Annotated in this window: 43 protein-coding genes, 1 tRNA gene, 3 pseudogenes and 1 riboswitch (2 of these 48 cut by a window edge); of the genes and pseudogenes, 21 read left to right on the forward strand and 26 right to left on the reverse strand. The window is 39.8% G+C overall.

Translation table 11 applies throughout. The features are described from left to right. From DX522_RS01165 to DX522_RS11605, 5 genes and pseudogenes are all read right to left on the reverse strand, one after another. Positions 1–400 carry the beginning of an IS3 family transposase gene (locus DX522_RS01165; RefSeq protein WP_115179526.1) on the reverse strand. 422 nt of this gene lie to the left of the window's left edge, so 400 of the gene's 822 nt are visible here — the first part of the coding sequence; the start codon lies at positions 398–400; its stop codon lies beyond the left edge, outside the window. Next, complete coding sequence (locus DX522_RS01170; RefSeq protein WP_115179527.1) at positions 385–738, reverse strand: helix-turn-helix domain-containing protein; 354 nt, start codon at positions 736–738, stop codon at positions 385–387. Before DX522_RS01170 ends, DX522_RS01165 begins: the two co-directional genes overlap by 16 nt. Before the next feature lie 77 nt (positions 739–815). Beyond that, positions 816–2,851 (reverse strand): annotated as a pseudogene (gene uvrB, locus DX522_RS01175) (excinuclease ABC subunit UvrB). Between the two features lie 387 nt (positions 2,852–3,238). Next, the gene (locus DX522_RS01180) at positions 3,239–4,375 is read right to left on the reverse strand and encodes a DUF2827 family protein (protein WP_115179528.1); all 1,137 of its coding nucleotides are present in this window, start codon (positions 4,373–4,375) and stop codon (positions 3,239–3,241) included. A gap of 121 nt (positions 4,376–4,496) precedes the next feature. Then, entirely contained in the window at positions 4,497–11,735 is a 7,239-nt protein-coding gene (locus DX522_RS11605) for an ESPR-type extended signal peptide-containing protein (RefSeq protein WP_262054135.1), read from the reverse strand. A gap of 296 nt (positions 11,736–12,031) precedes the next feature. Between DX522_RS11605 and DX522_RS01205 the strand changes: the two genes are divergently transcribed. Continuing rightward, a tRNA-Asn gene (locus DX522_RS01205) sits at positions 12,032–12,107 on the forward strand. A gap of 132 nt (positions 12,108–12,239) precedes the next feature. Here the strand turns inward: DX522_RS01205 and DX522_RS01210 are convergent. Next, positions 12,240–13,013, reverse strand: a complete 774-nt coding sequence (locus DX522_RS01210; RefSeq protein ID WP_115179529.1) for a TIGR01619 family protein — start codon at positions 13,011–13,013, stop codon at positions 12,240–12,242. 9 nt (positions 13,014–13,022) lie between these two features. After that, positions 13,023–13,826 (reverse strand): exodeoxyribonuclease III, encoded by an 804-nt coding sequence (gene xthA, locus DX522_RS01215; RefSeq protein WP_115179530.1) that lies wholly within the window; start codon positions 13,824–13,826, stop codon positions 13,023–13,025. A 232-nt stretch (positions 13,827–14,058) separates the two neighbouring features. Between xthA and DX522_RS01220 the strand changes: the two genes are divergently transcribed. Further along, the gene (locus tag DX522_RS01220; protein ID WP_115179531.1) at positions 14,059–15,369 is read left to right on the forward strand and encodes a cation:proton antiporter; all 1,311 of its coding nucleotides are present in this window, start codon (positions 14,059–14,061) and stop codon (positions 15,367–15,369) included. Positions 15,370–15,392: 23 nt separating this feature from the next. Here the strand turns inward: DX522_RS01220 and DX522_RS01225 are convergent, their stop codons facing one another. Further along, positions 15,393–16,058, reverse strand: a complete 666-nt coding sequence (locus tag DX522_RS01225; protein WP_115179532.1) for a TIGR01621 family pseudouridine synthase — start codon at positions 16,056–16,058, stop codon at positions 15,393–15,395. A gap of 18 nt (positions 16,059–16,076) precedes the next feature. Here DX522_RS01225 and cls point away from each other — a divergent pair, with 18 nt between their 5' ends. Next, positions 16,077–17,537 carry a cardiolipin synthase gene (cls, locus tag DX522_RS01230; protein ID WP_115179533.1) on the forward strand — a complete coding sequence of 487 codons (1,461 nt, stop codon included), beginning with the start codon at positions 16,077–16,079 and terminating at the stop codon, positions 17,535–17,537. Positions 17,538–17,599: 62 nt separating this feature from the next. Here cls and DX522_RS01235 read toward each other — a convergent pair whose 3' ends face one another. Continuing rightward, complete coding sequence (locus DX522_RS01235; protein ID WP_115179534.1) at positions 17,600–19,120, reverse strand: Na+/H+ antiporter NhaC family protein; 1,521 nt, start codon at positions 19,118–19,120, stop codon at positions 17,600–17,602. Positions 19,121–19,180: 60 nt separating this feature from the next. Then, positions 19,181–19,358, reverse strand: a riboswitch (Lysine riboswitch). Between the two features lie 295 nt (positions 19,359–19,653). Between DX522_RS01235 and DX522_RS01240 the strand changes: the two genes are divergently transcribed. From DX522_RS01240 to aroA, 3 genes are all read left to right on the forward strand, one after another. Then, entirely contained in the window at positions 19,654–20,058 is a 405-nt protein-coding gene (locus DX522_RS01240; RefSeq protein ID WP_115179535.1) for an H-NS family nucleoid-associated regulatory protein, read from the forward strand. Positions 20,059–20,129: 71 nt separating this feature from the next. Beyond that, a complete protein-coding gene (purU, locus tag DX522_RS01245) occupies positions 20,130–20,966 on the forward strand; it encodes a formyltetrahydrofolate deformylase (protein ID WP_115179536.1) in 837 nt (278 codons plus the stop codon). Then, complete coding sequence (gene aroA, locus DX522_RS01250) at positions 20,966–22,264, forward strand: 3-phosphoshikimate 1-carboxyvinyltransferase (protein WP_115179537.1); 1,299 nt, start codon at positions 20,966–20,968, stop codon at positions 22,262–22,264. The genes purU and aroA overlap by 1 nt, the downstream gene beginning before the upstream one ends. A gap of 41 nt (positions 22,265–22,305) precedes the next feature. On the opposite strand, the gene folE is transcribed toward aroA, so the two are convergent. Beyond that, entirely contained in the window at positions 22,306–22,962 is a 657-nt protein-coding gene (gene folE, locus DX522_RS01255; protein ID WP_115179538.1) for a GTP cyclohydrolase I FolE, read from the reverse strand. A 155-nt stretch (positions 22,963–23,117) separates the two neighbouring features. Here folE and moeA point away from each other — a divergent pair, with 155 nt between their 5' ends. The 4 genes from moeA to yedF all read left to right on the forward strand — a co-directional run bounded on the left by moeA (position 23,118) and on the right by yedF (position 26,823). Next, complete coding sequence (gene moeA / locus DX522_RS01260; RefSeq protein ID WP_115179539.1) at positions 23,118–24,335, forward strand: molybdopterin molybdotransferase MoeA; 1,218 nt, start codon at positions 23,118–23,120, stop codon at positions 24,333–24,335. Beyond that, positions 24,335–25,057, forward strand: a complete 723-nt coding sequence (gene moeB, locus DX522_RS01265) for a molybdopterin-synthase adenylyltransferase MoeB (protein WP_115179540.1) — start codon at positions 24,335–24,337, stop codon at positions 25,055–25,057. The genes moeA and moeB overlap by 1 nt, the downstream gene beginning before the upstream one ends. Before the next feature lie 232 nt (positions 25,058–25,289). Next, positions 25,290–26,513: a selenium metabolism membrane protein YedE/FdhT gene (yedE, locus tag DX522_RS01270; RefSeq protein ID WP_049374815.1), complete on the forward strand. Its 1,224-nt coding sequence runs from the start codon at positions 25,290–25,292 to the stop codon at positions 26,511–26,513. A 40-nt stretch (positions 26,514–26,553) separates the two neighbouring features. Further along, entirely contained in the window at positions 26,554–26,823 is a 270-nt protein-coding gene (gene yedF, locus DX522_RS01275; protein ID WP_005696304.1) for a sulfurtransferase-like selenium metabolism protein YedF, read from the forward strand. 80 nt (positions 26,824–26,903) lie between these two features. On the opposite strand, the gene DX522_RS11610 is transcribed toward yedF, so the two are convergent. The 5 genes from DX522_RS11610 to rsmI all read right to left on the reverse strand — a co-directional run bounded on the left by DX522_RS11610 (position 26,904) and on the right by rsmI (position 33,031). Further along, complete coding sequence (locus DX522_RS11610) at positions 26,904–27,269, reverse strand: hypothetical protein (protein ID WP_262054136.1); 366 nt, start codon at positions 27,267–27,269, stop codon at positions 26,904–26,906. 148 nt (positions 27,270–27,417) lie between these two features. After that, entirely contained in the window at positions 27,418–28,797 is a 1,380-nt protein-coding gene (pntB, locus tag DX522_RS01285) for a Re/Si-specific NAD(P)(+) transhydrogenase subunit beta (RefSeq protein ID WP_075876001.1), read from the reverse strand. A gap of 10 nt (positions 28,798–28,807) precedes the next feature. Further along, positions 28,808–30,349, reverse strand: a complete 1,542-nt coding sequence (gene pntA / locus DX522_RS01290; protein ID WP_115179541.1) for a Re/Si-specific NAD(P)(+) transhydrogenase subunit alpha — start codon at positions 30,347–30,349, stop codon at positions 28,808–28,810. Positions 30,350–30,652: 303 nt separating this feature from the next. Then, on the reverse strand, positions 30,653–32,101 hold the full coding sequence (tldD, locus tag DX522_RS01295) for a metalloprotease TldD (RefSeq protein WP_115179542.1): 1,449 nt from the start codon (positions 32,099–32,101) through the stop codon (positions 30,653–30,655). Positions 32,102–32,182: 81 nt separating this feature from the next. Further along, on the reverse strand, positions 32,183–33,031 hold the full coding sequence (gene rsmI, locus DX522_RS01300) for a 16S rRNA (cytidine(1402)-2'-O)-methyltransferase (RefSeq protein ID WP_115179543.1): 849 nt from the start codon (positions 33,029–33,031) through the stop codon (positions 32,183–32,185). Positions 33,032–33,100: 69 nt separating this feature from the next. Here rsmI and DX522_RS01305 point away from each other — a divergent pair, with 69 nt between their 5' ends. The 8 genes from DX522_RS01305 to lysS all read left to right on the forward strand — a co-directional run bounded on the left by DX522_RS01305 (position 33,101) and on the right by lysS (position 42,363). Further along, positions 33,101–34,822 (forward strand): penicillin-binding protein activator, encoded by a 1,722-nt coding sequence (locus tag DX522_RS01305; protein ID WP_115179544.1) that lies wholly within the window; start codon positions 33,101–33,103, stop codon positions 34,820–34,822. Positions 34,823–34,825: 3 nt separating this feature from the next. Beyond that, the gene (locus tag DX522_RS01310; RefSeq protein WP_049362515.1) at positions 34,826–35,185 is read left to right on the forward strand and encodes a YraN family protein; all 360 of its coding nucleotides are present in this window, start codon (positions 34,826–34,828) and stop codon (positions 35,183–35,185) included. A gap of 12 nt (positions 35,186–35,197) precedes the next feature. Then, a complete protein-coding gene (locus tag DX522_RS01315; RefSeq protein ID WP_115179545.1) occupies positions 35,198–35,782 on the forward strand; it encodes an SIS domain-containing protein in 585 nt (194 codons plus the stop codon). Positions 35,783–35,866: 84 nt separating this feature from the next. Beyond that, positions 35,867–36,448, forward strand: coding sequence for a division/outer membrane stress-associated lipid-binding lipoprotein (gene dolP, locus DX522_RS01320; protein ID WP_115179546.1), 582 nt, complete (start codon positions 35,867–35,869; stop codon positions 36,446–36,448). A gap of 284 nt (positions 36,449–36,732) precedes the next feature. After that, entirely contained in the window at positions 36,733–39,003 is a 2,271-nt protein-coding gene (nrdA, locus tag DX522_RS01325; RefSeq protein ID WP_115179547.1) for a class 1a ribonucleoside-diphosphate reductase subunit alpha, read from the forward strand. A 15-nt stretch (positions 39,004–39,018) separates the two neighbouring features. Then, positions 39,019–39,333 (forward strand): hypothetical protein, encoded by a 315-nt coding sequence (locus DX522_RS01330; protein ID WP_115179548.1) that lies wholly within the window; start codon positions 39,019–39,021, stop codon positions 39,331–39,333. A 97-nt stretch (positions 39,334–39,430) separates the two neighbouring features. Beyond that, entirely contained in the window at positions 39,431–40,561 is a 1,131-nt protein-coding gene (nrdB, locus tag DX522_RS01335; RefSeq protein ID WP_115179549.1) for a class Ia ribonucleoside-diphosphate reductase subunit beta, read from the forward strand. Between the two features lie 293 nt (positions 40,562–40,854). After that, positions 40,855–42,363 carry a lysine--tRNA ligase gene (gene lysS, locus DX522_RS01340; RefSeq protein WP_115179550.1) on the forward strand — a complete coding sequence of 503 codons (1,509 nt, stop codon included), beginning with the start codon at positions 40,855–40,857 and terminating at the stop codon, positions 42,361–42,363. Between the two features lie 137 nt (positions 42,364–42,500). Here the strand turns inward: lysS and DX522_RS01345 are convergent, their stop codons facing one another. The 7 genes and pseudogenes from DX522_RS01345 to pxpB all read right to left on the reverse strand — a co-directional run bounded on the left by DX522_RS01345 (position 42,501) and on the right by pxpB (position 49,996). Next, positions 42,501–43,646: a 5-methyltetrahydropteroyltriglutamate--homocysteine S-methyltransferase gene (locus DX522_RS01345; protein ID WP_115179551.1), complete on the reverse strand. Its 1,146-nt coding sequence runs from the start codon at positions 43,644–43,646 to the stop codon at positions 42,501–42,503. 189 nt (positions 43,647–43,835) lie between these two features. Then, positions 43,836–45,098: a cytosine deaminase gene (locus DX522_RS01350; protein WP_115179552.1), complete on the reverse strand. Its 1,263-nt coding sequence runs from the start codon at positions 45,096–45,098 to the stop codon at positions 43,836–43,838. A gap of 9 nt (positions 45,099–45,107) precedes the next feature. After that, a pseudogene (gene codB / locus DX522_RS01355) lies at positions 45,108–46,333 on the reverse strand (cytosine permease). Positions 46,334–46,463: 130 nt separating this feature from the next. Beyond that, a pseudogene (locus DX522_RS01360) lies at positions 46,464–47,656 on the reverse strand (NRAMP family divalent metal transporter). Between the two features lie 48 nt (positions 47,657–47,704). Next, positions 47,705–48,442 carry a 5-oxoprolinase subunit PxpA gene (gene pxpA, locus DX522_RS01365; protein ID WP_115179553.1) on the reverse strand — a complete coding sequence of 246 codons (738 nt, stop codon included), beginning with the start codon at positions 48,440–48,442 and terminating at the stop codon, positions 47,705–47,707. Further along, entirely contained in the window at positions 48,429–49,358 is a 930-nt protein-coding gene (locus tag DX522_RS01370; RefSeq protein WP_115179554.1) for a 5-oxoprolinase/urea amidolyase family protein, read from the reverse strand. The genes pxpA and DX522_RS01370 overlap by 14 nt, the downstream gene beginning before the upstream one ends. Then, on the reverse strand, positions 49,355–49,996 hold the full coding sequence (pxpB, locus tag DX522_RS01375; RefSeq protein ID WP_115179555.1) for a 5-oxoprolinase subunit PxpB: 642 nt from the start codon (positions 49,994–49,996) through the stop codon (positions 49,355–49,357). Before pxpB ends, DX522_RS01370 begins: the two co-directional genes overlap by 4 nt. Positions 49,997–50,204: 208 nt before the next feature. Between pxpB and fbp the strand changes: the two genes are divergently transcribed. After that, positions 50,205–51,209, forward strand: coding sequence for a class 1 fructose-bisphosphatase (gene fbp / locus DX522_RS01380; protein ID WP_115179556.1), 1,005 nt, complete (start codon positions 50,205–50,207; stop codon positions 51,207–51,209). 90 nt (positions 51,210–51,299) lie between these two features. Here fbp and lptG read toward each other — a convergent pair whose 3' ends face one another. After that, positions 51,300–52,373, reverse strand: coding sequence for an LPS export ABC transporter permease LptG (gene lptG, locus DX522_RS01385; protein WP_262054268.1), 1,074 nt, complete (start codon positions 52,371–52,373; stop codon positions 51,300–51,302). An 11-nt stretch (positions 52,374–52,384) separates the two neighbouring features. After that, positions 52,385–53,476, reverse strand: a complete 1,092-nt coding sequence (gene lptF / locus DX522_RS01390; protein WP_115179557.1) for an LPS export ABC transporter permease LptF — start codon at positions 53,474–53,476, stop codon at positions 52,385–52,387. Between the two features lie 104 nt (positions 53,477–53,580). Here lptF and DX522_RS01395 point away from each other — a divergent pair, with 104 nt between their 5' ends. After that, positions 53,581–55,056 carry a leucyl aminopeptidase gene (locus tag DX522_RS01395; RefSeq protein WP_115179558.1) on the forward strand — a complete coding sequence of 492 codons (1,476 nt, stop codon included), beginning with the start codon at positions 53,581–53,583 and terminating at the stop codon, positions 55,054–55,056. A gap of 58 nt (positions 55,057–55,114) precedes the next feature. On the opposite strand, the gene DX522_RS01400 is transcribed toward DX522_RS01395, so the two are convergent. Next, on the reverse strand, positions 55,115–55,966 hold the full coding sequence (locus DX522_RS01400) for an endonuclease/exonuclease/phosphatase family protein (protein WP_115179559.1): 852 nt from the start codon (positions 55,964–55,966) through the stop codon (positions 55,115–55,117). A 211-nt stretch (positions 55,967–56,177) separates the two neighbouring features. On the opposite strand from DX522_RS01400, the gene ytfE reads away from it, so the two are divergent. Next, positions 56,178–56,852 (forward strand): iron-sulfur cluster repair protein YtfE, encoded by a 675-nt coding sequence (gene ytfE / locus DX522_RS01405; protein WP_115179560.1) that lies wholly within the window; start codon positions 56,178–56,180, stop codon positions 56,850–56,852. Positions 56,853–56,921: 69 nt separating this feature from the next. Here the strand turns inward: ytfE and DX522_RS01410 are convergent, their stop codons facing one another. Next, positions 56,922–57,671, reverse strand: partial view of an LTA synthase family protein gene (locus DX522_RS01410; protein WP_262054139.1) — the 3' portion only. Its footprint extends 1,176 nt past the window's final position; 750 of the gene's 1,926 nt are visible here — the last part of the coding sequence; its start codon lies off the right edge, out of view; its stop codon occupies positions 56,922–56,924.

A 57,671-nucleotide genomic window follows, 5' to 3' on the forward strand; every position in this document is an offset into this window, starting at 1 on the left:
AATAGACTTTACTCCCATCTTTCGCCTTAAACTCGGTGATATCAGTTACCCATTTTTGTTTCGGGGCCGTTGCGCTAAAATCGCGTTCAAGATGATTCAGTGCAATCACCCCTATCGTGCCTCGATAGGTCGTAAATTTCTTGCTTTTTCTTGACCGCACTTGAAGCCCAAGTGTCTGCATTAAACGTTGAACTTTTTTATGATTCACGCCTGGCAAGCTGGCATGAACTCGTCGGTAGCCATAATCAGGATGATTGGCTTTGATGCGTTTAATGGCCTTTTTCAGCTGCTCATCCTTATCCGGTTTAATCTGGAGTTTCGCAAAAAACGTACTACGCGCTAACTGTGCAAAACCTAAAAGCCATTTTAACGGATAGCGTGTTCTTAACCTTTGGATAATTTCCGTTGCTCGGCTTCGTCCTGAAGTCTGAGCCTTCTCAACTCCTTTAGGTAGGCCACCTCCGCTTCAAGCTGTAAAATTCTCAGGCGTAAACGGTCTTCTTCAGTTCTGGGTGGCGGTGGCATTTTTGCATATTTGGGTTTCATTGGCGGTCGTCCTGATGGTTTACGGGGAATCAGTCCTTTTATGCCATTTTTTTCAAACCGTTTCAACCATGTCCCGACTAGGGCGTTGGAAGGAATATTGTAAAAACGAGCTGCTTCTCGAATGCTCATTTTTCCTTTTAGAATAGGTTGAAGAACCTGTAATTTAAATTCGATTGTGTAGTGTTTACCCATAAAAAAATCTGCACCTCAATTGTTGGTTTGTTGAGTCCAACTTTTGGGGTGCAGATCAATTTGATCGCTCTTTTCCTTTATTCCGATATCATAAACTGCTCTCTCAATTGATGAAGTTGATCGCGTACTGCAGCGGCTTTTTCAAACTCAAGATCTTGAGCAAATTTATACATTTGTTGTTCCAATTTCTTAATTTGTTGTTGGAATTCTTTGGCTGATTTAGGTGCATTGTAAAGTGCGGTCGGTTCAGCTGCCGTTTTTCCACGCTGTTTCGATTTCGCTTTTTGATTTGCACCTTGACCAATATCTAATAATTCGCCGACTTTCTTATTCAATGCCTGTGGAACAATACCATGCTCTTCATTGTATTTCATTTGTTTTTCACGACGGCGATTCGTTTCGGTAATGGCTTTTTCCATAGATTTAGTAATACTATCAGCATACAAAATCGCTTTACCATTTAAGTTTCGAGCAGCACGACCGATGGTTTGGATTAAAGATCGTTCAGAACGTAAGAAACCTTCTTTATCCGCATCTAAAATCGCAACAAGAGAAACCTCTGGAATATCTAGCCCCTCACGTAATAAGTTGATGCCGACCAACACATCGAATTCACCTAAACGTAAATCACGAATAATTTCTACACGCTCAACTGTATCAATATCTGAATGCAAATAACGCACACGAATGCCGTGTTCGTCTAAGTAATCCGTTAAATCTTCCGCCATTTTCTTCGTTAGCGTCGTCACTAAAACACGCTCATTTTTGTCTGCTCTTTGGCGTGCTTCTGACAGTAAATCATCTACTTGAATGGATACTGGACGAATTTCAATTTGCGGATCAAGTAAGCCTGTTGGACGTACCACCTGATCGACAATTTCACTGCCCGATTTTTCCAACTCATAAGGCCCTGGTGTCGCAGAAACGTAAATGGTCTGCGGCGCTAAACGCTCAAACTCTTCAAAGCGTAACGGACGGTTATCTAATGCGGACGGTAAACGGAAACCATATTCGACTAAGGTTTCTTTACGTGAACGGTCGCCACGATACATTCCACCAATTTGCGGCACAGTCACGTGTGATTCATCAATAATCAAAATCGCATCAGACGGCATATAATCAAATAATGTCGGAGGTGGTTCACCTTCATTTCTGCCAGAAAGGTAACGTGAATAGTTTTCGATTCCTGAACAATAACCGAGCTCATTCATCATCTCAATATCAAATTGTGTACGTTGAGTAATACGCTGCTCTTCCAACAGCTTATGTTCTTTGATGAAATATTCACGGCGTTGCACAAGCTCCGCTTTGATTTTTTCAATGGCATCTAAAATACGCTCTCTTGGCGTTACATAGTGGGTTTTCGGATACACCGTAAAACGTGGAACAGCGCCAAAACTTGTGCCCGTTAAAGGATCAAATAAACTTAAACGTTCAATTTCATCATCAAATAACTCAATTCGTACCGCTCTATCGTCAGATTCCGCAGGGAAAATATCAATCACCTCGCCACGCACACGGAATGTACCACGCTGAAAGGCTTGATCATTTCTTGTATATTGTAATTCCGCTAACTTCGCTAAAATCTGACGTTGATCGATAATTGCACCTTGTTGTAAGTGCAACATCATCTGCAAATAGCTATCTGGATCACCCAAACCATAAATCGCTGATACGGACGCCACTACAATAGTATCTCGACGCTCTAAGAACGACTTCGTAGCCGAAAGACGCATCTGTTCAATCTGATCATTAATCGAAGCATCTTTCTCGATAAAGGTATCACTACTTGGTACATAAGCTTCTGGCTGATAATAATCATAATATGAAACGAAATATTCCACTGCATTTTCAGGAAAAAACGCTTTCATTTCCGCATAAAGCTGAGCAGCGAGGGTTTTATTTGGGGCAAGTAACATCGCTGGGCGATTTAACGTTGCTATAACATTTGCAATGGTAAAGGTTTTACCCGATCCCGTTACCCGAGAAGGGTTTGATGAGCCAAACCATCCTCTAAATTTTCGACTAATTTTTCGATTGCTTGGGGTTGATCACCGGAAGGTTTAAAATCGGAATGAAGGATAAAAGGCTTAGTATTAATTTTCTCTGCCATAAGTGCGGTCAATTTTTTAACTGTTTTAGAACTGTGACTATTTTAGCACATTTATTACTCCAAATTGAGCGATAAAAATCCAAGTTTTACACACACTTAGGCGTGTCAAGTCTTAAACACTTCAAAATTTAAAAATATTTTATTTTTTTTGCTGGACTTTGTGTAACATATTGATATTTAAATAAATATCACCAAATGACTAATAGATGAACAATTTGAGACAAAGCCAGTCTGCATCAGTGGTTGACCATTTTAAACAAAAACAATCCACAAAGTTATCCACAGGCTCTGTGGATAGAAAAAGTAGACGTTTGATAGTAATAAAATAGGATAATAATAAAAAAATCCTCTTTGATCTAATTTCAAAGAGGATTTTCATAAAATAGATTAAGAAAATAGCCGCTTAAGCTCTTTCTCATACATATAAATATTAACTGGATTAGTTGGCAGCTGAGAATCTAAATATTCATTTGCACGTTTAACATATTCTTCATGATGTTTATCATGATTATCGATTACATCCAGTAATACTTTTGCACCTTCAAAAGCATCAAATTGGTCATAATAATATCCAACACCTTTAGGAATTAGTTTTGAGTTATGAATAAATGGATATCCTCCGTATAATGCATCATTATAAGCATAATTTAAGCCATTTTCCCATTGATGACTTAACACTATATCTACATAACGTGTTAAAAAATCAGGCATTTGATAACGACCTTCTACAGTCATGACTCCGTCGTTGACCAAATTTGTTCGGCCAATAAAGTTAAAGAAGGTTGGATTATCTTTTTTATCATAGGTATTACACATATAAACATGTTGAATTTTATTTGGCTGTTCGCGGTAGGCTTGTTCTGCAATCAAAATAGGTGTAAAGCTATTTTTAACTACATTAATATTTGCTTCAAAAGATGCTATACGCTTTGCCTTTTTATCTGAATTAGGTTTATACCCAAAATCTAAATTATGTTGTTCTTTAATACGCTTAATGACTTGATCACAAAAGACTGGCGACCAAATGGGAGGGACAACATAAGATGGGCAACGATTCATGATTGAGAAATAAGATTTACAAGTATTTTCATGTTGTGGGATCATCCATACCGCATCGAATGTTGTTCCATTAAATACTCTCCCAGCCTTTTTATCAAATAAGAAATTTTCTATATCCATAATAAAATCATTTCCCATTTTGTAGCTAACTACTTTACCTCCATGTTCATGCATGCGAGTTACTTGATGTGGTTCAATGATCAAAGTTCCTTCAATTAGTAAATCAAGACTTTCAATAACATCTTCGATATAGGCAAATTTGAGATTCATTTCGTTAAGCATGAATCCTTCAGGAGGGGAAGTACGTTTTTCAGGCCCCCAGGAAACTAAAACCACTTCATCAATAAGCTCTGAGTGTTGAAATAAGTGACAAAGATGGATGACATTCTGATTTGCACCATTTGCCCAGATATCCGTAACATTACCTTCTAAATTAAAAGTGATTCCAATTTTATACTTTTTCATGATATATCCTACCTTAATTTACTACAACTATTACAAGATATTAAGATTATTTATATTAGACATATACAATAAAATCACTCAGGTTTCCCTGAGTGATTTTCTCATTATGATTTAGTATAGATTACCATTGATAGCCAATTCCACCACCAACGGCGTAATCTCCAGCACTGTTTGCAGAGCCGCTAGCCTTGAAGTGAATTCGATTATTATCACTTGATCTACTAATACCGACAGCAATTGCATTTTGTCCTTTAAAGTTGCCAACACCCAGCCCAATCATTGTGCCTCCAGCACGATTTGCAGTAGGGATATTAGCCATTGCAACAGCACCGGCAATGCCTCCACGAAGTTTCTTATCAGTTTGTTTCAATTCATTACGAACTGAATTTACTGAGTTATCAACATACTGTTTGTTTACTGCATCTGTATTATGAATAGGTGTTGCAACGTTAGTAATACGGCGGTTTACAATAGGTTGACCATTTGAACCATCATTACCTACCGATACAGTATCTTTTTCGTTCGCTACAGATCCTTGTCCAATTGCAACTGCATTTTCTGCTTTCGCTTTTGCTCCTTGACCAATTGCTGTCGCATTCTTCGCGGATGCTTGAGAATTATTTCCTAAAGCTGTTGTGTTTTCACCACTTGCATTTGAACCGTATCCCATTGCCGTTGCATCCTTGCCTTTTGCTTTAGCACTATCACGATTGCTGGAGTTATCTGCAGCAAAGGCTGTTTTTCCATCTCGGCTAATTAAACCTGAATCTTCAATACGCTGTGCTGTGCTAGCAGCTGATTGGGCTGATTTATCTGCAGCAATCGCTGAGCTTGCAGCTGATTGGGCTGATTTACCTGCTTCAGTTGCTGAGCTGGCTGCAGAGGTTGCAGATTTACCTGCTTCAGTTGCTGAGCTGGCTGCAGAGGTTGCAGATTTACCAGCTTCAGTTGCTGAGCTGGCTGCAGAAGTTGCTGATTTACCTGCTTCAGTTGCTGAGCTGGCTGCAGAGGTTGCTGATTTACCTGCTTCAGTCGCTGAGCTTGCAGCTGATTGGGCTGATTTATCAGCGGCAGTCGCTGAGCTTGCTGCAGAGGTTGCTGATTTACCTGCTTCAGTTGCTGAGCTTGCTGCAGAGGTTGCTGATTTACCTGCTTCAGTCGCTGAGCTTGCAGCTGATTGGGCTGATTTATCAGCGGCAGTCGCTGAGCTTGCTGCAGAAGTTGCTGATTTACCTGCTTCAGTCGCTGAACTTGCTGCAGAAGTTGCTGATTTACCTGCTTCAGTTGCTGAGCTTGCTGCAGAGGTTGCTGATTTACCTGCTTCAGTCGCTGAGCTTGCAGCTGATTGGGCTGATTTATCAGCGGCAGTCGCTGAGCTTGCTGCAGAAGTTGCTGATTTACCTGCTTCAGTTGCTGAGCTTGCAGCTGATTGGGCTGATTTATCAGCGGCAGTCGCTGAGCTTGCTGCAGAAGTTGCTGATTTACCTGCTTCAGTCGCTGAGCTTGCAGCTGATTGGGCTGATTTATCAGCGGCAGTCGCTGAGCTTGCTGCAGAAGTTGCTGATTTACCTGCTTCAGTCGCTGAGCTTGCAGCTGATTGGGCTGATTTATCAGCGGCAGTCGCTGAGCTTGCTGCAGAAGTTGCTGATTTACCTGCTTCAGTTGCTGAGCTTGCTGCAGAGGTTGCTGATTTACCTGCTTCAGTTGCTGAGCTTGCTGCAGAGGTTGCTGATTTACCTGCTTCAGTTGCTGAGCTTGCAGCTGATTGGGCTGATTTATCAGCGGCAGTCGCTGAGCTTGCTGCAGAAGTTGCTGATTTACCTGCTTCAGTTGCTGAGCTTGCTGCAGAGGTTGCTGATTTACCTGCTTCAGTTGCTGAGCTTGCTGCAGAAGTTGCTGATTTACCTGCTTCAGTTGCTGAGCTTGCTGCAGAAGTTGCTGATTTACCTGCTTCAGTCGCTGAGCTTGCAGCTGATTGGGCTGATTTATCAGCGGCAGTCGCTGAGCTTGCTGCAGAAGTTGCTGATTTACCTGCTTCAGTTGCTGAGCTGGCTGCAGAGGTTGCTGATTTACCTGCTTCAGTCGCTGAGCTTGCTGCAGAGGTTGCTGATTTACCTGCTTCAGTCGCTGAGCTTGCTGCAGAAGTTGCTGATTTACCTGCTTCAGTTGCTGAGCTTGCTGCAGAAGTTGCTGATTTACCTGCTTCAGTTGCTGAGCTTGCAGCTGATTGGGCTGATTTATCAGCGGCAGTCGCTGAGCTTGCTGCAGAAGTTGCTGATTTACCTGCTTCAGTTGCTGAGCTTGCTGCAGAAGTTGCTGATTTACCTGCTTCAGTCGCTGAGCTTGCAGCTGATTGGGCTGATTTATCAGCGGCAGTCGCTGAGCTTGCTGCAGAGGTTGCTGATTTACCTGCTTCAGTCGCTGAGCTTGCAGCTGATTGGGCTGATTTATCAGCGGCAGTCGCTGAGCTTGCAGCTGATTGGGCTGATTTATCAGCGGCAGTCGCTGAGCTTGCTGCAGAAGTTGCTGATTTACCTGCTTCAGTTGCTGAGCTTGCTGCAGAAGTTGCTGATTTACCTGCTTCAGTTGCTGAGCTTGCAGCTGATTGGGCTGATTTATCAGCGGCAGTCGCTGAGCTTGCTGCAGAGGTTGCTGATTTACCTGCTTCAGTCGCTGAGCTTGCTGCAGAAGTTGCTGATTTACCTGCTTCAGTCGCTGAGCTTGCAGCTGATTGGGCTGATTTATCAGCGGCAGTCGCTGAGCTTGCTGCAGAAGTTGCTGATTTACCTGCTTCAGTTGCTGAGCTTGCTGCAGAGGTTGCTGATTTACCTGCTTCAGTCGCTGAGCTTGCAGCTGATTGGGCTGACTTGTCTGCAGCAGTCGCTGAGCTTGCAGCTGATTGGGCTGATTTATCTGCAGCAGTCGCTGAGCTTGCAGCTGATTGGGCTGATTTATCAGCGGCAGTCGCTGAGCTTGCTGCAGAAGTTGCTGATTTACCTGCTTCAGTTGCTGAGCTTGCTGCAGAGGTTGCTGATTTACCTGCTTCAGTTGCTGAGCTTGCTGCAGAGGTTGCTGATTTACCTGCTTCAGTCGCTGAGCTTGCAGCTGATTGGGCTGATTTATCAGCGGCAGTCGCTGAGCTTGCAGCTGATTGGGCTGATTTATCAGCGGCAGTCGCTGAGCTTGCTGCAGAAGTTGCTGATTTACCTGCTTCAGTTGCTGAGCTTGCTGCAGAAGTTGCTGATTTACCTGCTTCAGTTGCTGAGCTTGCAGCTGATTGGGCTGATTTATCAGCGGCAGTCGCTGAGCTTGCTGCAGAGGTTGCTGATTTACCTGCTTCAGTCGCTGAGCTTGCTGCAGAAGTTGCTGATTTACCTGCTTCAGTCGCTGAGCTTGCAGCTGATTGGGCTGATTTATCAGCGGCAGTCGCTGAGCTTGCAGCTGATTGGGCTGATTTACCTGCTTCAGTTGCTGAGCTTGCTGCAGAGGTTGCTGATTTACCTGCTTCAGTCGCTGAGCTTGCAGCTGATTGGGCTGACTTGTCTGCAGCAGTCGCTGAGCTTGCAGCTGATTGGGCTGATTTATCTGCAGCAGTCGCTGAGCTTGCAGCTGATTGGGCTGATTTATCAGCGGCAGTCGCTGAGCTTGCTGCAGAAGTTGCTGATTTACCTGCTTCAGTTGCTGAGCTTGCTGCAGAGGTTGCTGATTTACCTGCTTCAGTTGCTGAGCTTGCAGCTGATTGGGCTGATTTATCAGCGGCAGTCGCTGAGCTTGCTGCAGAAGTTGCTGATTTACCTGCTTCAGTTGCTGAGCTTGCTGCAGAGGTTGCTGATTTACCTGCTTCAGTTGCTGAGCTTGCTGCAGAGGTTGCTGATTTACCTGCTTCAGTTGCTGAGCTTGCTGCAGAAGTTGCTGATTTACCTGCTTCAGTTGCTGAGCTGGCTGCAGAGGTTGCTGATTTACCTGCTTCAGTCGCTGAGCTTGCTGCAGAAGTTGCTGATTTACCTGCTTCAGTCGCTGAGCTTGCAGCTGATTGGGCTGATTTATCAGCGGCAGTCGCTGAGCTTGCAGCTGATTGGGCTGATTTATCAGCGGCAGTCGCTGAGCTTGCTGCAGAAGTTGCTGATTTACCTGCTTCAGTTGCTGAGCTTACTGCAGAGGTTGCTGATTTACCTGCTTCAGTCGCTGAGCTTGCAGCTGATTGGGCTGATTTACCTGCTTCAGTTGCTGAGCTTGCTGCAGAGGTTGCTGATTTACCTGCTTCAGTCGCTGAGCTTGCTGCAGAAGTTGCTGATTTACCTGCTTCCGTTGCTGAGCTTGCGGCAGAGGTTGCTGATTTACCTGCTTCCGTTGCTGAGCTTGCTGCGTTAGTTGCGGCAGTTGTAGCAGATGTTGCAGCTGTTTCTGCTCGTTCAACTGACTTATTGATCTCAACTAGTTTGTCACTTACTGTTTTTGCTGCTGCTTTAGCATCAGAAATAGATTTCTTGGATTCAGCATTTAATTTGTAAATTACTGCATTACCTTCATGTGTAACATCTAACCCATCGCCAGCTTTGAAATTAAGCACATTATTAGCATTATTAGCTGTTGATGTGCCATTGTTACGCATGGTTTTAATATTTGTGCCATTTACTTGGAAGTTATATTCCGTTTTAGCAATTTCATCGGCAGCTTTGATTACATAGTAAAGTTGTGAACCAGTAACTACATCACTAGATGTCTCAGAGATCTCACCAGCTCCAACATTTTGGATCTGGCGTTTAATAGTGTTATTACCAAAACTTACAGTGCCACCATCGGTTGCGGCAACGCCTGTAGATAAGGTTGTGTTACCAATTGCGAGGCCACTTACAGTATGTTTATCCGATGTACTTGAAGATTCGCCAATAGCAATATCGCCAGATTTATTGGCAACTGCACTTTTACCCAAGGCAATACCAGAAGTTGCGCCAGAGGCAACCTTAGCACGATCACCAATGCTAATCCCTGTAGCAGCCTCTGTTTTAGCACTATTACCTAAAGTAATAGAATAACTTGCAGCTGCTTTCGCTTGCGCACCATTACCAATTACAATAGCTTGAGTTGCACCACTTTCCGATTTTGCTTGATTATCTTTTGCATCATCGCCCAAGCCACCAATTACAATGGATCTTGAGGCACCGGCTGTCGCTTCCGGGCCAATTGCAACTGTTCTATCCCCATCTGCTTTTGCGTAAGCACCAATGGCGACAACCCTTTCCATCGTTGCGCTTGCATTTTGACCAATAACAACAGAATTTTCTTTTGCTGCAGTAACATTTGTACCAATAGCAACGGTATTTTCTTTTGTTGCAGTAACACTTGTACCAATAGCAACCGTATTTGTACCGCTTACCTTTGTTGCGTTACCTAAAGCAATTGAACTTTCAGCGCTCGCTTTCGTACCCTGACCTAAAGCAATGGAATTTCTGCGTTCAACTGTTGCACCATTACCAATAGCAATTGCATTCACTGCGCCATTACCAACACCTGTATCTATTGCAGTAATATTGGTGTCGTTACCAATCGCAATTGCACCGCTTGCAGCTGTAATTTTGCTATTATTACCAATCGCAATAGCATTTGCAGAACCCACATTGTATGACAGATTACGAAGAATAGTACTGCCTGCACCAAAAGCAATTGCGCCAGCTGAACCCTCAACTTGAGCAAGCTTACCAATGGCAATTCCATTAATTGATTCACTAAATTGGCTTCCCCAATAGTTATTAACGTTTGCTCCAGTACCAATCGCAATAGAATCTTTAGCAAAAGCATTTGCATAGACACCCGAAGCTATAGAGCGATCTGCTTGTGCCCCACTTGCTTCGGCATATTTACCATTATTGTCTTTTGTTTGACCATCCGATGCATTGGTGATGCTACTATTATTTCGTCCTTCATAATTGAATGTTGCTTTAGTACCATCAGCTTTTAATAACGCTTCATTTCTAGTATTTCCATTGGAATTAACATGCGAATATCCCATGATATCTACTTTATCAGCTTTAACTTCATTGAATGTATCTAATGCTGTTTTTACACTTGTAGCTGTTGCAACTGTATTTGTTGCAACTGTATTTGTTGGATTATTGACTGCTACAGCTGTAATGCGTTGTTCGTTATTTTTAGTTACACTAATATCACTGGTGTTTACGCCAATGTTAACGGTACTTTTATTCGTGGAGTCTAAAGTCGTTGATACGTTTACATAATTATCCTTTGCTTTAAAAATAACAGTGTGATCGTTATTCACGCGGCCTGTTACTGTATCTTGATTATTTGAGTTGTGGCCAATATTCCAACCGGTATAATTTCTCACATAGTAAAGTTGTGAACCATTTACCGCATCGAAACTATCAGCTGACATACGACCTGCAGCCACGTTTTGGATTTGGCGATACATTTTGTTATCGCCATTTTCTCCTCCTATAGAGAGGATGGAAACTGTTGTTTTATCTTCTGATGCATTTACAGGCTTTATATCCTGTTCTTTCGTATTTAATTGACTATTTTCATTGACATTATACTTTATAGTCATTTTATCTACTTTATTTAATGCAACATTGTTGATTGCTCTACCTGCGTTAATAATAGCATTGAGATTTGTTTCATTGTTTTGTCCGTTATAATTTGTTACAGCGGTAGTATATGTATTTTCAAGAGCTGACGTATTTATATTGTCAGCTTGACCTTGCCCCTTCGGGTTAATTCGTGAATATGATCCAAGATAAACAGCATCATCATAGCCATTATATGCCCCACCATTACCTGATTCTCGTCCTATCGCAACAACATTACGACCAATTGCCTGCATTCCTGCACCGATAGCCACAGTATACATACCTTGGGCACCACCTTTACGGAATTTTGTTCCGTCATTCGGTGCAAGGTTGTCACCAACATTAGAACCTATCGCGATAGAACTATGGCCTGATGATGTAAGATTGTCATTACCTATTGCCAACTGTTTATTTCCCACAGCCTCTGGTTCATTAGGTGTTGGATCTTTATGTCCTGCTTGTGCATAGCCAAAAGCGAACGAGCCCGACTCTTTGTCGTACACGCCTACAGCATATTTACCATTTCCGTTTTGTTTAAGCACTCCGCCTTGAGGTGCGTGAAAGGTTGTTTTTCCATCAATATTTGCTAAAGCCATCGCTTCGTTTGTGAATCCCAAGCAAAGGGATAGTAATGATAGCTTTAATGTCGATTTAATTGCTATAGATTTAAATTGATGGCTGCCAGAAGATGCTTTTACAGCACCTTTTGCCAATTCTGATACAACTTCTATACGTTGAGTGGTTTTGTTCCAAATAATTTTAAAAATGTTGTTCATAGGGTGATCTTTAAGTTGTTGAAATTTATTTGTGGGTTACTGAATTATTTTTATTTTGTTTTAACAAGGCTAAATTTAAAACAAAATCGGAGCATTTTGCCATAAAAGTAAAAATAAGAATATTGTTTTTTTGTAAAGAATTGTAAAGAGTTATAGGATCAATAAAGGGGATATGTGTGAGTGTTTATCATTACAATGATTTGATGTATTACTTGCTAAAAAATATAGATTTTTTCTTGACAAGGTATTTCAGGATAATTAAAATGCGCGCCTATTCTTTGTGATACCAAATTTATTCCTCCTTAGTTCAGTCGGTAGAACGGTGGACTGTTAATCCATATGTCGCAGGTTCGAGTCCCGCAGGAGGAGCCAAATTTCTCTTTTGGTTTAGCTTTCGTTTGTCTCCTTTTACGAATTCTAAATTAGTAGCCAAAAGAATTTAAGCCCATCATGTTGATGGGCTTTATTTTTATCTAATCAATGATTATTTAATGAATTGTCAGGCTAATTTAATGATGACCGGTCATCGATTAAATTATCACATTCCCAGCCAATATAATCACCGGAAAACTCTGTAGCTAACTTTTCAAAGCGCTCTACCCATTCGAAAATCTCATTACTATCTAATTGAAGCTCTTGTTCCAATTTCACCATGAAATAAGGATATTCATCTTCTTCTGTTTGAACCGCTTGGCTAGAATATTTAAGGGTGTTAAAAGATACTTTTCCAAGTGTTAATTCATCCATGAAGGGGAACATTTTTTCTTCTTCGTCAAAATGAAAAGTATGCTCAATCAAATAACTATCGCTTAAATTGCGCCCCTTGCTATTTAGCATACTCAAAATCTCTTCTGTCGCATTTAATTTCATTTCCAATGGTGAAGCCAATAAGAAATCGAAATAAGTATCCCAATTGGGATCATCCTGCACATTGATCTCTGAAACAAAATCGAGTTGTTGAAGAGTTTCTTTGAGCAAAGCATCGTGTTCACAATAGAAATGCATTTTTGCCTGATGGTTGCAAATAAAATGCCCTGCAAAGAATACATTTGGAAGTGCGGTCAATTGTGCAAGGATTTTAAAAAGGCGATTAATCAATTTTTCATATTCGTCTTCATTCGGTAAACCATCCTCATCTCCCAGATAAGGCACGGTAAATTGCACAACCTTACTGAGATGTTTACCATGGTAAACATCTAAATCTTCAATATTTGCGGTAAACACGGCAGGCATGCCATTCACTTGTGAACGGTAATTCTGCCAATTTGCCATATCCATGCTGCTTTCCTATTTAAACTCTGCCCAGATTGGTGCGTGATCTGACGGTTTTTCCATCGCACGAATATCCAATGCAATACCGACATCAACGCAACGCTCTGCTAATTGATGATTAACTAAAATATGATCGATACGTAATCCACGGTTGTCATCAAAACCTTTTGAGCGATAATCAAACCACGAGAACTTGTCATTGACTGTTGGGTTTAATTTGCGGAACGTGTCTTCCAATCCATAATCATATAAGCGTTGATACCATTCACGCTCTTCTGGTAAGAATGAGCATTTGCCAGTACGCAACCAACGTTTGCGGTTTTCATCGCCAATACCAATATCTAAATCACTTGGACTGATATTCATATCACCCATAATTAAAACTGGATTGGCCTTATCGTGATCTTGCTCTAAATAGCGTTGAAGATCCGCATAAAATTTTTCTTTTGCCGGAAACTTAGTTTCATGTGAACGGCTTTCGCCTTGTGGGAAATAGCCATTAATTACCGTTAATAAACCAAATGGTGTTTCTAAATCCACCATAATAATACGTTTTTGCGCATCTTCATTATCTGTTGGGAAACCTAGACGCACGACTTTCGGTTCTTGTTTCGTTAACAAGGCGACACCATAATGACCTTTTTGCCCATGGTGAAAAACGTGGTAACCCAAATTATCAGTAATTGCATAAGGAAAATCCTCATCCGCTACTTTGATTTCTTGTAAACCAATCACATCCGGTTGGTATTTTTCAATAATTGCTTCAAGTTGATGAGGGCGAGCACGTAAACCATTAATATTAAAAGAGATAAATTTCATTTTTGTTCCTAATGTAAAAAATTGAGTCTATTATACAAAATAATTGAAATCTTAACCGCACTTTTCCTCTTGTAACGGAAGAAGTTACGCCTATTAATGTAATTACTCTTCAGTTGCAATCAAATAAATTTTATCCTTTTTTCTCATTAAAATTTTTCCTAGAAATGCACTTTATAAATAAAAGTAACTTACTTATACTTACAATGTTTTTATTACTCACTCGGATCATTTTATGAATACTTATACTTACTTGTGTTTCCTTACCACAATAGCCATTCTTATTAGTTTTATCACCCGTAAACTGAATGATAATATCCAATATACGATCGCTATCACAGCCACTTCCATGGCAGGATCACTGTTTCTCGTTTTGCTAGGTTATTTCAACTGGTTTAATTTAGATGATATTGCAACTCGTGTTATTGAACGTATTGATTTTAAAGATTTCTTATTAAATGGAATTTTAGGTTTTTTACTCTTTGCTGGAGCCTTAGGGATTAAACTTCCTGTATTAAATAATCAAAAATGGGAAATTACCACTTTCGCCCTGTTCTCAACACTTGCCTCTACTTTCTTTATTGGTTTTCTACTTTATGGCATTGCCTTACTTTTCGGATGGCATATTGATTTAATTTACTGCATCTTATTTGGCGCACTAATATCGCCTGATGACCCGATTGCCGTACTCGCTATTATCAAAAACTTAAAAGCACCAAAACGCCTATCTATGCAAGTAGAAGGTGAATCACTTTTTAATGATGGGATTGGTTTGGTCATTTTCACCACGGTTTTTGCCGTCGCATTTGGCGGACATGAGCCCACAGCAAGCAGTATTCTCCATTTATTTTTTAAAGAAGCTTTAGGTGGAATTGCATTTGGATTGGTTTTAGGCCTATTCGCCCATTATTTGATTTCAGCTACCGATGATGGTTCATTAGAAATTCTCTTAACCTTAATCGTACCAACCGCGGGCTTTATGCTTGCTAATCTCTTGCACGTCTCAGGTGCATTAGCTATGGTTGTTGCAGGGATTTTAATCGGGAACTGGACGAGATACACTGGATTTTCTCGACAAAGCCAACGCTATTTAGATCACTTTTGGGAAATGATTGATCACTTCCTCAATTCCTTACTCTTCATATTGATAGGCTTAGCGATTTTATTGATTCATGTGTCTTGGCAAGGTTTAATCTTAATTTTCCTCGCTATTCCGGTTTGTTTAATCTGCCGCTATGCAAGTGTTTGGTTGCCATTCCAAGTCATGAAACGCTACCGTAAATACAACCCTTACACCATGAAAGTACTCACTTGGGGCGCATTGCGAGGTGGATTAGCGCTGGCTATGGCACTTTCTATTCCAAGTGGTCAATTTTATATTGAAGGATTAGAAATGGATGTTCGCGATCTTATTTTAGGCATGACGTATGCAGTAGTGGCATTCTCAATTCTCGTGCAAGGCATAACAATTGAGACCCTAATTCGTAAATCAAAAGAAGCAACCATGCGTGAACGAGGCTATACAGGTATCGGATTAGCAAAATAATCCATAAAGTTTATTTCTTTGGCTCAGCATTTGCTGAGCCAAATTTTTTGAATCTGAGACATGACACCGTCAAGATGCCACCACTCCCCTTCTTTAGGAAAAGTAAACACATCAAATGCCTGACCTTTAAATTCAAATTGCAATCTTGCAGCGTGCAAATAAGTGCGGTCAATATTTTCAGTGTTTTTACCATAAAGCGTATCGCCTAAAATCGGACTCCCTAAGCTTTTCATCGCCACACGCAATTGATGGGTTTTACCGGTTTGTGGCTTTAAGATAAATAATCGTAAATTAGGCTCACAACTCACACTTTCAAAACGCGTAATTGCGGGATTTTCTTTCGATTGGCAAAGTTTCCAAGCCCCATTACGAGCCTTTTGCATATCGCCGACGATCAATCCTTGCTTCTTTTTTGGCTTTTGATTACTGAGTGCAAGATAAGTCTTTTGAATATGATGTTCAGAAAAAAGTCGGAAAAATTCAGCCGCACTTTCGGCATTCAATGCCAAAATGAGTAAACCTGATGTCACTTTATCTAACCGATGTACAAGCCATACCTGTGGCACACCAAGCTGCTTAGCAACTAAAGTGGTTAAACCAATTTCGCTTTGATCTTTATGTACACTCAACCCACAAGGCTTGTAAATAATGATAAAATCATCGGTCTGATAAACAATGTCTAATTTCATAAGTGCGGTTAAAAATTAATGAGTTTTGAACATATTATACTGGTTTATATTATTCCCGTGTTAATTTGGGTAGCTGTTATTTCTGTCACATTACGTTTGCTCGTCAAAAAACAAGCGGTTTCAGCTACGTTGTCATGGCTGATGATTATCTACCTTGTACCACTAATTGGCATCATTGCTTATTTAATTTTTGGAGAGATTAAACTCGGAGCTCGACGAGCCAAAGTATTTCAATTATTAAAACCTAAATATATGCAATGGCTTCAGCAACTTTCAGAACAAAAAGATCTGGTTACACATTCCCAAGATCCTCGTTATCGAGCCCTATTTAAATTAGTCCACCAACGCTTAGGTATTCCAAATATCCGAGGAAATGAATTACATATTCTCGATACACCGGAAACCATTATTCAAAGCATCATTAGTGATATTCAACAAGCACATCACTCTATTAATATGGTGTTCTATATTTGGAGCAATGATGGTCTGATTAATGAAGTTAAACAAGCCTTAGAGGAAGCTGTACAACGTGGAGTAAAAGTTTGTCTTTTACTCGATTACGTTGGCAGTAATGCTTTTTTGAAAAGCCCTATTTGTAAAGAAATGCGAGAAAGAGGCATTGAAATTACTGAGGCGCTACACGTAAATTTATTCCGAATGTTCTTCAACCGAATTGATTTACGCCAACACCGTAAAATTATCGTGATTGACAACCAAATTGCTTACACTGGCAGTATGAATATGGTGGATCCGAATTTCTTTAAACAAAAAAGCAATGTTGGTAATTGGATAGATGTGATGGTGCGAATCAACGGTCCTGTTTCGCCAATTTTAAATAGTCTACATGCTTGGGACTGGGAAATTGAAACTACTGAAGAATTACCCCTTTTATTACCCAATTGCCCACTTGTGGAAATTGACGATAATGACACCCACTCTGTACAAGTGATTGCGAGTGGTCCCGCGTTCCCAGATGATTTAATTGCGCAGTCTCTTGCAACAGTCATTTATGCAGCAAGAGAAAGTATTGTGATTACTTCACCTTATTTTGTACCAAGTCACAATATTGCTGAAGCATTGCGTATTGCCGCATTCCGTGGCGTTGATATCACGCTCATTTTACCTAAAAACAACGATTCCTTGATGGTTCGTTGGGCAAGTCGAACATTCTTTGATGATTTACTCGAAGCCGGTGTTAAAATTTATCATTTTGAAGCGGGACTTCTACATACAAAAAGTATATTGATTGACAATAAACTTGCACTTGTTGGCACAGTAAATATGGATTTACGCAGCTTCTTGCTTAACTTTGAAATCACTATTGCTGTAGAAGATCGTAATTTTGCGAATGAAATTGCAACACTCCACGAAAATTATTTAGCGAATTCATCTGAACTCAATATGCAAGAATGGCTCAATCGACCTTTCTATCATCTAATTATCGAACGGCTATTTTTCTTGTTTAGTCCATTATTATAATTTTATAATCGATACAAAAAGGGCGTATCATGTGATACGCCCTCTCTTATTTCACTTATCGATTAACGTTTTTTCACGATAAACACTAAAGCCACTAAAACAACCGCAGTTGTCACAAATCCAGCTAAACCAGATTCTGTAAAACCAACCACAATGTATCCTACTGCACTTGCCGTGGCGACTGTTGCCGCATAAGGCAACTGTGTGGTGACGTGATCCATGTGGTTACATTTTGCGCCAGTTGATGACAAAATTGTTGTATCAGAAACCGGTGAACAATGGTCACCACATACCGCGCCAGCCATGACTGCAGATAGACAAGGAAGTAATAACTCTGGAGCAGAATTGGTCGCCATTGCTGTAGCGATTGGTAACATAATCCCGAATGTCCCCCAACTTGTCCCCGTTGAGAATGCCATTGCTGAACCAAGGATAAATAAAATTACAGGTAAAAATTGAACTGGAATACTGCCACTCACTAAAGAGGATAAATATTTACCGGTTTGTGCATCACCTACCACTTTATTAATTGTCCAAGCAAAGAATAAGATTGCAATTGCACCTAACATAGATTTAATACCCGCAATCCACGCTTTTCCGTATTCTTGTAAAGAAACCTGACGCTCAAGAATAATCAATAATGTTGACATTGCAACCGCACTTGCCCCCCCAATCACAAGCGAAATACCGACGGTTGTATTTTCAAATGCACCTAAGAGACTAAATGCTTTTCCATCTGCGGCTAAGGCTTCACTACCCGTATGAATCATCATAAACACAGTAACGACAATTAAAACTACAATCGGTAAAATTAAATTACGAACTTTACCTTTTACACCTTCAATGACTTCCTCTTTATAATCACGTTCCATGGCTAATTTTTCATGACGGGCCATTGATGCAATATCAAATGAGAAATAAGCAACAAAGAACACCATTAATAATGAGAAAATCGCATAGTAGTTCATTGAGCTCATTGCAACGAATGCACCCATTGGGGTATAAGAGGTAATAGAGTAAGTCGCCAATAGACCGGCCACAAGAGTAATAATATATGCACCCCAGCTTGATACTGGCATCATGACACACATTGGTGCAGCAGTAGAATCAAGAATGTACGCTAATTTTGCACGAGACACTTTGAAACGATCGGTCACTGGACGTGCAATTGCACCCACCGCAAGACTGTGGAAGTAATCATCGATAAATGTCACAAACACTAAAGATGCCGCTAATAATTTCGCACCACGACGACCTTTAATTTTATTTTGTGCCCATTCAGCAAACGCACGGTTGCTGCCTGACACAGTTAAAAGAGCGGTCAATACGCCAAGCAAAACTAAGAAAAACACGATATTCATATTTGAATTCATGCCTTCTTCGCTACTATAAACTAATGCAATAACATTATCTTTTAGATATATGAATGCATTCAATGGGTTAAAATTAACCAACATTAATGCACCAATAACAATCCCTGCACTTAGGGACACTAGAACCCGACGAGTTGCAATTGCTAAAATAATCGCAAGTAATGCGGGGATAATTGAATAAATAGATGAAGAATAATCGACTAGTTCCATTAAGTTATACCTAATAATTTAATGGAGACAACGGCAAGAAAAGACACAATTATGACCAGACCGAACCGTAGCGCTCCATAGTTAATACACAAAAACTATGACAGTCACGTTCCTTTCGAAGACGTGACCAACCGAATAAGATGACGCCTATTCGATTTCGGCAATCATTCCTTTCCTTTCCCTTCAACGCTATCCACTCTAGGAAAATACTTATAATGACCGCACCTCTACTGTTGTATAGGATGGTGAAAGATTACATTAAAATGAATAAAATTACCAATAAAATCTGATCATCTAAGATAACTTTTCCTTTCTTTTTCAGAAAAGTTATACTTATTGCTAACATTTTATGAACTATTTTTACAATACGTAATCAATTACAAGGTAAGATATATTCATTGTTGTAATAATGAAGTCTGACCAATTAATTTTGAGTTTTAATTGCAAAATTTAATATTTACCTAACATCTACTTTTCGTTATTATACTGAACATAGATAAATTAAATATTCACGCATCATTTAGAGGTTATTTATGAACGAATTAACAAAAGGTTTAACGAACCTTCGTAGTTTACGTGCTGCTATACGTGATTTAGCATTAGAACAAGCCGAAAGCTCACTTTTAAAATTACAAGCTGCAGTTGAAGAAAAACGTGCTCAAGCCGCGGAAATTGAACAAGCAGAACAAGAACGTCGCGCACGTATCGCAAAATATAAAGAATTAATAAAACAAGAAGGCATCACGGCAGAAGAATTAACTGCAATTATTGGTGCTGCGCCTTCTTCAATTCGTAAAAAACGTGAACCTCGTCCAGCAAAATACAAATATACTGATGAAACGGGTCAAGAAAGAACATGGACTGGCCAAGGTCGTACACCTCGTGTGATTCAAAAGGCCTTAGATAAAGGTGCCTCTTTAACTTCTTTCGAAATCTAATTTCATTATCAACTATGTAGAACCCATTTTTATGGGTTCTCTTTTTTTATTTATCTTGCAAAATATTCATTATGTTAGAAAAGAAAATATTACTAACCGACTGTCCTGATGATAAAGGCTTAATCGCCAAAATCACCAATATTTGTTACAAACATCAATTAAATATCCTTCATAATAATGAGTTCGTTGATTTCGAAACGAAGCATTTCTTTATGCGTACCGAATTGGAAGGCATTTTTAATGAAGAAACCTTATTAGCTGACTTAAATTATAGTTTGCCGGCGGGGACAAATTGCCGCCTAATCAGCACTAAACGTAAACGTATCGTAATTTTAGTGACCAAAGAAGCACACTGTTTAGGTGATATTTTAATGAAAAATTACTACGGTGCATTAGATGTAGAAATTGCGGCAGTAATTGGAAATCACGATAATTTACGCGAATTAGTTGAACGCTTTGATATTCCATTCCATTGTGTCAGTCATGAAGGGCTCACTCGTGTGGAACACGATAAATTACTCGCTAAAAAAATTGATGAATATGCACCTGATTATATTGTTTTAGCTAAATATATGCGTGTATTAAATCCAGAATTTGTCGCTCGTTATCCAAATCGTGTGATTAATATTCACCATTCATTCTTACCCGCATTTATTGGGGCAAAACCTTATCAACAAGCCTATGAACGTGGGGTAAAAATTATTGGTGCAACGGCTCACTTTATTAATAATGAATTAGATCAAGGTCCGATCATTATGCAAAACGTGATTAACGTGGATCACACTTACTCTGCCGATGCCATGATGCGTGCAGGCCGTGATGTGGAAAAAACAGTATTAAGCCGTGCGCTTGATCTTGCCTTACATGATCGTATTTTTGTCTATAAAAACAAAACGGTGGTCTTGTAATGAAAGCAATCACTTTAAAGCCAATTTCTCGTATTGAAGGTGAGATCAACTTACCAGGCTCGAAAAGTTTATCAAACCGTGCATTATTATTAGCCGCATTAGCTAAAGGCACCACAACGGTCACTAACTTGTTAGACAGTGATGACATTCGTCATATGCTAAACGCCCTTAAAGCTTTAGGGGTGAATTACCAACTATCCGAAGACAAAACTTGCTGTGAAGTTGAAGGCTTAGGTGGCGCATTTCAAGTTGAAAATGGTTTATCACTGTTTCTAGGTAATGCCGGCACAGCCATGCGACCTTTAACGGCTGCGCTTTGTTTAAAAGGTAACACTGAAGGCGAAGTCATTTTGACTGGTGAGCAACGTATGAAGGAGCGTCCAATCAAACATTTGGTGGATGCGCTTCTTCAAGCGGGTGCCAATGTTCGTTATTTAGAAAATGACGGTTACCCACCGCTTGCGATTCGCAATCGAGGGATTAAAGGTGGCGTAGTAAAAATTGATGGTTCAATTTCTTCTCAATTTTTGACCGCACTTTTAATGGCTGCACCTCTTGCTGAAGGCGATTTAGATATCCATATTGTGGGGGATTTAGTTTCAAAACCTTATATTGATATTACCCTCGCGATGATGAAAGATTTTGGTATTTCAGTTGAAAATCAACATTATCAAGTGTTTAAAGTGAAAGGTAACCAGTCCTATTTCTCACCAGGTAAATATATGGTAGAAGGTGATGCCTCATCTGCCTCTTATTTCCTTGCCGCTGCCGCGATTAAAGGCAACGTAAAAGTGACGGGAATTGGCAAACATTCCATTCAAGGCGACCGCCTATTTGCTGACGTGCTAGAAAAAATGGGAGCCAAAATCACTTGGGGTGAAGATTTTATTCAAGCAGAACAAGCTGAGCTCCATGGCATTGATATGGATATGAACCACATTCCTGATGCAGCCATGACGATTGCGACAACCGCCTTATTTGCCAAGGGTGAAACCGTTATTCGCAATATTTATAACTGGCGTGTGAAAGAAACTGATCGCCTTGCTGCAATGGCTGCTGAGTTACGAAAAGTCGGTGCAGAAGTTGAAGAAGGCGAGGATTTTATTCGTATTCAACCACTTACTCTCTCTCAATTTAAGCATGCCGAAATTGAGACCTATAATGATCACCGTATGGCAATGTGCTTTGCGTTGATTGCTTTATCGGGTACCCCCGTCACGATTTTAGATCCAAAATGTACAGCTAAAACCTTCCCAACATTCTTCGATGAATTTGAGAAATTAAGTGTTCGAAGCTAAAAACACATAAAAAAAGCACCGAGTATTCGGTGCTTTTTTCGTTATTTCTGAATCGAAGATAAAAATTCTTTGCGAGTTTCGCGATCTTCTAAAAAGACCCCGCCATAGGCTGATGTCACAGTATAACTGTGAGTATCTTTTACTCCGCGAGCTTTCACACAGAAATGTGTCGCTTTCACATAAACTGCCACATCATCGGTTTCTAAAATAGTTTGAAATGCCGTTAAAAGCTGCTCAGTTAAACGCTCTTGCACTTGTGGGCGTTGCGCAAAAAACGCCACAATGCGATTGATTTTAGACAAGCCAATCACCCAATCTTTTGGATAATATGCCACGGCAACATTACCATCAATCGTCACAAAATGATGTTCACAAGTACTGGTCAACGTGATGTCATTCACTTGCACCATTTCACTCACTTTCATTTGATTTTTGATTTTTGTCATTTTCGGGAAATTGGCATAATCCATTCCACTGAAAATTTCATCAATAAACATTTTTGCGAGGCGATTTGGGGTTTCTTCTAAACTATCATCATGCAGATCTAATCCAATCAATTTCATCACTTCACGCATATGCAAAGCAATCGATGCACGGCGCTCATCTTTACATTGTGTTGGATCAATCATCGGGGTTTCGATGCCTTTGGCTACCAAGGCTAGGCGGACATTTTCCGCATCAGGTGAAATCGCGTTCATTCACTTTCCATTTATAAAAAAATAATGCGGCATTTTAGCAAAAGATGAATTATTCGTAAAATGCGAAAAATCCCCCTAATTTATTAATTTCCTTCATATTGTATTTCGGGCTACAATATATCCACTTTTATTCTGATTAACCCAAAGGATTAATTATGTTGCCACTTGAAGATGCCTTGGCGCAAATGCTCCACCAACTTCCCTTTCCAACAGAAACTGAAACGCTAGCTTTAACTGAAGCGGCAGATCGCGTGTGTGCGGAAGATGTTATTTCTCCGATTAATGTGCCTTCTTTTGATAACTCCGCGATGGATGGCTATGCAGTTCGTTTAGCCGATTTACAGCAATCCATGACACTTTCTGTTGCGGGAAAATCCTTTGCAGGCAATCCATTTCAAGGGGAATGGGTAGCACAAAGTGCGGTCAGAATTATGACGGGTGCGATGATTCCCGAAGGTGCCGATGCGGTGGTTATGCAAGAAGATGTCACCGTCAATGAAGATGGTTCTGTTACCTTTTCTGCCTTGCCTAAAGCCAATCAAAATATCCGTCGTATTGGTGAGGATGTGAAAAAAGGTGATGTGGTATTACATCAAGGGGATGAGTTAAATGCCGTTTCTTTACCTTTACTTGCATCATTAGGCATCGCTGAAGTGAAAGCTTACCCACGATTAAAAGTGGCAGTGCTTTCAACGGGTGATGAATTAGTGCCTGTTGGCAAACCATTACAAGCGGGACAAATCTACGATACCAACCGTTTCACCGTCAAATTAATGCTAGAAAAATTAAATTGTGACGTGCTCGACTTCGGTATTCTGCCAGATAATCAGGCAGAATTTGAAGCGGCTTTTGTGAAAGCACAAGCTCAGGCAGATCTTGTCATCACGAGTGGTGGTGTTTCTGTGGGTGAAGCTGACTTTACGAAAACCGTGTTAGAAAAAGTGGGCCAAGTGAATTTCTGGAAAATTGCGATGAAACCTGGCAAGCCATTTGCTTTTGGTAAATTAGAAAATGCCTGGTTCTGTGGCTTACCCGGCAATCCCGTTTCTGCATTAGTGACATTCTATCAATTAGTGCAACCGGCTATCGCCAAATTAAGCGGTAAAAAACATCCGAAAAAACAACCGCACTTTCAAGCGATTGCTCAAACCAATTTGAAAAAAGCACCAGGTCGTTTAGATTTTCAACGCGGTTTCTATCAAATTAATGAAAATGGTCAACTTGAAGTGCAACCAGTGGGTTTCCAAGGTTCCCATTTATTCAGTTCTTTTGTGAAAAGTAACTGTTTTATTCGCCTCGAAAAAGATCGTGGCAATGTAGCTGCGGGCGAAATCGTCACCATTGAACCGTTTAATCACCTATTGGGGCAATAATGGCTGAATTAAGCTACGAAGAAGAACTGCGCTATAACCGCCAAATTATCTTAAAAGCGGTTGATTTTGACGGGCAAGAAAAGCTGAAAGACAGCCGAATGTTAATTGTCGGTCTAGGCGGTTTAGGCTGTGCTGCAAGCCAATATCTTGCCGCCGCTGGCGTGGGTCATTTAACCTTGTTGGATTTTGATACGGTATCGCTTTCTAATTTGCAACGTCAAGTATTACATACCGATAGCAGATTAAATATGCCTAAAGTGGAATCAGCAAAAATTGCGTTACAACAGATTAATCCACACGTAGAAATTGAAACCATCAATGCACAACTTTCCGAAGAAAAACTCGCGGAAATCATACCGCACTTTGATGTGATATTAGATTGTACCGATAACGTGGATATTCGTAATGCGCTCGATCGTGGGTGCGAACAAACGAAGATCCCGATTGTTTCTGGTGCTGCGATCCGTTTAGAAGGACAGGTTTCCGTCTTTACTTATGAACCCAATACCCCAACCTATCGCCAACTTAGCCAACTCTTTGGACAAAACGTTTTAAGCTGTGTAGAGGCGGGCGTACTGGCGCCAATCGTGGGGATTGTGGGTTCAATTCAAGCCTTAGAAGCCATCAAAGTGCGGTTAAAAATCGGTTCAAATTTATGTGGACGCTTATTGTTAATCGATGGATTAACCATGCGTATCAGAGAAATGAAATTGCCTGTTTAACTTTTCTATCAATATTTAGACAGACAGCAAGTCTGTCTAAATCCTAAATTACCCACAAATAATTATCCCTCCCCTCGTGCATTAACAAAAAACAAATGCTATTATTTCGCTCGACAATTCATTTGTCTTATATCGCAAGTTTTGTGTATAGGAAAATGGCAGACACTTCAAAATATCTTCATTTTATACCTCACTTGCAAATCATCATTTCATTTTAAGGATTTACTCACTCATGAAAGAGATTTTGCAGCAATTTAAACAAAATTATCTGATCAAATACTGGAATCCTGTCGCGGCAGTTATTGCTGCGGGACTTATTTCAGCTTATTACTTTGGGGTAACTGGCACTTATTGGGCGGTTACCGGGGAATTTACCCGTTGGGGTGGACATGCTTTGCAAGCGCTAGGCGTGGATGTATCCGACTGGAGCTATTATAAAATTATCGGTATGCAAGGCACGATCTTCACCCGTATTGATGGTGTAATGATCTTAGGCATGTTCGCCGGTTGTATTTCTGCTGCGCTTTGGGCAAATAATGTGAAATGGCGTAACCAGCCACACAAACGTCGTATTGTTCAAGCCCTTATTGGTGGTGCATTAGCCGGTTTCGGTGCACGTTTAGCAATGGGCTGTAACCTTGCTTCCCTCTTTACTGGTATCCCACAATTTTCTGTTCACGCTTGGTTCTTTACTATTGCCACTGCTGTAGGTACTTATGCAGGGGTAAAAGTCACCTTACTTCCGATATTCCGCGTGAAATTAGAATTGAAAAAAGGCGCAGCAAAATTACAAGAAACTGACCCGAAACAAGCTAATCGTCGTTTCTGGATTGGTATGGTTGTCTTTTTTGCCTATCTTATCGCTTCCCTTTATGTGATGACAAACTCAGTCAAACTGGGCTTTGCAATGCTTTGCGGTTTAGCTTTCGGCTTGTTAATCGAACGAGCTCAAATTTGCTTTACTTCTGCCTTCCGTGATTTATGGGTAACGGGCCGTGCTTATATGGCAAAAGCCATCATCTTCGGTATTATCGTGGGTACGCTTGGCGTATTCAGCTATATTCAATTAGGCGTACCAGCTAAAATCATGTGGGCGGGCCCAAATGCGATTATCGGTGGTTTATTATTCGGTTTCGGTATCGTATTAGCGGGTGGATGTGAAACCGGTTGGATGTATCGCTCAATGGAAGGTCAAGTTCACTTTATGTGGGTGGGCTTAGGCAATGTTATCGGTTCAACTTATTTAGCCTATGCATGGGACGATCTTGCCCCTGTACTTGCGTTAGATTACGAAAAACTTAACTTATTAAAATCCTTTGGCCCAGTTGGCGGTTTATTAGTAAATTACGGCTTGCTTATTCTCTGCTTAATCGCTGTTGTTTGGTGGGAACACCATTTCTTGAAAAAAGCCAAAGCAAAAATTGCAGCAGAAAATCCGCAAGCTTGTGGTTGCTAATTAAATATTAACGAATTCATTCAAAAAAGAGGACATTATTATGGCATTTACCGTTGTTCAAAAATTAGATAAAGATCCAAAAGACATCACCCCAGATTACACGTTAGATACATTAGGTGAACCTTGCCCGTATCCAGCAATTGTGATGCTCGAAACCATGCCCCAATTACAAAAAGGCGAAATTTTAGAGCTATTAAGTGACTGTGCTCAATCTATCAACAACATTCCTGTTGATACTAAAAACCACGGTTACACTCTATTAAGCGTAGAACAAGATGGCACCAAATTACGCTATTTGATTCAACGTTAATGTAAAAAAGTGCGGTCAAAATTGACCGCACTTTTATATTTTATGGAAAGAAATCGAAGGGTAAAAGAAAGCTATAATACCTAATACTTACCCCAAGGCTTAGCATCAGGCTTGCTATGTTTTTTTCGCCATTGGATACATGCAGGTCTATTCCACATTGTTCTTTCTTCACAGATCGGCCCAGCTTCTAGATACCAACCTTTTTTCTCTAAACAAAGATTGACCTCCGGATTATCACTTTCTCCTACCACATAATCCATACCACAATCCTTCATATCTTTTTTTCTTCTAGCAAGATATTTAGTTAAAACATCAGGATCTGAGTTCGGAAATAATGCTTTCTCATTATGTAGCTGCCAATGATCATGTGGTGGTGGAGGTTGAAACCCACCAAAAGAACAACCAAACAAAGTTAGAGATAATAATAGTAGTAATATAAATCTCATTTTATAGCTCCCTCGCCTATTTTGATTTTGGGAAGTTAGTGTATTACTTCTTAAAGTTCGGTTATTTAATCATATAAGCACTAAAAAACATATAAAAAACCGCACTTTAATCTCTCAAAGTGCGGTCAGTTTTACTTCAGTTTTTTGCTTATTTGTTTAATGCAGTAAGAATATCATCAACACGTTCTTTTGCATCACCAAAGAGCATTTGAGTGTTTTCTTTGAAGAATAATGGGTTTTGAACGCCTGCGTAACCTACCGCCATAGAGCGCTTGAATACGATAACGTTTTGTGCTTTCCATACTTCTAACACTGGCATACCTGCGATTGGGCTGTTTGGATCTTCCATTGCCGCTGGGTTTACGGTGTCGTTTGCACCGATAACCAATACCACATCGGTATCCGCGAAATCATCATTGATTTCATCCATTTCAAGCACGATGTCATAAGGCACTTTCGCTTCCGCTAAAAGTACGTTCATATGACCCGGTAAACGACCTGCAACAGGGTGAATACCGAAACGCACGTTAATACCACGCTCACGCAATTTTGCTGTAATTTCAGCCACTGGATATTGCGCTTGTGCTACCGCCATACCATATCCTGGCGTGATGATTACAGAGCTTGCATTTTTGAGTAATTCAGCCACTTCTTCTGCAGTTGTTTCACGGTGTTCACCTTGTTCTTCATCTGAAGACACTTGAACATCATTACCAAAACCGCCTGCGATAACGCTGATGAATGAGCGGTTCATCGCTTTACACATAATGTAAGAAAGAATCGCACCTGAAGAACCCACTAATGCACCGGTAACAATAAGCAAGTCATTGCTTAGCATGAAACCTGCTGCAGCCGCTGCCCAACCAGAATAAGAGTTAAGCATTGAAACCACAACCGGCATATCCGCACCACCGATAGATGCCACTAAGTGCCAGCCGAACGCAAGTGCAATCGCAGTCATGAGTAACACTGGGAAGATATTATCCGGGCTGTTTAAGAATGCCACCATCAAGAAAGCAGAAACCACTAATGCCGCTAAATTTAATTTATGGCGATGTGGTAACATTAACGCTTTTGAATTGATTTTGCCGCTTAATTTACCGAATGCTACGATAGAACCCGTGAATGTTACCGCACCGATGAAGATCCCTAAGAATACTTCAACGTTATGGATATTCATTAACACAGGATCGGTTTCGTGTGTTAAACCGTAGCTATTAAAGCCTACGAGCACTGCTGCTAAACCTACAAAGCTGTGAAGGATCGCAACGAGTTCAGGCATTTCAGTCATTTCAACTTTTAATGCACGTTGAACACCAATCACACCACCGATGATCATTGCAATAATGATCCATAATGTACCTTCAGATTGTGGGCCGAAAATGGTTGCAACAAGGGCAATTGTCATACCGACAATACCATACCAACAACCAGCTTTTGCCGTTTCATGTTTAGAAAGACCGGCTAAGCTCATAATGAAAAGTAATGCAGCGATAATATAGGCTGCTTGTACTAAACCTTCAGACATCGTCTTCTCCTTAACCTTTTCTAAACATCGCCAACATACGTTGAGTTACACGGAAGCCACCAAAGATGTTGATGCTTGCCACCAAAATTGCCACAAAGGCTAAGGCATCAATAAAGAAATTGCCTGTTGGCTGTCTAATTTGCAGTAATGCACCCACAATGATGATACCTGAAATCGCATTGGTTACCGCCATAAGTGGTGTGTGTAAAGCGTGGCTAACGTTCCAAACCACGTAGTAACCGACTACACAAGCCAATACGAATACGGTGAAGTGAGAAAGGAATGCCGCTGGCGCCACAGATGCAAGCCAGAGGAATAACACACCTACACCCGCCATCACACCGTATTTGATGCGAGGATCTGCTGGTTTTTCTTCCTCTTTTTTAACCGCACTTTGTGCCACTTTCGCTTCTTGTTTTGGTTGTGCTGATACTTGGATTTGTGCTGGTGGAATTTCTTCCCCATCACGTACCACAGTCACGCCGCGTAATACCACATCTTCAAAATCGATATTGATCTTGCCGTCTTTTTCTTTACAAAGTAGTTTTAATAAATTAACTAAGTTTGTTCCGTAAAGTTGGGAAGATTGTGTTGGTAAACGACTTGGGAAATCGGTGTAACCAATGATTTTCACTTGGTTTTCAGTGGTTACGACTTTACCTGCTTCAGTGTAAGCACAGTTACCACCTGTTGCGGCCGCTAAGTCCACCACCACAGAACCTGGTTTCATGGAATCAACCATTTCTTTCGTGATCAAGCGAGGGGCTGGTTTACCTGGAATCGCTGCAGTGGTAATAATGATATCCACTTCTTTCGCTTGTTCCGCATAAAGCGCCATCGCACGACGGTTAAATTCTTCTGACATTACTTTCGCGTAACCATCGCCACTACCGCCTTCTTCTTTGAAATCAATTTCTAAGAAAGACGCGCCCATACTTTGCACTTGTTCTTTTACTTCTGGACGAGAGTCAAAAGCACGTACAATCGCACCAAGGCTATTGGCTGAACCAATCGCGGCAAGACCTGCGACACCCGCACCAATGACTAACACTTTTGCTGGTGGTACTTTACCTGCCGCAGTAATTTGTCCGGTGAAGAAACTACCAAATTCATGAGCGGCTTCAATCACTGCTCGATAACCAGAAATATTCGCCATAGAGCTTAATGCATCAAGCGCTTGCGCACGGGAAATACGCGGCACGGAATCCATCGCTAATACATTAATTTTTTTCGACGTGAGTTTTTTCATTAAATCCGGATTTTGTGCGCGCCAAATGAAGCTCACCAGTGTTGCACCTTCCTTCATTTGATCAATTTCTGCATCCGTTGGTGGATTCACTTTAAAAATCACATCCGAATGCCACACTTCTGAACTTGAGCCAATTTTTGCGCCGGCGTCGATAAATGCTTGATCTTCAAAACTTGCTTTGAATCCCGCATCGTGTTCTACGATGACATCAAAGCCCAGTTTTAAGATCTGCTGAACCGTTTTTGGCGTCGCCGCCACACGATTTTCGCTATCAAGCAGTTCTCTAGGTACACCAATTAACATAAATGTTTCCCTCTAGTTGATAAAATTTCAGACAAACTCACGCCTGTCTCTACCTCTTAAATGACAAAAAGTCATGCACGGTAAATGTACCACTTATTGGGATTGTTTGGGGAAATTTTTAACTGGTTTTACAAGATATTGTGATAGGGATCACAAAAGGATTGAAATAGAAATATAGTGCGCTTAGTTTTTCACATAACTCAATGATTATTCATCAAAAATCAATTAATAAAAATATCTAAAAAATTGACTGCACTTAAATGGAGGAACAAAAAGCCCGACATGGTTTATCGGGCTGTATGTTTAATTGGTTCCACCAACGGTGATTTCATCGATTTTCAAGGCAGGCTGACCAACGCCGACTGGCACGCTTTGGCCATCTTTGCCGCATACACCAATACCAAGATCTAAGTCTGTTTTATCTGCGACCATAGAGACTTTTTGCATCACATCGATACCACTACCGATTAACGTTGCTCCTTTAACCGGTTTGGTGATTTTGCCTTTTTCGATGAGATAAGCTTCAGACGTCGAGAATACAAATTTACCCGAAGTAATATCCACTTGACCACCACCAAAGTGCGGGGCATAAATACCTCGATCTACAGAAGCCACTAAATCTTCAAATTTGCTTTGGCCCGCCAACATATAAGTATTGGTCATGCGTGGCATTGGCAAATGAGCATAAGATTCACGGCGACCATTCCCTGTTGGTTTCACACCCATTAATCGTGCATTGAGTTTATCTTGCATGTAACCTTGCAAAATCCCGTCTTTGATTAAAACATTACACTGACTTGGCACGCCTTCATCATCAATGGTTAAAGATCCACGACGGTTTTGCAATGTACCATCATCCACAATTGTACATAATGGTGACGTCACTAACTCACCAATTTTTCCTGTAAATAAAGAGCTTTCTTTGCGGTTGAAATCCCCTTCTAAACCGTGTCCCACTGCTTCATGAAGCAATACGCCAGGCCAGCCAGCCCCTAATACCACAGGCATTAATCCTGCTGGCGCAGCGACCGCACTTAAATTGACAAGGGCTTGACGAACCGCTTCTTTTGCAAAATTAACGGCACGAATATCCCCATTTACCACTTCAAAGAACCAATCTAAGCCAAAGCGTCCACCAGAACCGCAGCTACCACGCTCACGCTTACCATCTTCTTCCACGAGAACAGAAATGGATAAACGCACAAGCGGACGAATATCTGCGGCAAGTGTGCCATCTGTTGCGACTACTAACACTTCTTCATAAATCGAACTTAATGCTGCAGAAACATGTGTAACACGAGGATCTTCAGATCGCGCTGTGCGATCCACTAAGTGTAATAACTCGATCTTTTTCTCTTTACTTAAACTTTCTAACGGGTTAATCGCCGCATAACGCTGAACCACATTCACCGCATTAAATGCCTGAGGCGAAATTAAATTGCCTTCTTTAACTTGTGCAATACCTTTTACGGCCTCTGCACATTGTTGTAATGACGCTAAGTTAATTTGATCGGAATACGCAAAGCCTGTTTTCTCTCCAGAAACGGCGCGCACACCAACACCGCGATCAATATGAAAGCCACCTTCTTTAATAATGCTGTCTTCTAATACCCAGCTTTCATCTTGACTTAATTGAAAATAAAGATCCGCATAATCAATATGACGATGTGACATCACATCAAAAATATTAAGCAATGATTGATGCGATAAATCGCTTGGTGCAAGTAAGGTATCTGAAACCTGTTTTAACATTTGTTCTCCGAAATTTATAAAAATTAATTCTGCCAAATCTCCCCTAGCACCTCTTTGCTAAAGAGGGAGATAGTTTTTTGACTAATCTAAATTATCTAATCCAAATTGGTATAAGGCATTTTTCTTATAACCATAAAGTTCAGCCACAATCGCCGCAGCCTTTTTTAAAGGGAGTTCTTTGGCAATCAAAGTGAGCGCTTTAATTGCTTGTGGTGAAAATTCTTCGCTATATTCTGATTTGGCTTTGCCTTCTACAATTAATACCATTTCACCTTTTGTGCGATTCGGATCTTCACTTAACCATTGACGAAGATCACTTAATTTATCCCCGGCAATAGTTTCCCACGTTTTTGTAATTTCACGTGCAAGTACAACATAGCGTTCACCACCTAGTACATCTTGCATATCGGCAAGGGTATCTAAAATGCGGTGAGTTGATTCATAGAAGATTAAAGTGCGGTCTTCTTCTGTGATGTTTTCTAACTTATCTTTACGCGCCTTAGTTTTGGCTGGTAAAAAACCTTCAAAGCAAAAACGGTCTGACGCAATGCCCGATGCACATAATGCAGTAATCGCTGCACAAGCGCCTGGTAATGGCACTACTTTAATGCCTGCCTCACGACATTGACGCACTAAATGAAAACCTGGATCGCTAATTAAGGGTGTCCCTGCATCGGAAATTAATGCAATATTGGTGCCTTGTTTTAACTTTTCTACCAATACGTGGGCTTTTTCTTGTTCGTTGTGATCATGCAAGGCGAAAAAAGGCTTTTTGATACCATAATGACTGAGCAATAAACCACTGTGGCGCGTGTCTTCCGCAGCAATTAAATCCACTTGTGAAAAGGTCTCTAAAGCACGTTGTGTAATATCTTGTAAATTCCCGATTGGCGTGGCGACAATATATAAAATTCCGGTTAAATCATTCATTTTTGTTTGCTTTTACATTGTGAGATAAGTAAGATCGACCATTATTGATTTATTCATTATGGAGCGAATATGTCTATTCTATTACAAGGCGGTCGTTTTAAAAAACGTTTAATGCCGATTTTATTGTCTGTTGCGTTAGCCGGTTGTTCTAACTTATTTGGTAGCAGCTTTACCCAAACATTACAACGTGATGCTAATGCAAGTTCTGAATTTTATATGAACAAATTAGGACAAGCACAAGATAAAGAAGATCAACAAACTTACAAACTCTTAGCCGCACGTGTATTAATTACTGAAAATAAAGTACCCCAAGCGGAAGAGCTATTAACTGAATTAGTTGACTTAAACGAAGCGCAACAATTAGATCGTACGTTAATTGAAGCTCGTATCACCGCTGCAAAAGATAATAATGATGTGGCTGAAGGTAAATTACGTGCACTCGATATGACTAAATTAAGTCCATCACAAAAATCTCGTTATTACGAAACCTTTGCTCAAACAGCAGAAAATCGTAAAGACGTGATTGAAGCGGTGAAAGCGCGCATCAAAATAGATGAAAACTTAACAGACATGCAACGTCGTAAAGATAATGTTGATAAAACTTGGTCGTTACTCCGTTCTGCGAATACCGCTGTCATCAATAATGCCTCAGATGAAGGTAGCGTGGCATTAGGCGGTTGGCTCACCTTAATTAAAGCTTATAATGACAACATTCGTCAGCCAGTACAATTAAGCCAAGCGTTACAAAGCTGGAAATCAGCTTATCCAAATCACGTTGCAGCAACCTTTTTCCCTAAAGAGCTAGAAAGCTTGTTGAATTTCCAACAAACGAATTTAGCTCAAATTGGTTTAGTCTTACCTTTAAGCGGCGATGGCCAAATTTTAGGTACAACTATCCAATCCGGTTTCAATGATGCAAAAGGTGACTCAACCATCCCTGTACAAGTATTTGACTCATCAACTACACCAATTAACGACATTATTGCACAAGCAAAAGCATCAGGTATTAAAGCGTTAGTGGGGCCATTGCTTAAACAAAATGTCGATGCCATCATTGCGAATCCAAGCGCAGTACAAGGCATGGATGTACTCACATTAAATGCAACAGCAAATACACAAGCGATTAACCAAGTCTGTTATTACGGTTTATCTCCAGAAAATGAAGCTGAGTCCGCTGCTAACAAAATGTGGAAAGATGGTATTCGCAATCCAATCGTTGCAATGCCGCAAAATGATTTAGGACAACGTGTGGGTAATGCTTTCAATGTACGTTGGCAACGTTTAGCGGGTACAGATGCGAATATTCGCTACTATAACTTACCAGCTGATATTACCTACTTCTTCCAAGGTGCTCCGCAAGGTACAAGTGCACTTTATGTCATCTCTTCACCAGATGAATTGGCTGAAATTAAAGGTTATTTAGATACCAGTAATCCGAATGTCCGTATTTATGCAAGTTCTCGTTCTAACGCAGCAAGCAATACCCCTGAATACTATGCAAAAATGAATGGCGTTCAATTTAGTGATATTCCATTCTTTAAACAAAACGATTCTTCGCAATATCAAAAAGTGGTTGGCTCAACCGGTGGTGAATTCCAATTAATGCGTTTATATGCAATGGGTTCTGATGCATGGTTGCTCATCAATCACTTTAATGAATTACGCCAAGTACCAGGTTACACCTTAAGTGGTTTAACTGGTCAGCTTAGCGCTGATTCAAACTGTGATGTGGACCGTGATATGACATGGTATCAAGTACAAGATGGTAATGTGGTAGCGATTGCGAACTAATACATGTTTTCATTAAAACGTCAACAAGGGGCGGGCTTTGAACATCAAGCCCGCCTTTTCTTAGAGTCTAAAGGTCTCAAATTCATCGCCGCGAATCAACATTTCAAATGCGGTGAATTAGATCTCGTTATGCAAGACGGGCAAACCATTGTTTTTGTTGAGGTACGTCAACGATCTAGCTCAGCATTTGGATCTGCTGTTGAAAGTGTGGATTGGCAAAAGCAACAAAAATGGCTCAATGCTGCAAATTTATGGCTTGCCAAACACAACCTAAGCCTCGAAGATGCTGATTGTCGTTTTGATCTTGTCGCCTTTGGAAAAACTGCCAGTAATATCCAATGGATTCCTAATTTTCTCGATTAACCTTTTCCGATTATGTTACAAAAAGTTAAAGATATTTATAGCGAAAGTATTCAGATTCAAATCTCTGCTTCAAGCCTATTATCAGAAAATATTGCAACTGCCACACAAATGGTCATGCAATGTTTGTTAAGTGGTCATAAAGTGATTGCCTGTGGCGTCGCTCGCTCTTACGCGAATGCGCAATTCTTAGTGTCAAATTTGCTTAATCGTTACGATTTTGAGCGTCCTAGCCTACCATCCGTACACCTTAGCCTTGAAAGTGCGGTCGGTTCTTCACTGGTTTTTGATCAACCTATCGAGCAGCTTTATCAACATCAATTCAACGCTATCGCGAAGCCCGGTGACTTATTGATCGCTTTTGCTCCGCTTGGTACAGAAAAAGCAGTGCTGAATACAATTGCTAATGCCGTCAACAAAGAAATTCAGGTCATTGCCTTAACCGGTGCAAACAATGATGCGATTCAAGGTGTGTTAGCTGAAGCAGATTTAGAAATCTCTATTCCCGCAACGAAAGAAGCGCGTATTTTGGAAAATCATTTATTCGTCATAAATGCACTGTGTGAGCTTGTTGATAGCACACTTTTCCCAAGAGCTTGACATTAAAGGCTTTTCCAACCAAACTATTTCTAAAATTAATTGACTAATTAGTTAACTCACTCATTTATAAAAAGGAGATTAATGATGAAATTAACCCCATTTAAAAAACTCGCCTTCGTACTTGGTGCATCGATTATGTTACAAGGCTGTGTAGCTGCTGTGCTTGGTGGTGCGGCTGCAGGTGCTAAAGTTACAACAGATCCTCGTACAATGGGGACGCAAGTCGATGATGAAACTTTAGAAGTAAAAGTTGAAAATGCATTAGATAAGGATGCACAAATTAAATCGGAAGGTCGTGTACATGCCGTTTCTTATAGTGGCCGTGTATTATTAATTGGTCAAGTACCGAGTGAAGGCGTAAAAGAAATTGCAACCAGTCTTACTAAAGGCGTAGATGGTGTGAATGATGTCTATAACGAATTACGTGTGGGCAATAAAATTAACTTTGGTCAAATTACTAAAGACAGTTGGATTACCACACAAATTAAATCAAAACTCTTCGTTGGCGATAATGTAAAAGCAACAGATGTGAAAGTGATCACCGAAAATGGCGAAGTATTCTTACTCGGCAATCTTACCCGCTCACAAGCAGACTCAGCGGCAGAAATTGCAAGTAAAGTTACCGGTGTTCAAAAAGTCGTCAAAGTATTTAAATACTTGAATTAATTAAACTTTTAAACATTTAAGTGATCTGCCCCCAAAAGTTGGACAGTTTTTGGGGGCAGATCACTTTTTTCTTTACAAAGATTTACAAAAAAGATCCTGCCTAAAAAAACATCACTTTAAAGATAAGTCATTTATTTTAAATGACTTATCTTTTGTCAATAATCTAAGTAAAAAATTTACCGCTTGAATTCAATTTTAAAACACTCTATCTTGTGCACCATTATTTCCCCTAACACTATATCTTGTGTTTTATTCAATTCGTTTCTCTAGTAGGTTTATCTTCCATGAACAAAGGATTAATGGTTACAAAGCGCGATGGCACGCTTGAACAAATCAATTTAGACAAAATTCACCGTGTGATTACTTGGGCGGCTGAAGGCTTGGAAAACGTGTCTGTTTCTCAAGTTGAATTGCGTTCTCATATTCAATTTTATGAAGGCATTCGTACGTCTGATATTCACGAAACGATTATTAAAGCGGCAGCAGACCTAATTAGCAAAGATACTCCTGATTATCAATATCTTGCTGCACGTCTTGCGGTTTTCCATTTACGCAAAAAAGCGTATGGCCATTTTGATCCGCCACGTTTATACGATCATGTGAAAAAATTAGTGCGTATGGGCAAATATGATCCTGCTCTTTTAGCCGACTATACTCGTGAAGAATGGGATGAAATGGATGGGTTTATTGATCACTGGCGTGATATGACCTTTTCTTATGCCGCAGTAAAACAATTAGAAGGAAAATACTTAGTTCAAAACCGGGTAACCGGTGAGATCTATGAATCTGCGCAATTCCTTTATTTATTAGTTGCAGCGAGCTTATTCTCAAAATATCCACAAGAAACCCGTTTGGATTATATTCGTCGTTTCTACGATGCGACCTCAACCTTTAAGATTTCTTTACCAACGCCTATCATGGCGGGGGTTCGTACGCCTACGCGTCAATTCAGCTCTTGTGTATTGATTGAATGTGGTGACAGCTTAGACTCTATCAACGCTACCTCTGCAGCAATCGTGAAATACGTTTCACAACGTGCAGGTATCGGGGTAAATGCAGGTGCAATTCGTGCGTTAGGTAGCCCAATTCGTGGTGGTGAAGCATTCCATACTGGTTGTATTCCATTCTATAAACACTTCCAAAGTGCCGTCAAATCTTGTTCACAAGGTGGCGTACGTGGTGGTGCGGCGACAGTTTACTACCCGATTTGGCACTTAGAAGTTGAAAGCTTATTAGTATTGAAAAATAACCGTGGTGTGGAAGATAACCGTGTTCGTCACATGGACTACGGCGTACAGTTAAACAAATTAATGTATCAACGCTTAATTAAAGGTGCAGATATTACTTTATTCAGCCCTTCAGACGTACCTGGACTTTATGAAGCTTTCTTTGCAGATCAAGATAAATTTGAAGAACTTTACGTGAAATACGAACAGGATCCAAATATCCGTAAACGTTCTGTAAAAGCCATTGAGTTATTCTCTTTATTAATGCAAGAACGTGCATCAACCGGTCGTATTTATATCCAAAACGTCGATCACTGTAATACTCACTCACCGTTTGATCCGCTTGTTGCACCAGTGCGTCAATCTAACTTATGTTTAGAAATTGCATTGCCAACTAAACCATTACAACATTTCCATGATGAAAATGGTGAAATTGCCCTTTGTACACTTTCTGCATTTAACTTGGGTAAATTAGATGATTTAGACGAGTTAGATAACTTGGCAGATCTTGCAGTACGTGCATTAGATGCATTACTAGATTACCAAGGCTACCCTGTTCCAGCGGCAAAACGCTCTTCATTAGGTCGTCGTTCACTGGGTATCGGTGTCATTAATTATGCGTATTACTTAGCGAAAAATGGCGTGCGTTATTCTGATGGCTCAGCGAACGATTTAACTCACCGCACATTTGAAGCGATTCAATACTATCTATTGAAAGCCTCCATGAACTTAGCGAAAGAATTAGGTGCATGCGAATACTTCAATGAAACCAATTACGCTAAAGGTATTTTACCAATCGATACCTATAAGAAAGATATCGATAACTTAACGCAAGAACCATTGCATTATGATTGGGAAACATTGCGCCAAGAAATCAAAGAATTCGGTTTACGTAACTCAACCTTGACCGCATTAATGCCGTCAGAAACTTCTTCACAGATTTCTAATGCAACAAATGGTATCGAACCTCCACGTGGTCATGTGAGTATTAAAGCATCAAAAGATGGTATCTTAAGACAAGTTGTACCGGATTATGAAAACTTAAGTGATAACTATGAGTTGCTTTGGGATATTCCAAGCAATGACGGTTACTTACACTTAGTGGGCATTATGCAAAAATTCGTAGACCAAGCGATCTCTGCAAATACAAACTACGATCCGAAACGTTTTGAAGACGGTAAAGTGCCAATGAAAGTGTTGTTAAAAGATCTTTTAACCGCTTACAAATACGGCTTAAAAACCCTCTACTATCAAAACACCCGTGATGGTGCCGAAGACAGCCAAGAAGATTTAGATGACGGCTGTGCTGGTGGGGCGTGTAAGATTTAGTTTTAAGGATATAACATGATAATTTCATTATCTTTTAGCTCTAAATTTTTAACTGGTTATTCTAAAAGCTATTTAGAAGAGTTTATTCGTTTTTCTCAAAATAAAGTGGCTAAAATTTATCCTGATTGCCAATTAAAAATTAGATCTTTAGGACAAATTTATTTGTCATCCGTAAATCTGTCAGAATTAACTTACATTGCCTATCCAGCAATGGAAGAACCGATTCGTACAATTTGTATCACTATAGGGCGATTGTTGCCCCAATTATGGGAACAATTTGTAAAAGAAAACCCATCTGATAGCGCAAGCGTCCACGCTTGTGCTAAGTAAATAAACTAAAGGCACAAGCGAAGACGCTTGCGCCAGCATGAAAAAACATTTTAAAAACTGACCGCACTTTACTCATAAGATTAAAGGACAAACAAAAATGGCATACACCACTTTCTCACAAAACAAAAACGACCAGTTAAAAGAACCGATGTTCTTTGGTCAAAACGTTAACGTTGCGCGTTACGATCAACAAAAATATGAGACTTTTGAAAAGCTCATTGAAAAACAACTTTCTTTCTTCTGGCGTCCGGAAGAAGTGGATGTGTCGCAAGACCGTATCGACTATGCGGCGTTACCTGAACATGAAAAACATATTTTCATCAGCAACTTAAAATATCAAACCCTGTTGGATTCTATTCAAGGTCGTAGTCCAAACGTGGCGTTGTTGCCGTTGGTGTCTATTCCGGAATTAGAAACCTGGATCGAAACCTGGACGTTCTCCGAAACCATCCACTCCCGTTCTTACACGCACATTATTCGTAACATTGTGAACGATCCGTCTGTCGTGTTTGATGACATCGTAACTAACGAAGAAATCATCAAACGCGCACGTGATATTTCCTCTTACTACGATGATTTAATCCGCGACAGCCAACTTTATAGCCTGTACGGCGAGGGCACTTACGCTGTAGATGGCAAAGAATGTATCGTCACCTTACGTAATTTGAAAAAACAACTTTACCTTTGCTTGATGAGTGTGAACGCACTTGAAGCAATTCGTTTCTACGTATCTTTCGCTTGTTCGTTTGCCTTTGCAGAACGTCAATTAATGGAAGGTAATGCAAAAATCATTAAATTTATCGCACGTGATGAAGCTTTACACTTAACGGGTACACAGCACATTTTAAACATTATGGCTGCAGGCCAAGACGATCCTGAAATGGCAGAAATTGCGGAAGAATGTAAACAGGAAGCCTATGATTTATTCTTAGCCGCAGCAGAACAAGAAAAAGAATGGGCAGATTACTTATTCAAAGATGGTTCAATGATTGGTTTGAACAAAGACATTTTGGTGCAATACGTGGAATATATCACCAATATCCGTATGCAAGCCGTTGGTCTTCCATTACCATTTGGTGCACGTTCTAATCCAATTCCATGGATTAATGCATGGCTTGTTTCTGACAACGTACAAGTGGCGCCACAAGAAGTGGAAGTGAGTTCTTACCTTGTGGGTCAAATTGACTCAAAAGTAGACACCAAAGATTTTGATAATTTCGATCTATAATTCTTAATATCGCTAAAAGTGCGCTCAACTTTTCAAACGTTTTTAAAAACGCTGATAAAATTGACCGCACTTTTTTATTTATATTTTTATATAGTAGCCCACAATCTAGAAATAAGTATTAATGCTATAAAATTACATGATTTCTCTTGCTACTATTCAATTTGTTAAACTTTCTGACTAAAAAAGATGACTTAATTAAAAAAGGCTTAACAAAAAACAATGCTATAGGTAGAATAAGGAAATTCTATTTTTAATAAATCACATTCTAAGTAAAAACTAACGAGGTAAAGGATATGTCAGAACAAGAAGTGAAAGAATTAGATCTCCATGGCGAAATGCTCGTTCGCCGTGAAAAATTAGCCGCATTACGCACAAAAGGTAATGCGTTTCCAAACCAATTCCGTCGTGACGCCCTTGCCCAAGATTTACATGATAAGTACGAAGCCGAAGAGGGCGAAGTATTAAAAGAAAAAGCCATTGAAGTAGCCGTTGCCGGTCGTATTATGACTCGTCGTGCAATGGGGAAAGCCACCTTTATTACCTTACAAGATATGAGTGGCAAAATTCAATTATACGTTGCTCGTGATAACCTTCCTGAAGGCGTTTATGCTGAAGATGTGGGTAGCTGGGATTTAGGTGATATTATTGGCGTGAAAGGTACACTTTTCAAAACTAAAACCAATGAATTAACCATCAAAACAACTGAAGTTCAACTTTTAACCAAAGCACTTCGTCCGTTACCAAACAAATTCCATGGTTTAACCGACATGGAAGCACGTTATCGTCAACGTTACTTAGATTTAATTTCTAATGAAGAATCTCGTCGTACTTTTGTGATTCGTTCAAAAGTGGTGGCGGGTATTCGTGAGTTCTTTATTTCTAAAGGCTTCATGGAAGTTGAAACGCCTATGCTACAAGTGATTCCAGGTGGTGCGTCTGCTCGTCCATTTATCACTCACCATAATGCATTAGACGTTGATATGTATCTTCGTATTGCGCCAGAACTTTACTTAAAACGTTTAGTAGTTGGTGGTTTTGAACGCGTATTCGAATTAAACCGTAACTTCCGTAATGAAGGGGTTTCTGTTCGTCATAACCCTGAATTCACTATGCTTGAATACTACCAAGCTTATGCGGATTATCATGATTTAATGGATAACACCGAAGAATTATTACGAAAACTAGCCATTGATATTCTTGGTACAACCATTGTGAAATACGGTGATTTAGAATTTGACTTCGGCAAACCATTTGAGCGTATTACATTACATGATGCAACTGTAAAATATGGTGCTGATAAAGGTATCGTAAAAGAAGATCTTTATGATTTCGATCGTGCAAAAGCAACAGCTGAACGCTTAGGTATCGAAGTACAAAAATCTTGGGGCTTAGGCTCTATCGTGAATGCTATCTTTGAAGAAGTGGCTGAACATCACTTAATTCAACCAACCTTCTTAATGGCACATCCAGCTGAGATTTCACCACTTGCACGCCGTAATGATGAAAATCCAGAAGTAACAGACCGTTTTGAATTATTCATCGGTGGACGCGAAATTGGTAACGGCTTCTCAGAATTAAACGATGCCGAAGACCAAAACGAACGTTTTGATGCACAAGTTGCAGCGAAAGAAGCGGGTGATGATGAAGCGATGTTTAAAGATGATGACTTCGTTGTTGCACTTGAACACGGTTTACCACCAACAGCAGGTGAAGGTTTAGGTATCGACCGCTTAGCAATGCTTTACGCTAATGCCCCATCTATCCGGGATGTGATCCTATTCCCTGCAATGCGTCAAAAATAATTAAATTAAAATAACATAAAAGGAAGTCTACGGGCTTCCTTTTTTATTCTGTAAAAGTGCGGTTATTTTTAACCGCACTTTTATGAAAAAAGAGATAACCATCTTAACGATTATCTCTTTTACATTCCAATTTGAAATTATTTACCCCAAACTTCTTCCACGATACTACGGATAAATTCGAGTTTCTTCCATTGTTGTTCTTCTGTCAGGATATTACCCTCTTCCGTTGAAGCAAAACCACATTGTGGACTTAAGCAAAGTTGATTGATATCCACATATTGCGCTGCTTCTTTAATACGAGCAATAATTTCATCACGGTTTTCTAACTCGCCAGATTTAGAGGTAATCAATCCTAATACCACTTGTTGATTTTTAATAAAGCGTAAAGGTTTGAAATCACCAGCACGATCACTGTCATACTCCAAGAAGAAACCATCCACATTACAGTGTCCAAATAAGGTTTCTGCAATAGGCTCATAACCACCAGCGGAGAACCAAGTTGAACGGAAGTTACCACGGCAAATATGCATTGTAATCGCTAAATCAGCCGGTTTCGCTGCCACGATTTTATTTAACATATACACATAATCTTTAGCAATTTGATCTAAATCTAAACCACGTTCAGTATAGGTTTTACGTTTATCTTCCGCACAGAATTCGCCCCAACTTGTATCATCCAACTGTAAGTTACGACAGCCTAATTTATAGAAGATATTCATTGCATCAATATAAGCATCAGCAATCTCATCTAATAACAACTGATTGTTATCTTTATAACGTTCAATTGGCTGATAATCTGTGGCACGTACGGTACAAATTAAATGAAGCATAGACGGAGAAGGAATCGTTAATTTAACTTCAGTCTCCCTTGCAATTTTTTGTAATGAGCGATAATGTTCAACAAACGGATGGCTCTCTGAAAAACCAATTTTATCCACAATTTTTAATGTTTTTGGACGTACATTATCATGTTTAAATTGTACTGAAAATTTTTCGGCATCCACTTCTTTCACGCCATCTAATGCGGCTAAGAAATCTAAATGCCAAAAAGTACGACGAAATTCACCATCAGTCACCGCATGTAATCCGACATTTTTTTGATGCTCTACCAATTTTGCAATTTCTACATCTTCAACTTGCGTTAAATCAGCACAAGAAATATCACCACAACTACATTGATGACGAGCCTGTTTTAAAGTCTCTGGACGTAAAAAACTGCCTACAATATCAAAACGATATGGCGCAGAAGTACGAATAGTGGCATTGGGAAAAAGTTTACTCATTTTGCTTTCCTATGTTTAATTAATTCTAAGACGGGCTGAGTGTAACAAAATGAACGTCTTCATTAAAGGTTTAGACGTCTAGATGGATGTGAATTTTATTGTAATTTTATATGAATGGAATTGATATAAAATTTAAAAAGAAAAAGTGCGGTTTAAATTTCTCTTAAATTTTTACCGCACTTTCAGTAATTAACGATAGTTTACTTGTTCACTATCGGATAAATGAATGGTAGTTTTTGCCAGCTGTATCTCAGAAATCACCTTACCATGACGAATAGAATAACGAGTAGGAACTTGACGGCGTACGGCATCAAAGCCATTTTCTGCAGGCAATACAATAAAGTTTGCACTATTACCTTCTTGGATTCCATAATCTGTTAAACCTAATGCTTTCGCACTATTTTCAGTGACCAATTTCAAACCATCATTAATTTGACCATATCCCATTAACTGGCAAACATGTAATCCCATGTGTAATACCTGTAGCATATTCGCTGTACCGAGCGGATACCAAGGATCAAACACATCATCATGACCAAAACAAACATTGATGTTATTTTTAAGCATCTCTTTTACTCGTGTTACACCACGACGTTTTGGATAGGTATCAAAGCGTCCTTGAAGATGAATATTCACTAATGGATTTGCCACGAAATGAATTTTTGACATTTTTAGTAATCGGAAAAGGCGTGATGCATAAGCATTATTATATGAGTGCATGGCCGTTGTATGGCTTGCTGTTACCTTTTCCCCCATGTCATATTTCAAGGCTAACGCCGCGACAGTTTCAACAAAACGAGATTGTTCATCATCAATTTCATCACAATGGATATCAATCTGTTTGTTGTACTTACTAGCAATATCAAAAGCGATATGCATAGATTCCACTCCATATTCACGGGTAAATTCAAAGTGTGGAATACCTCCAACAACATCAGCCCCCATCTCCATAGCCTGATCTAATAGTTTCTCGCCATTTAGATAAGACAAAATACCTTCTTGTGGAAATGCAACAATCTGTAAATCCACCCAAGGGGCGATTTCTTTTTTAACTTCAAGCATGGCTTTTAATGCTGTTAATGTTGGATCAGAGACATCAACATGAGTACGGACATACTGAACTCCATTTGCAATCTGCCATTTTAATGTCTTCCATGCTCGAGATTTTACATCTTCATGGCTTAATAATGATTTACGCTCAGCCCAACGCTCAATCCCTTCAAATAAGGTACCAGATTGATTCCAATTAGGCTGCCCTGCTGTTTGTGTTGCATCTAAATGAATATGAGGTTCTACAAATGGAGGATAAATAATACCTTCTTCACCATCGAGTATCTCACCCGAATAATTAAAAACCTCATTTTGAGAAAAAATTCGACTAATTTTTCCCTCTTCAATTAAAATCTGCCATAACCCTTCTCGATTATGAATATGTACATTTTTAACTAACATCCGTTTTCCTTATTTCATCGCTAATTTTTTACCGAGTAATGGTGTTAAAACCAAATAGGTAACCGCCCCACCAATCACCGCGTTCACAGGGATAATGCCAGGTAGCAATTTACTACAAGCCACACCAACAATAACTGAAACGATAGCAGTCCAATTTATATTTAAGAATTTAGCTTGTTCAAAATTTTCATAGGCTTTACGACGTAAAATATAATCAGCAATAATGACACCACCAACAGGAGGAATTGCCGAAGATAAGAAAGTAAGCCAACCGACAAAATTATTGTATAACCACAAGGCACATAAGGTTCCGATAATACCATTAACGACAGATAAAGTGCGGCTACTTAATCCTGTAATATTCGCAAAACCTAAACCTGAAGCATAAAGCGCATTATCATTTGTCGTCCAAATGTTTAAACCGAGCACAATAATGGCTGGAATAATAAGACCTTGAGCAACCATCACATCAGAAATATCCGACATTCCAGTCACGGCCGCACCTGCTGCCCCAAAAATAAACATTAATGAGTTACCTAAAAAGAAAGCAATCATACTAATAATGATTGCTTGCTTTGCTTTTCGACCAAATCGAACAAAATCGGCAGTTAATGAACCTGCACTAATAAAGGATCCTACAACTAATGTGATCGCCATTGAGAGAGAAAGGCTTTCTTTTGGCACAATATGTTGCAATACTTCTAAGCCACCAGCATTTGTGACGGCAAGGTAAACCGAGTAAGAACCTAATATGGCAATGGCTGGCACCGCAATAGTTGAAAGAATAGTCAGTGCCGAAATACCAAAGAAGACAGTAATCGTCATCAATAAACCAGAGCCAAGAATTAAATAATTAACATCAATACCAGTCACTTTATTAACTGGGATTGCAAACATCGCCACGCCAACACCAAACCAACCAACTTGAGTGCCCCCAAGCAATAAAGATGGTAACCACGAACCTCGAACCCCAAAGGAATAGCGTGCTAAAATATGCGTAGTTAACCCAGTTTTGGCTCCGATATACCCGAGGAAAGAGGTATAAATACCTAACATTAAGTTACCTAGAATAACGGCAAGCCAGAAATCATTATAGGTTAATGATGTTCCTAATGCTCCCCCGTCCACATACTCGCTGAAAAGAATGTTAAACCTAACATGACAAATGTTAACGCTACCGCACCTTTTCGCTCATTTAAAGGAACAGGTTTTAAACTAAAATTTTCCGAACTCATGAAATAATCTCCTCCCAAATAAAAAATTGAGGCATTCTAATACGACAAAAACACAAAAGCAAACGTTTGCGCTGATTGTTTTATCAAAAAATAAATAAAAAAATACCCGCACTTTCGCGGGTATTGATGATTAGTTGAAGAAACTGGACACATAAGAAATTATGGTTTTTCCACTTAATATTGCCATGATAATCACAACAAACCAGCCCGCAAAAGCTAAGCAAATGGGATGTTTATAACTTCCAACAATGTCACTTCGGTAGGCTGCTAGCAGAATTAATGCGAGTGCAATTGGGAGAATTAAACCATTCAATGTTCCCACAAAGACTAATACCGCTGCAGGTTTTCCGACCGTCACCAAAATAACTGTAGAAATCACAATAAAGGCAATAATCCAACGATTACGGTTACGTTCAATGGTTGGGCAAAGACTGGTTAGGAAAGAAACTGAAGTATAAGCCGCCCCAATCACTGATGTAATCGAAGCTGCCCAAATCACGACGCCAAATAACACTTGCCCCAAATTCCCAGCCACATATTCAAAAGGTGTTTCCGCGGGGTTTTTAGGATTAAGAGGAATGCCTTTTACCACGATGCCAAGTACTGCGAGGAATAACACAATTCGCATTGTTGAAGCAATCAAAATAGCCGAAACAGAACTTCGGCTCACTTCAGCCATGGCTTTTTCACCTTGGATCCCCGCGTCTAGTAAGCGGTGAGCGCCAGCAAAGGTAATATATCCCCCTACGGTTCCTCCAACTAATGTCACAATTGCGATAGGATCAATTTGCTCTGGAATAAAGGTGCGATATGCCGCCTCAACAACAGGTGGTTCCGTTTTAAACATGACATAAAACGTGAGTGCAATCATGATAAAACCCATTAATTGGGCAAAACGATCCATTAATAATCCAGCTTCTTTACGCAAGAAAATCAAAATGGCAATAACACCGCTAATGATTGCACCCGTTTCTGGCGCAATACCGAACATCGAGTTTAAACCAAGACCTGCGCCCCCCACATTACCAATGTTAAACGCGAGTCCCCCCATCACAATAAGTGCAGCAAGGAAATATCCCGCACCAGGAAAAACCGCATTAGAAATATCTTGCGCTCGCTTTCCTGATACCACCACAATTCGCCAAATATTAAGCTGAGCTCCAATATCTAACAAAATAGATAGCAAAATCACAAAGCCAAAACTAGCTAATAAGGTGTTTGTAAAAGTTGCCGTTTGAGTTAAAAAACCCGGACCTATTGCTGAAGTCGCCATTAAAAATGCTGCCCCAGCACCGCATTTCGGCGGTGATTGATTGATGCCATAAAGCACCTCCCTTGTTAAGTTGATGTTGTGTGTTATGTTTATTCGGCTTATGCCGTTATTGTTATATGATTTTTTTCTAATTCTTCCACAATGCGTGCTGCAAATTGTAGAGAATGTTGATTATCGCCATGTAAACATATACTTTCTGCTTTCACTGGCACAAGGCTTCCATCAATAGCTTTGACTTGACTTTCTGTTACCATTTGTAACACTTGTTGAATGGCTTCCTCATCGGACTCCACCATGGCATTCGGTTGCGAACGAGGTACCAAACTCCCATCAGGCATATAGTGACGATCCGCAAACACTTCAGAAATGGTTTGTAAACCTTCTTCCTCAGCTACGCGTAACATTAAGCTCCCCGCCAATCCCATTAATTTTAAATTAGAATCAAATTGACGAATTGTTTGTGCAATTAAACGGGCCAATTTTTCATCTTTAGCAGCTTGATTGTATAAAGCACCGTGTGGCTTAACATAACTAATTTCCGTGCCTTCCCCATCACAAATTGCTTTTAAGGCGCCAAGCTGATACCGCAAATGCGCAATTAATTCCTGTTCAGGTAAATCCATTTGAGTACGCCCGAAGTTTTCTCTATCCGGAAAACCTGGATGAGCACCAATGCGAACCTGATTTTCTTTCGCAAATCTGACCGCACTTTGCATTTCTTTTGCTCCCCCGGCATGTAAACCGCAAGCAATATTGGCAGAAGAAAGTAATTTCAATAATGCCTCATCAAAAGGAAAACCTTCGGCAATATCGGCATTTAAATCAATTTTTTTCATCAGCAATTCTCCTAATTTGATCGAGGTATATCTCATTTTTGCGACGTAATTTTGTGGCCTGTTCTAAACTAACTGCCTCAAATTGAATGGTTGAGCCTAAACGAACTTGTGCCAACGCGCCTAGATCTGCATCGATCACATTGGCAATTTTGGGATAACCGCCCGTAGTTTGCGCATCAGCCATCAAAATAATTGGTTGACCACTTGGTGGAACTTGTACACTACCAAATTGAATCGCGTGAGACAGCATTTCCAGCGGTTGTTTTAATTCTAATTTTTGCCCTTGAAAACGATAGCCCATGCGATCACTGCTGCTTTGCAACGTCCATTTACTTCGCCACCAATAATATTGGGATTTTCGTTTAAACGCCTGATATTCAGAGGACGGTAACGCATGAATCGTATGTTTAAGTGGAATGGGTGCAATCCCAATTTCACTACGTAAAATAGGATCATTTACCGTTTGTAATTGATCTCCAACTTGTAAACAACGCCCTTCTACACCGCCTATTTGAGCTCGAAGATCCGTACTACAAGAGTTCAATTCTTGGGGTAAGATAAAGCCACCTTGAACACATAAATAGCCATACATACCAATTTTTGCACGTACCATTTTCAGCACTTGCCCCGCTCTCGCCTGATAACGCCAATAAGCAAAAATCGGTTTGTCATCTAAGGTCATTTCATAAAATGCCCCCGTGACACAAAAATTCATATCTTGATGAAATTGTAATGTAATGCCACCTAAAGGCACTTCGATTGCTGGGGCTCCTTCAGCATTCCCGAGTAAAATATTACCTGCACGTAATGCTAATTTATCCATCGCCCCACAATGACTAATGCCAAATCGACGTAAACCAAAACGGCCTAAATCCTGAATTGTGGCACGGGATTGCACATCAATAACATAAATCATAGCTCAATGCCCTCCACCACAAATTTCACTGTATCGCCAGCTTGTAATAAAGTGGGTTTCGCTTGATTTTTGTCAAAGAGTGCTTGCTTGGTATGACCGATTAATTGCCATCCGCCAGGAGAGGAAAAGGGATAAATGCCAGTTTGAGCTCCACCAATACCAACAGAACCTGCTGGAACAAGTGTTCGTGGTGTGGCTCGGCGAGGCGTATGCAGGCTTTCAGGTAAACCACCTAAATATGGAAAACCAGGTTGGAAACCAATCATATACACGGTATAGATAGGATCACTATGCATTTTAACGATCCGTTCCGGTGTTGTGTCATGTAATTTGGCGACCTCACATAAATCCTGTCCTAATTCACCGCCATAAATTACCGGAATTTCGATATGACGACCTTGAAAAGTAGAGACTTTCAATTCTGTCCAATGTTGTTCCAAGCGTTGAATAAACGGACCAAAATCCACATAAAAATCAGTGAAGACCGTAAGATTATTCATTCCCACGACAACTTCTACAATATCTTGCTCAGACTGTAGTTGATTGGCAAACGCCCAGAGTTGGCGTTGTTGTTGAAGTGAAGCTGGTGGCTGTAAAGAGCAAACCACCGCCGACTCGCTGATCGGGGTTATATTCATAGGATACCCTATATTGTGATGTTGTGTTGTTTGTTATTTTTTTGTTGTACCTCTCTTTTAAAGGATATTTATAGGTTTTGTCAAGGTTTTGTATTGAAAATAAAGTGTGATGCAGATCTCATTATTCATATTTTGATCTCAATCAAAATTACGAAATAGCGTATAATTAAAACGTCTGTTACTTAACAATGATAAAAAAGGAATAAAAATGAAAACATTGAGTGAATTTATTGTTGAACGCCAAGCAGAGTACCCAAACGCCAAAGGGGAACTTAGTGGTATTTTGTCTTCTATTCGTTTATTAGCAAAAATCATTCATCGTGATATCAACAAAGCGGGTTTAACCAATATCCTTGGTCAGTCTGGTATCGAAAATGTACAAGGTGAAAGCCAAATGAAATTGGACCTATTCGCCCATAACACTATGAATGCAGCCCTTATGTCGCGTGAAGAGGTAGCGGGTTTTGCTTCAGAGGAAGAAGAAAGCTTTATCGGTTTTGATACTGAACGCGCTCGTAATGCCAAATATATTATTTTGACCGACCCACTTGATGGTTCATCCAATATTGATGTGAACGTTTCGGTTGGGACAATCTTCTCTATTTACCGTCGTGTATCCCCTATTGGCTCACCTGTTACCTTAGAAGATTTTATGCAACCAGGTAATAAACAAGTCGCGGCGGGTTACATCGTGTATGGTTCTTCTACCATGTTGGTTTATACCACTGGTCACGGTGTGAATGGTTTCACTTATGATCCGTCTATCGGTACCTTCTGTCTTTCTCATGAAAATATGAAGATGCCAAAAGAGGGAAAAATATATTCCATCAATGAAGGACAATATCTCAAATTCCCACAAGGGGTAAAAAAATACATTAAATACTGCCAAGAGGAAGATAAAGCGACTAACCGCCCTTATACTTCACGTTATATCGGTTCATTAGTGGCTGACTTCCACCGTAATTTATTAAAAGGTGGTATCTATATTTATCCAAGCGCAACGAACTACCCAAATGGTAAACTTCGTTTACTTTATGAGGGCAATCCAATTGCATTCTTAGCAGAACAAGCGGGCGGTATTGCCTCTGATGGTTACAATCGAATTTTAGATATTCAACCAACTGAACTTCACCAACGTGTACCACTTTTTGTTGGTTCTGCAGAAATGGTGAAAAAAGCAGAAGAAATGATGAGAGAATTTAAAGAAGATTAAATTCCTAAAGTGCGGTCAATTCTGACCGAACTTTTTTAGCTCACAAAAAGGCGAACTGATCAGTTCGCCTTTTTAATTAATGTTTGTTAATTAATCTCGTTTTCTCGCGAGTAACCACCAAATGATTGCCATAAATAGGAGACTTGGCATTAGTGCACCTAAAAAGGCCGGCGCATTAAATACTACACTCATTTGTCCAAAAATTTCATTGACGACATAGAACAAGAACCCAAAGCAAATCCCCGTTACGATTCTCGCTCCTGCAGTGACACTACGTAATGAACCGAAGATAAAAGATAACGCAAGCATCATCATCACACCTACAGAAAGGGGCTGTAAAATCTTACGCCAATAGGTTAATTCAAAACGGCGAGAATCCTGTCCTGTTTGTTTTAAGAACGCAATATACTCATACAAACCGGAAATGGATAATGACGTTGGACGTAACGAAACTGAGCCTAATTTATCTGGCGTTAAGCTTGTTGCCCAATCTTCTGTTAAACGGTTTGTCGTGGTAATTTGCTCTTTTGACACCACTGAATTATTGACTTGGCGTAACTGCCATTGATTATTTTCAGCAGAATATTGCGCTTGATTTGCATGCTTCAAATGAGTGAGATTACGCTGGTCATCAAAGGTATAAATATAAATATCTTCTAATTGTGCATCATCAGTAATACGACGAACATACACGAAATTATTGCCGTCTTTTGCCCATACACCATTTTTTACCGAAAGCATTGAACCACCGGAAAGTGCACGAGTACGCATATCACGAGCAAACTGTTCAGTTTGTGGAATCCCCCACTCACCAATAATCATGGTAAAAAGTACCAGTGGAAGTGCCGTTTTCATGACGGCTAATCCAATTTTAAAACGAGAAAAACCCGCAGATTGCATTACCACTAATTCACTGCGGCTGGCTAAATTACCTAACGCAATTAAGGCACCTAACAAAGCTGCCATTGGGAAAAAGGTTTCCACATCTTTAGGAATAGTTAATCCTGTATAAGCCACCGCTTGCCAAATATCATAAGAACCTTTCCCTACGCTACGGAATTGCTCTACAAATTTGATAATTGCCGAAAGGCCAACCAACGTAAATAGCGTGGCAAAAATTGCCCCTAAAATGCTTTTACCGATATAACGATCAAGAGTATTCATCAACATTGTTATTACCCTTTTCTGAATACACGACGAAATTTATGCATAGCGGTACTATCCCAACTATTCAGCACAATGCCTAAAATTAAAAAGGCGATATTTACCAATGGCATTAATAAACCTGCATCAAGCTTACCTGCACCACCCGCAGATTTAAATGAGCTTTGTAATAAGAAGTAAATTAAATAAAGCAATAGTGCCGGTAAGATTTTCGCAAAACGGCCTTGGCGAGGATTCACTTTACTCATTGGCACGGCGATGAGCGCCATTAAAGGCACCGCTAAAATTAAGGTAATGCGCCAATGCAACTCTGCTTTTGCTGCTGCACTGTTATCTTTTAATAATTGCTCAAAAGATAATTCAGCCGCTTCATCACTTTCTGTATTTGTCTCTTGATGACCTAAATACGCTTGGTAATCATCAAAATGCGTAATACGGAAATCAGGAAGTACCGATGTACCTTCTACACGCAAAGTATTTTGTAAATTCAGTACTTGGTCGCCATTTGGTAAAGCTTTTAACTCACCTTTTTCAGCGGTAACTACTGATGGTTTCGTTTGACCTTTGGCTTTCATTTGGAAAAGATAGACATCACTGATTTGATTACCGTTAATCTTATCAATGAATAAGACGAAATTATTATTGCTTGTGGACATGAATTGACCAGAAGTCAATGCGCCCATGGTAGGATTCGCTTTAGCATCTTCAACAATAGCTGCTTGTTTTTGAATGGCCCATGGGGAAAGCCATAAAGCATTGTAAGCAGCCAATCCCGCTGTGAGTAAAGAAAGAATTAACGCCACGCGAACAAGAATACGTTGGCCCACACCACAGGCCCGCATTACCGTAATTTCACTTTCTGCATAGAGACGACCGAAAGTCAGTAAAATGGCGATAAACAAACATAATGGCAACATTAATTGCGCCATTGTTGGCATCCCTAAACCGAGTAAAGAGAACACAAGATCGGCGGGCACTTTACCATTTGCCGCTGAACCAAGTACGCGAACAAGTTGTTGGCTGAAGAAAATTAAAAGCAAAATAAACAAAATTGCAACCTGGCTTTTAAAGACTTCCTTTGTTAAATATCGGGTTAATATCATTCTTTTTTCTAACTAAAAAACACGGGAAACTGGCTAATTTAGATGGCGTATGATACCTTATTTTGACTGATTTAAATAGCAAATTAGCAACATAAGGAAATAACATGAAATATCAAGCAAACTCAACCGCACTTTCTCAATCAACCGATTGCCTTATTATCGGCATTCATGAGAACAATGAATTGACAAAAAGTTTCAATGAAATCGATCAAATCACACAAGGTTACCTCAGCCAGTTAGCTCAAAGCCAAGATCTTTCAGGTAAAATTGGCCAAGCGACTCTGCTTCATTCATTACCTAATCTTGCGACTAAACGCCTGTTAGTCGCAGGTTGTGGTAGAAAAGGCGAAACGACTGAACGCCAATTTAAACAAATCATCCAACGCGTGACTCAAACATTAAAAGAATTAAATATTCAACAAGCGGTGAATAATTTAACGGATGTGGAAATTAAAGATCGCGATCTATTTTGGAATGTGCGTTTTACCGTTGAAACCATCGAACATAATCTTTATCAATTTGATGAATTTAAGAGCAAAAAAGCGGATGCTATCCCACTTCAAGAAATCGTTTTTAATACCGATGATTCGCAAGCTCAACAAGCCATTGCAGAAGCGCAAGCCATTGCAAATGGTGTAAAAGCTGCGCGTAATATCGCGAATATGCCGCCCAATATTTGTACACCGGCTTATTTAGCTGAACAAGCTAAAAATTTAGCCGAAACATCAGCCGCACTTTCCCTCGATGTGATTGATGAAGAAGACATGACAAAGCTTGGCATGAATGCGTATTTAGCCGTATCTCGAGGTTCGCAAAATCCAGCTTATATGTCTATTTTACATTTCAACAATGCACCTGATAAAAATGCGAAACCTATCGTATTAGTGGGCAAAGGATTGACCTTTGATGCGGGCGGTATTTCTTTAAAACCAGCCGCAGATATGGATGAGATGAAATACGATATGTGCGGTGCTGCTTCAGTATTCGGTACAATGAAAGCCATTGCTGAATTAAATCTACCACTCAATGTTATCGGTGTATTAGCGGGTTGTGAAAACTTGCCTGATGGGAATGCTTATCGTCCAGGTGATATTCTCACCACGATGAATGGTTTAACCGTAGAAGTGTTAAATACTGATGCTGAAGGACGTTTAGTGCTTTGTGATACATTAACTTATGTAGAGCGTTTTGAACCGCAATATGTGATTGATGTTGCGACCCTAACAGGCGCTTGCGTGGTAGCTTTAGGTCAACATAACAGCGGCTTAGTTTCAACTAACGATGCCTTAGCCAAGCAGTTATTACTAGCCGCACAGCAAACTACTGACAAAGCTTGGCGTTTACCATTAAGTGAAGAATATCAAGAGCAATTAAAATCCCCATTTGCTGATTTAGCAAATATTGGCGGTCGTTGGGGCGGTGCAATTACTGCAGGCGCATTCCTCTCTAACTTTACGAAAAAGTACACCTGGGCACATTTAGATATCGCCGGGACAGCTTGGCTTCAAGGTGCAAATAAAGGCGCAACCGGTCGTCCAGTGTCTCTATTAACACAATTTTTAATTAATCAAACCAAGTAATAACACATAGGGCTAACATAACGTTAGTCCTAAAATTTTCTCAAAATCTGACCTTACTTTATTCCAATTCGAATTCAACCAGTAATGGATTATGATCTGATGAAGTAACCACTTCTGATGTTGCACTCACCACTTTTATGCCTCGCGTAAAAATATAATCAAGTGGATAACCTAAAAATCTAACCCGCTCATCTTGAGAGAGCGTCACTGCATCTAATCCATATTTTTGCATCAAATTATTAGCTAAATTCAGACGACGCTCATTCCATACATTAAAATCGCCAGACATAATGATGGGGCCTTGATGATTTTCCACAAAAGAAAAGAGCTGCTCTAACTGAGTTTGATAAGCGGAAATCCCCCATTCAAAATTAATCAAATGCACATTAATAAGTAGCAAGCTATCGCCTTTTTCTAATGGAAAACTCATCACACTTGCCACTTTGGGAATTTGTATTAATGGTTCTGCTACGCCACCACCGCAATACCATTCTGGTTGCGTTTTGGTGAATGTTTTTACACCTGATAAGAGATCTTTAAAAGAAAAAGATGACACAAAAAGTGCGGTCGAAAATGTACTTAAATTTTGATGCTGCGTCGCCTCTTGTAATAACACAAAATCAGCTTGTTCAGACAATCTCGCTAAATCTTTTTGCCACCCCTTATCTTGCCCTTTATGCACATTCCAATTGACTAAACGAAAATGTGAAGAGGCTAATTTATACACTGAATTATCAGCCTTGTCACATTGCATATTTAACCTGTTGTCAAAAGGAATATAATTTACTTTTTGTGACGTATTTAATTGGATAAATGTACGTTTAAAAATTGTTAAATTCGCAAAAAAATAGCCGCCACCTAAAATCAGCAATAGTAATCCAATAGCTAAAAATCGATAAATTCGCTTCATGATGATCCTCTCTCTATGCTCGAATAATAACACCTCATCAAAGCAATGCAACTTTCACTTTTAATACTCATTAATACCTACCTACAACATGGTAACTTTAACTTTTAGCTTTGATTTAAATCATACTTTGCTAAAAAAACCGTTGCATTTTTCTTTTATTATCTTAGTATTTTACTCAACTTCTAACTCTACCATTATAAGGAGATTCATTATGTCTTTTGGAGATAAAAAATTAAGTGAAATCGCAATCAGTGTACCCGGCTCAACTTCACTACTTCGTGAATATGATTTAGATTTCTGCTGTGGTGGTTCAGATACACTCGCTCACGCAGCGGCAGAAAAAGGACTCAATTTAGCAGACCTCGAAACGCGCTTAACTGCGCTACAAAACAGCAAAGCAGAAAACCCTGAAGAATATTGGGTTGGTGCAAATTATGGCGAAGTTATCGATCATATTTTAGTTCGCTATCATCAACGTCACCGTGAACAACTTCAAGAATTAATCGTGTTAGCAGATCGCGTAGAAAGTGTTCATGGTGATCGCGATGATTGCCCTATCGGCGTAGCAGCGGAATTGCGCAATGTCTATGATGATTTAAGCAACCATATGATGAAAGAAGAGCACGTGCTTTTCCCTATGATCAAAGCGGGAAATTATATAATGGCACAAATGCCAATTCGTATGATGGAAATGGAACACGCAGAACATGGCGAACATTTAGACGTATTGAAATCATTAACAAACAATATGACACCTCCAGCTGATGCTTGCAATACATGGCGTGCACTTTACAGCGGTATTCAAGAATTTGCAGATGATTTAATGATGCATATTCATCGTGAAAATAATGTTTTATTCCCTCGTGTGATTGCTGAAAATCACTAAGAACAAATCATCTAAAGAAAAAGGGCGAAATCATTCGCCCTTTAAAATTAGCCTAAAACTGACCACACTTTACTTCTCTTCACTACCTTTATATAAACGGTTTTTATACAAATAGCTGCCAAGTAAGGCATGTGCCAACGCTTCTTTTTTCATTTCTTCCGGCACGTCTTTTTCGGTTAATGTGTCTTTTTCCTTATCATAAACATAGCCTTTTGCTTTGCTATTTGGTGTTTGGATAACCACATCATGATTGCCTTTCATTAAAGCTTGGGTTTGATCAAACTGCATAAAGGCACGATTCGGATTCACATCTTGCGTTAAATCAAAGCCAATCATCGGATAATTACCACTTACACCCGCAATAGAAAGTAAGGTTGTCGGCATATCAATTTGGCTCACTAAGCGACTGTCTCGACGTGGCTCAACATGATCACCTAAAATTAACGCAGGAATATGGAAATGCTTAATTGGCACCAAGCTTGCCCCAGCTGCACGAGAATCATGGTCGGCAATCACCAAGAACACGGTATCTTTCCAATAATTAGATTGTTTCGCTAAGTTGAAGAAATAACCAATCGCATAATCCGCATATTTTGCACTGTTATTACGGGTTGCTTTTGGTTGTTCGTAAAGCTCAATTTTACCATCCGGAAATTCAAAAGGATCGTGATTGCTCGAACTAAACACTAAGCTAAAGAATGGTTTTCCTTCATTCTGTAATTGGGTAAAAGTTTCGTTCGCTTTATCAAATAAATCCTCATCACTCACGCCCCAAGTCGCAGTAAATTTAGGATTTTGATAATCCTTTTGATCGATAAT

Source organism: Haemophilus parainfluenzae, from assembly GCF_900450995.1.
GTDB lineage: Bacteria > Pseudomonadota > Gammaproteobacteria > Enterobacterales > Pasteurellaceae > Haemophilus_D > Haemophilus_D parainfluenzae_O.

Coding starts and splice junctions, on each gene's coding strand:
- DX522_RS01235 (WP_115179534.1), bottom strand. CDS start 19,120: ATGGAACTAGTCGATTATTCTTCATCTATTTATTCAATTATCCCCGCA.
- folE (WP_115179538.1), bottom strand. CDS start 22,962: ATGAACGCGATTTCACCTGATGCGGAAAATGTCCGCCTAGCCTTGGTA.
- DX522_RS01210 (WP_115179529.1), bottom strand. CDS start 13,013: ATGGATATGGCAAATTGGCAGAATTACCGTTCACAAGTGAATGGCATG.
- moeB (WP_115179540.1), top strand. CDS start 24,335: ATGGCTGAATTAAGCTACGAAGAAGAACTGCGCTATAACCGCCAAATT.
- pxpA (WP_115179553.1), bottom strand. CDS start 48,442: ATGAAAAAAATTGATTTAAATGCCGATATTGCCGAAGGTTTTCCTTTT.
- DX522_RS01180 (WP_115179528.1), bottom strand. CDS start 4,375: ATGAAAAAGTATAAAATTGGAATCACTTTTAATTTAGAAGGTAATGTT.
- DX522_RS01400 (WP_115179559.1), bottom strand. CDS start 55,966: ATGAAGCGAATTTATCGATTTTTAGCTATTGGATTACTATTGCTGATT.
- DX522_RS01225 (WP_115179532.1), bottom strand. CDS start 16,058: ATGAAATTAGACATTGTTTATCAGACCGATGATTTTATCATTATTTAC.
- lysS (WP_115179550.1), top strand. CDS start 40,855: ATGTCAGAACAAGAAGTGAAAGAATTAGATCTCCATGGCGAAATGCTC.
- DX522_RS01315 (WP_115179545.1), top strand. CDS start 35,198: ATGTTACAAAAAGTTAAAGATATTTATAGCGAAAGTATTCAGATTCAA.
- ytfE (WP_115179560.1), top strand. CDS start 56,178: ATGTCTTTTGGAGATAAAAAATTAAGTGAAATCGCAATCAGTGTACCC.
- DX522_RS01345 (WP_115179551.1), bottom strand. CDS start 43,646: ATGAGTAAACTTTTTCCCAATGCCACTATTCGTACTTCTGCGCCATAT.
- DX522_RS01350 (WP_115179552.1), bottom strand. CDS start 45,098: ATGTTAGTTAAAAATGTACATATTCATAATCGAGAAGGGTTATGGCAG.
- fbp (WP_115179556.1), top strand. CDS start 50,205: ATGAAAACATTGAGTGAATTTATTGTTGAACGCCAAGCAGAGTACCCA.
- DX522_RS01170 (WP_115179527.1), bottom strand. CDS start 738: ATGGGTAAACACTACACAATCGAATTTAAATTACAGGTTCTTCAACCT.
- aroA (WP_115179537.1), top strand. CDS start 20,966: ATGAAAGCAATCACTTTAAAGCCAATTTCTCGTATTGAAGGTGAGATC.
- nrdA (WP_115179547.1), top strand. CDS start 36,733: ATGAACAAAGGATTAATGGTTACAAAGCGCGATGGCACGCTTGAACAA.
- tldD (WP_115179542.1), bottom strand. CDS start 32,101: ATGTTAAAACAGGTTTCAGATACCTTACTTGCACCAAGCGATTTATCG.
- xthA (WP_115179530.1), bottom strand. CDS start 13,826: ATGAAATTTATCTCTTTTAATATTAATGGTTTACGTGCTCGCCCTCAT.
- rsmI (WP_115179543.1), bottom strand. CDS start 33,031: ATGAATGATTTAACCGGAATTTTATATATTGTCGCCACGCCAATCGGG.
- DX522_RS01330 (WP_115179548.1), top strand. CDS start 39,019: ATGATAATTTCATTATCTTTTAGCTCTAAATTTTTAACTGGTTATTCT.
- DX522_RS01395 (WP_115179558.1), top strand. CDS start 53,581: ATGAAATATCAAGCAAACTCAACCGCACTTTCTCAATCAACCGATTGC.
- DX522_RS11610 (WP_262054136.1), bottom strand. CDS start 27,269: ATGAGATTTATATTACTACTATTATTATCTCTAACTTTGTTTGGTTGT.
- DX522_RS01310 (WP_049362515.1), top strand. CDS start 34,826: ATGTTTTCATTAAAACGTCAACAAGGGGCGGGCTTTGAACATCAAGCC.
- DX522_RS11605 (WP_262054135.1), bottom strand. CDS start 11,735: ATGAACAACATTTTTAAAATTATTTGGAACAAAACCACTCAACGTATA.
- dolP (WP_115179546.1), top strand. CDS start 35,867: ATGAAATTAACCCCATTTAAAAAACTCGCCTTCGTACTTGGTGCATCG.
- DX522_RS01240 (WP_115179535.1), top strand. CDS start 19,654: ATGAACGAATTAACAAAAGGTTTAACGAACCTTCGTAGTTTACGTGCT.
- nrdB (WP_115179549.1), top strand. CDS start 39,431: ATGGCATACACCACTTTCTCACAAAACAAAAACGACCAGTTAAAAGAA.
- yedE (WP_049374815.1), top strand. CDS start 25,290: ATGAAAGAGATTTTGCAGCAATTTAAACAAAATTATCTGATCAAATAC.
- DX522_RS01220 (WP_115179531.1), top strand. CDS start 14,059: ATGAATACTTATACTTACTTGTGTTTCCTTACCACAATAGCCATTCTT.
- lptF (WP_115179557.1), bottom strand. CDS start 53,476: ATGATATTAACCCGATATTTAACAAAGGAAGTCTTTAAAAGCCAGGTT.
- purU (WP_115179536.1), top strand. CDS start 20,130: ATGTTAGAAAAGAAAATATTACTAACCGACTGTCCTGATGATAAAGGC.
- pxpB (WP_115179555.1), bottom strand. CDS start 49,996: ATGAATATAACCCCGATCAGCGAGTCGGCGGTGGTTTGCTCTTTACAG.
- moeA (WP_115179539.1), top strand. CDS start 23,118: ATGTTGCCACTTGAAGATGCCTTGGCGCAAATGCTCCACCAACTTCCC.
- pntB (WP_075876001.1), bottom strand. CDS start 28,797: ATGTCTGAAGGTTTAGTACAAGCAGCCTATATTATCGCTGCATTACTT.
- yedF (WP_005696304.1), top strand. CDS start 26,554: ATGGCATTTACCGTTGTTCAAAAATTAGATAAAGATCCAAAAGACATC.
- DX522_RS01305 (WP_115179544.1), top strand. CDS start 33,101: ATGTCTATTCTATTACAAGGCGGTCGTTTTAAAAAACGTTTAATGCCG.
- cls (WP_115179533.1), top strand. CDS start 16,077: ATGAGTTTTGAACATATTATACTGGTTTATATTATTCCCGTGTTAATT.
- pntA (WP_115179541.1), bottom strand. CDS start 30,349: ATGTTAATTGGTGTACCTAGAGAACTGCTTGATAGCGAAAATCGTGTG.
- lptG (WP_262054268.1), bottom strand. CDS start 52,373: ATGAATACTCTTGATCGTTATATCGGTAAAAGCATTTTAGGGGCAATT.
- DX522_RS01370 (WP_115179554.1), bottom strand. CDS start 49,358: ATGATTTATGTTATTGATGTGCAATCCCGTGCCACAATTCAGGATTTA.